Raw genomic sequence first — 56,958 nt, 5'->3', positions numbered from 1 at the left:
GCCACATCCCCGCCGACTTCGACCTCCACCTCGCTGTCGAGGAGCTCGCGGATGACGCCGCTTGCCGGGGCCTCGACCTCGACGGCCGCCTTGTCGTTGTCGATCTCGAAAAGGACTTGCCCCTGTCGAACGGTTTCGCCCTCGGCCACCAGCCAGCGGGCGATGCGGCCGCTCGACAGTTCGAGGCTGACCTTCGGATAGACGACATGGATGGGCATGAGGGATCCTTGCAGGCTTGAGCCTATTCGGCCGAGGTTTTCCAGGTTGGCGGGCGTTGCGACGTGGGGAACGGGTCCGGTTCTCCGGCAAGCCGCGCACGAAGACGGCGCGTCAGCTTGAGAAGGTCCGGCCCGACGATTTCGCGGCAATGATTGCGCGAGAGGATGTCGACGATTCCGCCGCAGGTGAGCGCCACGAGCGGCGAGCCGTCCGTCGGCCGGAAGGCCACGCCGACGGCGTTGATATAGCTGTGCCAGCTGCCGAAGGCGCTTATGAAGCCGTCCCGCCGGTGATCCTCGATGGCGTTTTCGACCATGCGTTCGAGGTCCTGTGCTTTTTCCGGCTCCGCCGCGATGAGTTGCTCGACCACGGACTGGCGGATCTCCGGCTTCATTTCCGCGAGATAGGCGAGGCCCATGGCGGTGCGATAGATCGGCAGGCGCGAGCCGACATTGAGCCGCAGCGAAACCGGGCTCATCGAGCGGCAATTGGCGAGATAGACCATTTCCAGCCCGTCGCGCGTGCCGAGCGCCACGGCGGCGCCGGTCTGGTCCGCCAGTTCCTGCATCAGGGGCCGGACCATGTGGATGACGGCGCTGGAACTCAGCGCCGAATAGCCGAGCGACACCGTTGCCGGCCCGATGCTGTAGCGGCCGAGCGTGGCGTCGTAGTGGAGATAGCCGAGGCCGACCAGCGTCGAGGTGAGGCGCGAGACGGTTGCCTTCGGCAGGCCCGTCCGCTCGATGAGGTCCTGGTTGCCCAGCGTGGCATCGTCGGCGGTGAAGGCGCGCAGGATTTCCAGTCCCCGTGTCAGGGATGCGGCCGAGTTGCCGCCTTCGGCGCCGTCGCTTCCGTCCGTCGGTTTGGTCCGTTTACGCATGGTGTGCCTTTCGTTTCAGCGCTGCTGGAGCCATACCGAATTCGACGGATCTGTCGATCTCTCGTAATTGGAATATAATTTCATTTATGTTGACGTCCGCTTCGCCTGTTGTCAATAATGCCTGTATCGATCTTCCCACCCGCCGGTCGGCAGGGGATGGCAAACGGGTTAAAGGACGCGATTTGTGACACGATACATACTGCGGCGCCTGATCGCGATGCCCTTCCTGGTTCTCGGCATCGTGACGCTCGCCTTCCTGCTCACCACGGTGACGAAGGGCGACCCGCTGACCGCGATCGTCTCGGACCGCCAGATGAACGACCCGGTCGCGGTGGCGGCGGCGAAGGCGCGCTGGGGGCTCGATCGCAGCCTGCCGGAGCGCTACGTGATCTATGTCGGCAACCTCCTGACCGGCGACATGGGCACGTCCTTCATCACCCGCCGGCCCGTGGCGCAGGACGTCTTCTTCCGCCTGCCCGCGACGATGGAACTGGTGCTTGCCGCGATGGTCATCGGCTCGACGATCGGCATTACGCTGGGCGTTCTGGCCGCTTATTTCCGCAATACGGTGATCGATCATGCCGCGCGTTTCTTCGCGCTGTTCGGCTCGTCGATACCGGTCTTCTGGCTGGGGCTGGCGCTTCTCTATGTGTTCTCGGTCAAATGGGGCGTGCTGCCCGGTCCCGGCCGGCTCGATCCGCGCGCCGCGCCGCCGACATCCGTCACGGGTTTCATGACGATCGATTCGCTGCTGGCCGGAAACATAAGACTCTTTCTCGATGCGCTGTGGCACCTGATCCTGCCCGCCTTCGTGCTCGGCTGGGCCGTTGCCGGCACCATTTCCCGGCTGGTGCGCGCCAACATGCTGGAGGTGCTCGACCGGGAGTTCATCCTCACGGCGCGCGCCAAGGGCGCGGGCGAGTTCCGCGTCGTGGTCCGCCATGCGCTGCGCAACACGCTCGTCCCGACGCTCACCGTCATCGGCTATTCCTTCGCCTATCTGCTGACCGGCGCCGTGCTGACGGAAACGATCTTCTCCTGGCCGGGCATGGGCTCCTATGCGGTGGAAGCGGCGCGCGGCCTCGATTTTCCCGCCATCATCGGCGTCACGATCGTCGGCGGCGTGGTTTTCCTCCTGACGAACCTTCTCACCGACATTGCCTATGTCATCGCCAATCCGCGCGTGCGTCTGGGATGAGACTATGAACACAGCAACCCTCAGCACTTTCCGTCGCCCGGCATGGCTATCCGTCCCGCTCGCCATCGGCATCGCCATCGTGGTCTTCTGGCTGGCCGTCACGGTGCTGGCACCGCTGATGAGCCCCTATGCGCCGCTCGACATGGTCGGCCGCCGGCTGCAGGCGCCAAGCTGGAGCCATTGGCTCGGCACCGATGCGCTCGGCCGGGATGTCCTGAGCCGAACCCTTTACGGAGCGCAGCATTCGATCCCGATCGCCATCGTCGTCGTCGCCCTGTCCGTGGCGATTGGCGCCATGCTGGGCGCGATTTCCGGCTATGCCGGCGGCCTGCTCGGCGCGTCGATCATGCGGCTCGTCGACGTCACCCTGTCGTTTCCGCCCATGCTGCTTGCCATGGCGGTTGCCGCCTCGCTGGGGCCGGGGCTGGAAAATGCGACGGTCGCCATGGTGATCGTCTGGTGGCCCGTCTATGCCCGGCTGATGCGCGCGCAGGTTCTCGAAATCCGCGAGCGGGAACATGTCGAGGCGGCTATTGCCGCCGGGGCCGGAAAGACGCGCATCCTCTTCAAGCATATCCTGCCGCTCTGTTGGACGCCGGTCCTGATCAGCGCGACGATGGATCTGGGGCAGGTCATCCTGCTCGCCGCGTCGCTCAGCTTCATCGGTCTCGGCGCCACGCCGCCGACGCCGGAATGGGGTTCGATGATCTCGGATGGCGCAGCGCAGTTCTATTCCTGGTGGGTGGCACTCGGCCCGGGCCTTGCCATCCTCACCATCGTGCTCGGCTTCAATTTCATCGGAGACGGTCTGCACGACTACTTCGATCCGAAGTCGAAGTGAGGCGCAGGATGCAGCAGGAACCCCTCTTTTCCGTTCAGGATCTTCGTGTCTCCTTCACCCGCGACGGCCGGTCCTTCGAGGCCGTGCGCGGTATCAGTCTGCATGTCGATCATGGCGAAGTGCTCGGCATCGTCGGCGAATCCGGCTCCGGCAAGTCGGTCGGCATGCTGTCGGCCCTCGGCCTCCAGCCGAAGACCGCCACGGTCACCGGATCGGCGCGGTTCAAGGGGCGTGAACTCGTCGGCATGCCGAGGAGCCAGTTGCGCACGCTCCGCGGGTCGCGCATCGCGATGATCTTCCAGGATCCGCTGTCGTCGCTCAATCCGGTGATGACGGTCGGCGCGCAGATCGCCGAGACGATCCGGCTGCACAATGCCGGCGTGTCGAAGAAGGCGGCGATGGACCGCGCCGCCGAACTGCTCTCTCTCGTTGCCATCCCCCAGCCGGACCGGCGCATCCACCAGTTCCCGCACGAATTTTCCGGCGGCATGCGCCAGCGCGTGATGATCGCGATGGCTGTGGCCAACGATCCGGACCTCCTGATCGCCGATGAGCCGACGACGGCGCTCGACGTCACCGTCCAGGCGCAGATCATGGATGTGCTGACGGATCTCCGGAAGCGGCTGAACCTCGGGCTGATCCTCATCACCCATGATCTCGGCGTCCTTGCGGGTCACGCCGACCGGGTCGCGGTCGTCTATTCCGGCGAGATCGTGGAACAGGCCGGCGTGGACGACCTCTTCGAGCGGCCCGCCCATCCCTATACGCGCGGCCTCATCGCCTCGATCCCCAACATGGCGGAAGAGAAGGAGCGTCTCTTCTCGATCGACGGCGCGCCGCCGCCGCTCGGAAAGCTTCCGGGCGGATGCGCCTTCCATCCGCGCTGTCCGCAGGCGCAGGAGATTTGCCGGCATACGGCGCCGCCGGTGCGCACCGATGGCGCGCATACGGCAGCCTGCCATTTTGCCACCCTGCCGATTGGGAGCGCCGCATGACCGGACCGGAACCCATTCTCTCCGTGCGCGATCTCTCGAAGCGATTTGCCGTCACCGGCGGCGTGATTTTCGAGCGGGAGATCGCCCAGGTCAACGCCGTCACCAACGTCTCCTTCGACGTCAAACCCGGCGAAACGCTGGGCCTCGTCGGCGAATCCGGTTGCGGCAAGTCCACATTGGGCCGCTGCATCCTGCGGCTGATCGAGCCCTCCAGCGGGCAGACCCTGTTTCGCGGGCAGAACATCAACGAGGCGAACCCGGCCGAAATGCGCGCGCTGCGCCGCAAGATCCAGCTTGTCTTCCAGGACCCCTATGCGTCGCTGCATCCGCGCATGCGGGTCGCCGAAAACATCGCCGAACCCTTGCGCATCAGCGACCTTTCATCCGCAGAACGCAAGGCGCGGGTCGTCGAGATGCTCGATCTCGTCCGGCTCAATCCTGAGCACGGCCAGCGTTATCCGCACGAACTCTCCGGCGGCCAGCGGCAACGCGTGGTGATTGCCCGCGCCTTGGCGCTGAAGCCGGAACTGCTGGTGCTCGACGAGCCGGTCTCGGCGCTCGATGTCTCCGTGCAGGCGGGCGTTCTCAATCTCCTGAAAGACATTCAGCGGGATTTCGGCACAGCCTATGTCTTCATCGCGCATGACCTGTCCGTCGTGCAGCACATTTCCGACCGCGTGGCCGTCATGTATCTCGGCAAGATCGTCGAGATCGCCGAAAAGCGCCGGCTCTACCGGGCGCCGATGCATCCCTACACCCAGGCCCTGATGTCCGCCGTGCCGCTGGCGAACCCGGCGCTGGAGCGCACCCGCTCGCGCATCGTGCTGAAGGGCGACCTGCCGAGCCCGCTGAACCCGCCGTCCGGCTGCCGCTTCCGGACGCGATGCCCCATTGCCCAACCGCTTTGCGCCGAGGTGGAGCCGCCGCTGAGCGAACGAGAGGAAGGCCATTCGGTTGCCTGCCATTTTCCGAATGCCATGGAGACAGGTTTGTCGGCCCGCGAGAAAAGCGGGCCTGGAGGAGCGTAATGACGGAAATGAGATTGCCGCTTGAGGGCATTCGTGTCCTCGACCTGACGCGCGTCCTCGCCGGGCCATGGGCCACCATGAGCCTCGGCGACCTCGGCGCCGAGGTCTGGAAGATCGAGAACATCAAGGGCGGGGACGATACGCGCGCCTGGTCATTCCCGAATTTCAAGGGGGTCAGCACCTATTACCTCTGCGCCAACCGCGGCAAGCAGAGCATCGCGCTCGATCTCAAGACGCCGGAAGGCCGGCAGATCGTGCTCGACCTCGCCGCCAAGGCCGACGTCGTCGTGGAGAATTTTCGCGCTGGCACGGTCGAGCGGCTCGGCATCGGCTACGAGGACATCAAGGCGATCAATCCGGGCATCGTCTATTGCGCGATTTCCGGTTACGGCCAGACCGGCCCGGAGCGCGACCGGCCCGGTTACGACTTCATCATGCAGGCGGAAAGCGGCCTCATGTCCATCACCGGCCAGGAGGATGGCCCGCCGAACCGGCTCGGTGTCGCCTTCACCGACGTGGTGGCCGGCATGATCGCCACGCAGTCCATTCTCGCAGCACTCTACCAGCGCCGGGATACCGGGCAGGGGCAATATATCGACGTGGCGCTGCTCGATGCCACACTGAACCTCCTGATCAATGTGGGGACGGGATATCTCAATGCCGGCGTCGAGCCGGTGCGCTACGGCAATGCGCACCCGACGGTCGTGCCCTACCAGATCTTCGAGGCGAATGACGGCACCTTTGCGCTCGCTGTCGGCAATGACCGCATGTTCGTCGATTTCTGCGAGCAGGTCATCGACCGGCCGGATCTCGCGCGCGATCCCCGCTTCGTCACCTCGCACCAGCGTGCCATGCACAGGGGCGAACTGCTGCCCCTGCTGGCCGAGATCATCGGCAATGAAAGCTGCGAGCATTGGCTTTCCGCCTGCCAGCGGGCGAGCGTGCCGGCGGGCCAGGTCAAGTCCGTTTCCGAGGCGCTCCAGAGCCCGAGCGTGACGGACAGAGGGGTCGTGCAGCGCCTGGAACACCCGGAGCTTGGCACGGTCTCGCTGATCCGGCCCGCCCATGGCCTCGCCGCGCAGGAAAATGCCGGTGCCAAGGCGCCGCCGCTTCTCGGCGAGGACACGCGCGGCGTGCTGCGCGACGTTCTGGGCTTCGAGGAGGCGCGGATCGAAAGCCTGATCCTTGACGGCGTCGTCGCCTGCCACGATGTGAAAACCGCAGCCCCATCGCAATCCGTTCAGGATGCGGTCGCATAGGCCGGGGAACGATGATGAGCGTCAACGTCGAAATCGAAGGCGAGATCGCGATCGTCACGATCGGCAATCCGCCGGTCAACGCCGTGAACAGGGCCGTGCGGGAGCGGCTGCTGGCACTGGCGCAGGAGCTTGACGACAATCCGGACGTCCGCGCCGTCATCCTGACGGGGGCCGGCACGCTCTTCGTTGCGGGCGCCGATATCGCCGAATTCGACCGGCCCGCCGAGCCGCCATTCCTTCCCGATGTCATTGCGCGCATCGAGAGGGCCGTGAAGCCTTGGATCGCCGCGATCCGTGGTGCCGCGTTCGGCGGCGGTCTCGAACTTGCGCTCGGATGCCGTTTCCGGGTTGCGACGGAAAGTGCCCGTTTCGCCTTGCCGGAAATCAACCTCGGCATCATCCCGGGCGCCGGCGGCACGCAGCGCCTGCCGCGGGTCATCGGCGTCGCCGACGCGATCCACATCGTCGCGGAAAACCAAACGCCGGGTGGCGCGGAGGCGCTGAAACTGGGGCTGGTCGATGCCCTTGTCGAAGAACCACTGCTTCCGGCAGCCATCGCCTTTGCGCGCAACGCCCTTGAACACGCGCTGCCGTCGCCGAGTCTCGATCGCCCGGTTTCCGTGCCTTCGCCGGACGTGTGGGCGGAGGCGGAGGACAGGATTGCCGCCCGCGCAAAGGGCGCCGCGGCGCCCGCGCGCGCGTTGCAGGCCCTACGACACGGGATCGAACACGGGGCCGAGGCCGGCCTCGCGCTCGAACGCTCCATCTTCCTGGAGCTTCGTGCCACGGAAGAGGCGGCCGCCCTGCGCCACCTGTTCTTCGCCGAACGCGCCGCGCTTCGGCCAGCGGAGATCCGGGGCATAAACCCACGCCCCATCGAAACGGTGGCTGTCGTCGGCGGCGGGACGATGGGGAGCGGGATCGCTGCCGCCCTTCTCAATGCCGGTCTTTCCGTCGTGCTGATCGAGCAGGACGAGGCGGGCGTTTCGCGCGCGCGTTCGACGCTTGCGGGCATTTTCGATTCATCCCGGCGCCGGGGGCAGATAACGGACGACCAGGCATCCGAGCGGATGGCTCGCCTCGAAACGAGCATCGGCTATGGTGCCGCCGCACGATGCGACCTGGTGATCGAAGCCGTCTTCGAGGATCTCGCCGTAAAACGGTCGGTGTTTGCCGAGCTTGGGCGCGTCTGCCGGCCGGATGCGGTGCTTGCGACCAACACGTCCTATATCGATCCACGCCTGATCGCGGAGGGACTGCCGGGGCCGGAGCGTTTTCTGGGCCTTCATTTCTTCAGTCCGGCGCAGGTCATGAAACTGCTGGAGATCATCCCGACGCCCGAAACGGCTCCTGATGTTCTGGCAACCGGCTTCGATCTCGCTCGTCGCCTCGGCAAGATCCCCGTGCGCTCCGGGATCTGCGACGGGTTCATCGGCAACCGCATTCTGCGCCGCTTCCGGGCGGAAGCGGAGGCGCTCGTTTGCGGCGGCGTCGCCATTGCCGCCGTCGATGCGGCGATGCGCGGCTTCGGCTTCGCGATGGGACCGTTCGAAATGCAGGATATGGCCGGCCTCGACATCGCATTCCTCTATCGCGAGGCGGCGCGGTCGCGCGGGGAGGACGTGCCGGAGATTCCCGGCGACCTTTTGGTGCGCGCCGGGCGCAAGGGGCAGAAGACGGGCGGCGGCTGGTACGACTATGCCGCCGGCGACCGCCGGCCGCAGCCGTCGGCCGCGGCAGAACGTATCATCGTCCCGCTTGTCAGCGCGCGAAACGACGTGGCGGAGGAGGCGATCGTTGCAAGGCTGATGGCGGCGATGGCGCAGGAAGGCCAATTAATTCTCGACGAAGGTATTGCGGCAAGCGCTGCCGATATCGACCTTGTCGAAGTGCACGGCTATGGCTTTCCGCGAAGGCGCGGCGGGCCGATGTTCCAGGCCGGCCGGGCAAGTGCCGATAAGACATGATACGAACAAGGATTTTATGATGACCACCTATCCCGATACATTGCTTTTCATCGATGGCGTCTGGCGCCCGGCATCCACCGGCCGCACCATTCCCGTCGTCAATCCTGCGACGGCGCAGCCGATCGGCAGCGTCGCCTGGGCGGATCGCAAGGATCTGGACGAGGCGCTGGCGGCGGCTGACCGGGCCTTTGCGCAATGGAGCGCAACATCGGCTTACGACCGCGCCAGGCTGATGCGCCGTGCCGCCGATCTCCTGCGCGAACGGGCCGACGAGATCGCCGTCATGATGACGCTGGAGCAGGGAAAGCCGGTCTCGCAGTCGCGGGTGGAAACGCTTGCCGGCGCCGACATCATCGATTGGTTCGCCGGCGAGGGACAGCGCTCCTACGGGCAGGTCATTCCATCCCGCGCACCGGATATCCTCCAGATCACCCTGAAGAAGCCTGTCGGTCCGGTCGCCGCCTTCACGCCGTGGAATTTCCCGATCAACCAGGTCGTGCGAAAACTCTCGGCCGCGATTGCCGCAGGCTGCACGATCATCGTCAAGGCGCCGGAAGAAACGCCGGCATCGCCCGCAGCCCTCATCCGCGCCTTCGCGGACGCGGGCATTCCGGCCGGCGTCATCAATCTCGTCTATGGCGTTCCGGCCGAGATCTCGGAATATCTCATCCCGCATCCCGTCATTCGCAAGATTTCCTTCACCGGCTCCACGCCGGTCGGCAAGCAGCTTGCGGCTCTCGCCGGGGCGCATATGAAGCGCGCCACCATGGAGCTCGGCGGCCATGCGCCGGTCATCGTTGCCGAGGATGCCGACCTCGACCTCGCCGTGAACCTGATGGTCGCCAACAAGTTCCGCAATGCCGGCCAGGTCTGCGTCTCGCCGACGCGGTTCCTCGTGCAGGAGAAGATCGCCGATGCTTTCACCGAGCGTTTCGCGGCCGGTGCAAAGGCCATCCGCGTCGGCAACGGCCTCGATGCCGATGTCGAGATGGGTCCGTTGGCGAACGACCGCCGTATCCCGGCGCTGGAAAGCCTGATCAACGATGCCGTCGAGCACGGCGCGAGCCTGAAAACCGGCGGCCGCCGTATCGGCAACGAGGGTTGGTTCTTCGAGCCGACCGTGCTAGCCGACGTGCCGGTGGCCGCCCGCATCATGAACGAGGAACCCTTCGGCCCCGTCGCCGTCGTCAACCGGTTCGGCAACCTCGACGAGGCGATCACCGAAGCCAATCGTCTGCCCTATGGCCTCGCGGCCTTCGCCTTCACGCGAAGCAGCGCCACGGCAACCCGCCTCGGCAACGAGGTGGAAGCGGGCATGCTCTCGATCAACCATCTCGGCCTGGCACTGCCCGAGGTGCATTTCGGCGGCATCAAGGATTCCGGCCACGGCACCGAAGGTGGCGCCGAGGCGCTTCAGGCCTATCTCGATACGCGTCTGGTCACGCGAAAGGGCTGATCCTCCGCCGCTCAGGCGGCAATCGTGCCGGGAGACGCTTCGATCCAGTTGCGCAGCGTCTCCACATAGTTCCGTGCAGCCTCGGCGAGTTCCGTCTCGTCGAGCTTGCCGGCGCGGTAGACCAGGAACGGTTCTGCCCAGGGCAGGCGGCAGCGATAGGCCATGGCGCGCAGCGGGTTGAGCAAATCGGCAAGCGGCAGCAGGTTCTGCCCGTCGGGGCCGTAAGCCTCCGGCACATTGCCGGCGGTGGCGGCGATCATGATCGGCGTGCCTTCCAGCCGGCTGCCCCCGGCCTCATAGGCCACATAGTACATCCGCGTCATGACCGCATCGATCCACGCCTTCAGCAGGGGCGGGCTCGCATACCATTGCACCGGGAACTGTAGCACGATGCGGTCCGCCGAAAGCAGCCGCTCGGCTTCGACCGCGCCGTCGCTGAACAGGTCGAGCCGCCCTTCCGGATAGAGCGTCTGCATATCGACGACCTCGACACCGGGAACCGTGCGAGCCGCCGCGGCAAGCGCGGCGTTGGTCTTGGACCGGGCGATATCGGGATGGAACATCAGGATCAAAGTCTTCACGGCAACCTCCTTGGGTTAGGGTTGCCGTGAAGATGGCGCTGGATTAGTAATTACTCCAATCGATAATAAATATTCCCTATTATCTGTTTTATGGATTAAGCGTAGCACAGCGGATTCTCGCGAAAGATCGCTTCGTACATCACCGGCGCTCGTGGTTAGATGCAGCCCGGCACTCCGGTTCGGATCACCGGGATTCCGGCCTGATATTGCGTCAGAGCGCTTCAGTTTTTCGCAGGTTGCGAAATTGTCGTTGCGCGTTTGCAGGCGGATGTTTGGTGCTTGGCTCAAAACCGGAGAGAACCACGATGTCTCGACAGATGATTGCGCTAGCCTGGGTCTGCCCCGCTCAATTCTGCGAGCGGAGTGAGTTTGACGGACCGTCTGACCGTCTCGGTTTCTGGCTGAAACTCCTGTCACGCATCTTCTGACAGCCTGCTCAGCACGCGTTCTGTTTCAAATTCGGGCCGAAGGTGCAGCGCGCGACGCCGCCTGATGCCGGCCCTACAGATTTCATCCACTAACTTCCTCTGACGCTCCGCATAACGGACGAAAATTCCCGCGAATACCCCTTAAGCGAACGCTCGCGCCATGCGCAGAGCATCGCATTATCCACGCATGCGAAGGCGTGTGCGATCACCCTGTTGACATGGTAACCGGATAGTGCATTAAATAAATAACTAACTAGATACATACTTGATGGCGACCTGGTCGCCCGTGGAGCGGAGGGCTCGCGGTTCAAGGGTGTGATCGCGGAGGAGGGGAATTTGAAAGTTTTCGGCGTTGAGCATGTCGGCTTCACGGTGCCGGACCTGGAGGAGGCGGTTTCGTTCTTCGAGACGGTTTTTGGCGCAGTCACGGTCATGACGACGGGCAAAGTCGATGTGGACGGCGAATTCATGCGCCGCCGGCTCGGCGTGCCGGAGCATTGCCGCATCGAGAACATCAAGGTGCTGCGCTGTGGCAAAGGTAGCAATCTTGAGTTGTTCCAGTATTCCGGGGAGACCACTGAAGAGGCATTGAAGCGTAACAGCCAACCGGGGGGGTTCCATGTCGCCTTCCAGGTCGATGACGCGGTTGCCGCGGCCGAACGGCTACGGGAAAAGGGCGTCGATGTGCTCGAAGGTCCGACCTATGTCGATGCCGGCGCGATGAAGGGGCTGACCTGGCTCTATCTTCGCGCGCCCTGGGGCCAGTTCCTCGAAATCGTCAGCATGACCGGGCCGCTCGGCTACGAGGCCGATGGCGGGCCGAAGCTCTGGTCGCCGGTGTGCAACGCCTAAACCCATTCCATCCCTTTGAGGGATGCGTAATCCGCCAGCCGATCCGGCTCGCGGGACTGAACCACCGCGTCCGGAAAACCGGGTGCGGCCCTGCAATTGTTTCATTGGATGAGGAGGAGCATTTCGATGGGAATTTGGAAGAAATCCGTATTGGCCGCCGGTTTCGTGGCGCTGATGTGCGGCAGCGCGCTGTCGCAGGACAAGCCGTTCGAAGGCGTGCAGCTGAAGATGCTCGGCATCGGCGATACGTCGGTGACGCGTCTCGCCAAGATCACCAGCGAGTTCGAGGAACAGACCGGCGCCAAGGTGCAGATCGACATGCTTCCCTATCCGGGGCTGATCGACAAGATCATCATCGAGGCGAGCTCTGATAAGCCGACCTACCAGCTCCTTTGGGTCGATAGCCCCTGGGTCGGCATGCTTGGCGAGGCCGGCGCGTTGCAGGACCTGACCGAATATGCCAAGCGCGATGCCGCCGAAATCGGCCTCGACGACATCATTCCCGTACAGTTGCAGGAAAACAGCTGGCAGGGCCAGCTTCTCGCCTTCCCGGCTTCCGGCATGATCTGGCACGTCAACTATCGCCAGGACCTGTTCGACGATGCCGGCGAGAAGGAGGCCTTCAAGGCCAAATACAGCTACGACCTGGCGCCGCCTGCCACCTGGCAGCAGTTCCACGACATTGCCGAATTCTTCACCCGCAAGAAGGGCGATAAGCTCGCCGGCAAGGTGCTGGAACAGGATTTTTACGGCAATGCCGAGTCCTACAGCCGCGTGCAGGGTGCGATCACGCATGATTACTTCCCGATCATGCGCGGCTTCGGCGGAGATTATTGGGATCCGGCGACCGGACTTTGCGCCATGACCGGCGAGCCGCATGTCAAGGCGGCGGAATTCATGAAGTCGCTGGTTCCCTTCAACCCGCCGGATTATCTCGGCCTGATGTGGGACATCCAGTCCGGCTATATGGAGCGCGGCGAGACGGCGCTTTCTGGCTACTGGAGCGTGCGCACCGTGCGCCTGACGAACCCGGAAGAAGCCAAGCTGCCGACGCTTGGCAAGGCCGGTTTCTCCGGCGGGCCGACGGAAGACGGCAAGCCGCAGCCGACCTATACCGGCTCGCTGTCCTTCGCCATCAACGCGAAGGTCTCCGACCAGGAGAAGGAAGCCGCCTGGGCCTTCATCAAGTGGGGCACCGGCGAGAAGATCATGCGCCGTCTTGCCGATGAAGGCTGGGGTATCAGCCAGTTCCGCAAGTCGATCCTCGCGGACCCCGCCCTTCAGGAGAAGTACCCCTATTACAAGGTGCTGCTCGACACCCAGACGAATGCGCGCCGCCGCATCTTCCATCCGTTCTACGCGGACGTGGAGGAAAACTTCGGCGTCGAACTCTCCAAGTACATGGCCGGCGAGACGGCGACCGCACAGGAAGCGCTCGGCAACGCCTGCACCGCGGTCAATTCGCGCCTGTCGATGTTCCCGCTCGAACAGCGACTTCGCTGGATCAACGACGCCCCGGTCACCGTGTTGCAGAAATAAGCGCCAACCCCGCGCTCCGGCCGCCTTGGCCGGAGCGCGGAACAAACTGACATGCGGGAGGGTGCCATGGGCTATGTCAACAGACGCAACAGGACGATCGCGGGGGTATTCCTGCTGCCGACGGCGGCGGTGCTTTTCCTGACGACCATCTATCCGATGCTCTATGCGCTCTATCTGAGCTTTCGCAATTACGACCTCGCGAAGCCGTTCATCCCGCGCATCTTCGTCGGCCTTGCCAACTTCCAGGAAGTGCTGACCTCCGGGCCGTTCCTGCACAGCATGCTGATCACCTTCAAGCTGATGGGGGTCACGCTGTTCTTCCAGTTCGTCATCGGCGTCGGCCTGGCCTTGCTGGTGACGCAGCGCCTGCCCGGCATGGCGGCGATCCGCACGTTGCTGCTTATTCCCATGATGATCTCGCCGGTCATCGTCGGCCTCGTCTGGCTCTTCATCTATTTTCCGGAACTCGGCTATTTCAACTATTTCATCGGCCTCATCGGCATCAACCCGATCCCGTGGATCACCAGCACGCAATGGGCGCTGACGGCGATCGCGATCGCCGACATCTGGCAGTGGACGCCCTTCGTGATGATGGGAACGGCCGCCGCGCTGCAAAGCCTGTCGCCGGAACCCTACGAGGCGGCGCGCATCGACGGCAATTCCAACATCGACGTCTTCCTGCACGTCACGCTGCCGCAGCTGAAGCCGGTGCTTATCAGCCTCTTGTTCCTGCGCGCCATCGATGCCTTCAAGATCTACGACATCATCTTCGTGCTCACCAAGGGCGGGCCGGGCGACGCCACCGAGACGATCGCCCTCTACATCTACCGCCAGAGCTTCACCTTCTGGCGCATGGGGGTCGGTGCCGCCGCCTCCTTCGTGTCGCTGATCATCATTTCCGTGCTGATCACGCTGTTCTTCAAATCCATGCAGAAGAGCGCCGCCGCGCGTTGAGGAGACCCACCATGAACAGGCTCAGCACCAGACAGGCGACCCTCGTCTATAGCGTGACCGGCATCATCCTGATCATCTTCATGATCCCGATCTACCTCATCCTGGCGTCCTCCCTGAAGCCGTCGGCGGATATGTTCTCCCGTCCGCCGACGGTCTTTTTCACGCCGACGCTGCAACACTATGTCGATCTCTTCACGCTCCGGCCGTTCCACTGGAACATCATTAACAGCCTGATCGTGACGCTCGGCTCGACGGTCTTTTCCGTCACCATCGGCGCGCTCGGCGCCTTTGCGCTCTCGCGCATCCGCCATCCGCGCATCAACGATGCGGCGTTCTGGATCCTGTCGATGCGCATGTTTCCGCCGATCGCCGTCGTCGTACCCTATTACATCATCTTCAAATCGGTCGGCCTGCTCGACACACCGCTCGCGCTGATCATCGTCTATTCGACGGCGAACATCCCGCTGACGGTCTGGCTGATGAAGGGCTTCTTCGACGAGGTGCCGGAGGCGCTGGAAGAGGCGGCGCAGGTCGATGGCTACGGCATCGTCGAGATCTTCTACCGCATCACGCTGCCGCTCGCCGCGCCCGGCCTCGCCGTCTGCGCCGTGTTCTGCTTCATCTTCTCGTGGAACGAGTTCCTGTTCGCGCTGATGCTGACCGGCTCCAGCGCGCAGACCGCCACCGTCGCCGTCATGTCGTTCTGGAGCAGCGACGCGGTGCAGTGGGGCCGCATCATGGCGGGCTCGTTCATCATTCTCATCCCCGGCGTCATCTTCGTGCTCACCTGCCAGAAATGGCTGGTCAAGGGCCTGACGCTCGGATCCGTCAAATAGGGCCGGCAGCACCAGCACCCGGCATCTGGACTGCATTGCGGAGGAAAAATCTTGGCATCTGTTTCCCTTACCAACGTCGTGAAAGCCTTCGGCGCCTTCAAGGTGGTGCATGGCGTCGATCTCGATATCGCCGACGGCGAATTCGTCGTGCTGCTCGGCCCTTCCGGCTGCGGCAAGACCACCACGCTTCGCATGGTCGCCGGCCTTGAGGATGTCAACGGCGGCGAGATCCGCATCGCCGGCGAGGTGATCAACGACCGGGCGCCGAAGGATCGCAAGATCGCGATGGTTTTCCAGAACTACGCGCTCTATCCGCATATGACGGTGCGCCAGAACATGGAGTTCGCGCTGAAGCCGCAGCGCCTCTCCAAGGCCGAGGTCGATGCGAAGATCGCCGGCGTCGCCGCCATGCTCGGCCTCGACGTGCTGCTTCACCGCAAGCCCGCGCAGCTTTCCGGCGGCCAGCGTCAGCGCGTGGCGATGGGCCGGGCGATGGTGCGAACGCCGGAAGTGTTCCTCTTCGACGAGCCGCTGTCGAACCTCGACGCCAAGCTGCGCACGCAGGTCCGCATGGAAATCGCCAAGCTGCACAAGCAGCTCGGCACCACCGTCATCTATGTCACGCACGACCAGGTCGAGGCGATGACGCTCGCCGACAAGATCGTCATCATGAAGGACGGCCATATCGAGCAGATCGGCTCGCCCGAAGAGGTTTTTGCCCGCCCGAAAAACCTCTTCGTCGCCACCTTCATCGGCAGCCCGTCGATGAACCTCTTCCGCATGACCGCGGAGCGCGGCGACACCGGGACGGTGCTGTCCTCGCCAGCCTTCTCCCTCCTCCTGCCGGTAGAGTTGGGCGCAAAATTGAAGCCGGGGCAGGCGGTAACGCTGGGTGTTCGTCCGAGCGACGTGCGCCTTGCGCAGGCCGGCGACGCGGATGCCATCGAGGCCCGGGTCGAAGTGGTGGAATATCTCGGCGTCGAGGCGCTGGTCGATCTCCGGATCGGCACCCAGGAATTCATCGCGCAGATCCCGGCAAGCGAGCGGCCCGCGCTCGATCAGGCCGTGAAGGTCGTCTTCAACCCCGCCGGCCTGCATCTTTTCGACAGCGAAAGCGGTCAGGCACTCTGAATCGCAAGGAGACCATCATGTCCGGCAAGGAAATCATCTTCCCGCAGAAGAACAGCTTCGTTCTGGCGGATTGCGAAACGCTACCGCTTGGCGCGACCGAGGTGCGCGGCCGCACGCTCGCCACCCTCGTCAGCCCCGGCACCGAACTCGCCTGGGCGACGGGCGAGGACTTTCCCATCCGGCCCGGATATGCCGCGGTGTTCGAGGTTGAGGAGTGTAGCGAGGCCGTTCGCGATGTGAAAGTCGGCACCCGGCTGTTCTGCATGGGGCCGCATCGCAGCTTCCAGCAGGTCGAGCATCGGTTCACGCTGCCGGTGCCGGAGGGCCTTTCATCCGAGGAAGCCGTCATCGCGCGGCTGATCGGCGTGTCGATGACGACGCTGATGACGACCAAGGCGAGGCCCGGCGACCGCGTGGTCATCGGCGGTGCCGGCCCGGTCGGCTATCTCGCCGCGCATATCTTCAGGCTCTCCGGCTACGAGGTGTCCGTGGTAGAGCCGGACGCGACCCGACGCAGCCAGATGGCTGCTTCCGGCATCGCTTCGGTCTTCGCCGAGATGCCGGTCGCTGACCCAGACTTCGCCGGCAAGGTCGCGCTCGTCGTCGACTGCTCCGGTCATGAGGCCGCGGTTCTCGGCGGCTGCCGCATCGTGCGCCAGCATGGCGAGGTCGTGCTGATCGGTGTTCCGTGGAAGCGTCATACCGAACTCTACGCCCACGACATCTTGCACGCGGTCTTCAACAATTTCGTGGTGCTCAGGAGCGGCTGGGAATGGGAGTTCCCGTTGCTGGCAAAAGGCTTCAAGTGGGTGGAATTGCTGGAGGGCTACAACAATACCAGCCAAAGCGTTTTCGGTGGTTTCGCCAAGGCCCTGAAATGGCTTTCCGAAGGCCGGATTCCCCTCGACGGCCTTCTGCGCAAGGCATCGCCAAAGGCTCCGGCCGCGCTCTACACCGCGCTACTGGCCCGCGAAATCACCGAGCCCTTCGTCGTGCTCGACTGGCAGTCGGAATGATCACCCCCAGATGCGGGTAATGGCATCGAAGGCGAACTGGATGGTCGGGTCGTTCGACCGCACTTTCAGGCACACGAAGCTCAGGGCGGTTTCGATCTGGACGCGATCGGCGATCACCAGTCCGTTCGACTGGTGTTCATGCAGGGCCAGCGACTCGCGGCAGAGGCTGAGGCCCAGCCCGGTTCGCACCATCGCCAGCATGGAAGGCTCCTGGTCGACCGAGGCGACGACGTTCTGCCGCACGCCGAGATCGCCGAACACGCGTCCCAGCAGCCGGTTGTGCACCGAGGCCGGCGGCGTGCCGATCCAGGGGAGGGCCGCGAGCGCCGGCCAGTCCTGTCCGCGAACGACGCCGGCGAGCGATGGCGGGGCGACGACCAGATAGGTCAGTCGCGCGAGTTCCTTCGCTTGGAAGAGGTTTTCCTGTCCATCCGGCACCACGCCGGCCACGGGATCGAAATCCCGAATATCGCCGAGAAAATACCCGACATCCAGCTCGTTTCGCCGGAGACCCTCCGGCACGTCGCCGCTCATGCCGTGGCGCAGTTCCGTCTCGATGCCGGGACCACTTTCCACCAGCGCCTTCAGAAACGCCCCCAGCCGCGTGAATTCCGGGTCGATGATCGTGCCGATCCGCAGTTTTCCGCGCAGGCGCGTCGCGAGGTGTCCCGCCGTCTGGCCGAAATCCGTGAGCGCCGCCAGCACCTGCTCCGCCTTCGCCGCCAGCAAAGCGCCTTCAAGGGTCAATTCGAGACCCACCGACGTTCGGCGGAATAAAGTGATGCTGGTATCCGCGGCAAGGCGCTTGAGTTGCAGGGTCACGGCCGGCTGGGTGAGATGCAGCTGTTCGGCCGCGCGCGTGACATTGCCCTCGCGCGCAACGGTCACGAAGGCCTTCAATGTCCTGAGGTCGGTCGGGCTCGCCATATTAATTCTGCTTATAATTCTCTGCTTCATTTGTCATTGGATTTTCCGCCGCATCTGCGGGTATTCCTGCAAAAAACATGAGGAGGACGCTCAGATGCCATGCAGAACGGTCGGACTTTATAACAGCGACGGCGGCATAACCCGATGACGCGTCCGGACATCCCATCTGACCGCTTCGACTACATCGTCGTCGGGGGAGGCTCCGCCGGCTGTCTGCTGGCCAATCGCCTCAGCCGCGATCCTGCGACGCGCGTGCTGCTGCTGGAAGCGGGCAGGAAGGACAACTATCCGTGGATCCATATCCCGGTCGGTTATCTCTACTGCATCGGCAACCCCCGCACCGACTGGCTGTTCAAGACCGAGCCGGATGCCGGGCTGAACGGCCGGTCGCTGCGCTATCCGCGCGGCAAGACGCTCGGCGGCTGCTCCTCGATCAACGGCATGATCTACATGCGCGGCCAGGCCCGCGACTATGACGGCTGGGCGGCGGCGACCGGGGACAGCGCCTGGTCCTGGCAGAATTCCCTGCCCGATTTCAAGGCCCATGAAGACCACTACCGGCTGGACAAGGGTGCGGACCCGCAGACGGGCGGCAACAGCCGTTTCTCCGACATGCACGGCCATGGCGGCGAGTGGCGCATCGAGAAGCAGCGCCTGAAATGGGATATCCTGGAATCTTTCGCCGAGGCTGCCGTCGAGGCCGGCATCCCGCGGTCCGACGATTTCAACAGCGGCGACAACGAGGGCGTCGGCTATTTCGAAGTCAACCAGCGTTCGGGCTGGCGGTGGAACACCTCCAAGGCCTTCCTGCGCCCGGCAAGGAACCGGCCCAACCTCTCCGTGTGGACGGAATGCCATGTCGAAAAGCTCGCTCTCGAAGGCAAGCGCTGCACCGGCGTCGTGCTTCAGCGGCAGGGGCGCAGGATGGAGGTCCGCGCCGAGAAGGAAGTGATCCTTTCGGCCGGGGCGATCGGCTCGCCGCAGATCCTGCAATTGTCGGGCGTCGGACCGGCGGAGCTATTGAAGCGCCATGGAATCGAGGTGGCCCACGATCTGCCGGGCGTCGGCGAGAACCTGCAGGACCATTTGCAGATCCGCGCGGTCTTCAAGGTCGGCAATGCAAAGACGCTGAACACGCTCGCCAACAGCCTGTTCGGCAAGGCGATGATCGGCCTTGAATATGCGTTGAAACGCAGTGGCCCGATGAGCATGTCGCCCTCGCAGCTCGGCGCGTTCACCCGCTCGGACGAACGCCAAGCCCATGCCAACCTGGAATATCACGTCCAGCCGTTGAGCCTCGATGCCTTCGGCGAGCCGTTGCACAGCATCCCCGCCTTCACCGCGAGCGTCTGCAACCTGAACCCGACCAGTGCCGGAACCGTGCGCATCCGCTCCGGCAAGGCCGTCGACGCGCCGGCCATCGCGCCGAACTACCTGAGCACGGAGGAGGATCGCCGCATCGCCGCCGACAGCATCCGGCAGGTGCGCAGGATCGTCTCGCAGCCGGCGCTTGCAAAGTACCAGCCGGAGGAGTGGAAGCCCGGCCTCCAGTTCCAGAGCGACGAGGACCTCGCCAAGCTCGCCGGCGACATCGCCAACACCATCTTTCACCCCGTCGGGACGACGAAGATGGGCCGCGCCGACGACCCGTTGGCCGTGGTCGACAGCCGCCTGCGGGTGCGTGGCATTGCTGGCCTGCGCGTCGTCGACGCCGGCATCATGCCGAAGATCACCAGCGGCAATACCAATGCGCCGACGCTAATGATCGCGGAAAAGGCGGCGGGATGGATTATTGCCGATGCCCGGCAACGCGGATGACGGACGGGGATGACCGCGATTCCTGGTTGAGCAGGTCGATCGCGGCGAGGGCTTCTCGCCGCGTGGAAAAGGCAAGAATCTCGTCGCCCATCATGCCGGGCAAATCGGTCGCATTGTCCCAGACCACGTAGTGATCCAGCGGATCGAGGAGACATTCGTAGCGATCGGTTATCCCGGTTTCCGTCGCCATGTCATCCTCCACTGCCTGACGTTTGAAGCCGGCAGCATAATCCGCCAATGCAAACATCCGCTTAACCGCGTGCCCGAAGGGCGGCGGTCAGCGGCAGCCTTGTCGCGGCAAGCGCAGGGAGGGCGCCGCCGAGGATGCCGATGGCAAGGCCGAGCAGGCCTGCCGTCAACAGGACATCTGGCGTGACGGCGAGCTGGAAGGCCATGCGGGCATTGTTCGCGCCGATCGTGCTGGCCTGCCAGCCGTTGAAGATCAGCCACGAGGCGAGGAGGCCGAGGAAGACGCCGGCGCCCGCGAGCACTACCGCTTCCACCCATGTGCCGAGAAAGGCCGAGAGGCGGCTGAAGCCGAGCGCGCGCACCGTGGCGATCTCGACGGTGCGGTCCGAGACGGAACTCGTCATCGTGTTGAGGGCGCCCGCCGTTGCCCCCACGGCCATCAGCAGCGCGACCGGCCAGCCGAACAGGCGGATGAGGCTCGCCGTGCGCCCGGATTGCGCGGCGTAAAGATCGGCTTCGGAGACGGCGACGAGCGGGGTCTCGGTGATGGTGGCGAGCGCGCCTTGCAAGCGTTTGAGCGATGCGGGGTCGGCGAGGCGGAGTTTCAGGCTTTGCACCTGCCCCTGCCGGTCGAAGGCGGCGCGCACCGCTTCGAGGTCGGCCCAGAGTTCGGATTCGAAGGCGCTGCCATGGGCAGAGAAATGCCCCACCACCGTCCAGTCGACCGCGCCGAGGCGGACCGTGTCACCCACTTGGAGGCCGAATTCCTCGGCGAGACGGTTTCCGGCGACGATCTCGCGGGCGCCCGGCGTGAAGATGCGGCCGGCGGAAATCGTGATGCCGTCGCGGATCGACGGGCCGGCGGCATCCATGCCGCGCAGCGCCATCGTGCGCTGGCTCAGATCGACGGGCGCGACGATCTCGCGGGACGAGACGAGCTTGCCGCCGGCGTCGCGGGCGACGCCCAGGTCGCCCGTCATGGCATCGAGCGTGCGGATGACGGTTGCGGGAATGTCCGAGCCCGTCTCCTGATTGGTGCCGCCGCCGAGCACGACGGCGACGGCAGGCGAACCGGCGCCGCTCAACGCCGTCTCGAACCCTTTCGCCATGGAGAGGAAGCCGGCCAGCACGCAGACGACGAGCGCGACCGACAGGGCCATGGAGGCGGAAATCGCGGAACGGCGCGGCAGGCTGGACAGGTTGGTGCGGATCATCACGAGCGCTTGTCTTGTGTGGGTGGACATGGGGTTACCTCGTTCTGAAAGCTTTGATGATGGGGGTTCGCATCGCGTTGAAGGCCGGCAGCGCGCCGGTCGCAAGCCCGAGGACGGCGATGATGACCAGCGCCTTTGCGAGAACCGGCGCGGAGAAGACCAGCCCGAGCGTCGGGCCGGCAAGGATGGTTGCGAGCTTCGCCAAAGCGAGGCCGATGCCCCCGCCGACTGCGAAGACGAAGAGGGTTTCGCCGAGGATGAGCGCCATGATGCCGAGGCGGGAGAAACCGAGCGTCTTCAGCACGCCGATCTCGAAGGTGCGCTCGCGCACGGCAAAGACCATGGTGTTGACGACGATCATCAACAGGGTGACGAAGGCCGCGCCGACGACGAGGTTCACGATCAGGCCGACATCGGCATATTGGCGCAGAAACGCTTCCAGGAACTGCTTTTCCGACTGGGTGCGCGTCGGCGTGGCCGAGTTGGCGAACAGCGTGTCGATGCCGGCGGCAAGTTCCCCCGGCGAGACACCCATGCGCGGCAGGACGACGAAGGCGTCCACGGTGTCCTTGCCGCGCGCGCGGGCGGCGTTCACATAGTCGTAGCGGGCGATCATGAAATAGGTGTCGGTGGCGGCACTTTCGCCCTCGAAGATGCCGGCGATCTCGAACCGCCAGTCGCGGCTGCCGTCCTCTCTCGGCGTGTCGAAGGCGGTGATCGTCGCGCGCTGGCCGACGCTCCACCCTTGCGCCTCGGCGAGCGCACGGCCGACCAGCACCCTGTCGCGGCCCTGGCCGATCGCGCCGACCAGGGCCGGCGTCAGGCCGAGGCCCTTGCCGTTGACGGCCATCAGCAGATCGGGATCGGCGGCGCTGATGGCGACGACGTTTTTCTCCACGTCGACGAAGCCGCGCAGCCGCGTGACATAGCCGACCGCCGCGACGCCGGGATCGGCAGCGATGCGCGACATTGCCGCCATCGGCAGCGGCTGCGTGCGGCCGCCGGCACTCGTGACGCCGAGGAGGTCGTCGCTGGCGCCGGCGGCACCCTGCGTGCCGGCCAGGAAGCTTGCGGTCAGGCCGTAGATCAGGAAGGCGACGGCGATCGAGACCATCAGGAGCACGGTGCGCAGCGGCTTTCGCCAGGCATTCTTTCGGGCGAGATCGAAAAGGGTCATCAGGCGGCCCTCTTCTCTTCGACGAAATCGCCCTTGTCGAGATGCAGCGTGCGGCGCGCGTAAAGGGCGGCCTGCGGGTCGTGCGTCACCATGACGATGGTCTTTTCCAGTTCGCGGTTGAGGAAGCGCAGCATGTCCAGAACCTCGTCGGCGGACTTGCGGTCGAGGTCGCCGGTCGGCTCGTCGCAGAGCAGCAGGCCCGGATCGGAGACGATGGCGCGGGCGATGCCGATGCGTTGCTGCTGGCCGCCGGACATCATGGCGGGGTATTGTTTTTCGCGCCCGGAGAGGCCGACGAGATCGAGGACCTTTTCGACGCGCATGCGCCGCTCCTTGCGCGACAGCGGCTTCAGCAGCAGCGGCAACTCGACGTTTTCGGCGGCGGTGAGCATGGGCAGCAGATTATAGAACTGGAAGACGATGCCCATGTTGTGCGCCCGCCAGGCCGAGCGCGCGGCCTCGCCCATCTGGTCGAGGCGGCTGGTGCCGATGCTCAAGGTGCCGGCATCCGGCCGATCTATACCGGCCAGCATGTTGAGCAGCGTCGATTTGCCCGAGCCGGACGGCCCCATGACGGCGACGAAATCGCCGCGCGGGATAGCGAGGTCGAGACCGGCGAAGATGGGCATCATCTCTCCGCCGATGCGATAGGCCTTCCTGACGCCGCTGAGCGCGATATAGGGGGCGGGGGTTTGGGTCATTGCGTGTGTTCTCCTATTTCATCGAGGGCGATGCGGATGCGGGCGGCCATGTTCGGGCGGATGCCGTCGGGCGGATCGTCGAGCGACAGGCGCAGCGTGACGGTGCCCTTTTCCGCGGAGGCGACGGGCGCCAGCCGCAGGACCGTGACGGCGAAGGGCTTGTCGGGAAAACCGTCGAGCACAGCCTGTCCGGCAAGGCCGGGCTTGAGGGCTGCGATCGTGGTTTCCGTCACGTCGGCGTCGATCACGAGGGTTTTGGCGTCGGTAATCGTCAGCAGGCTCTGGCTTTCGCGAACGCTGTCGATGCGCGCCAGCACCGTGTCGCCGACGCGGGCGTCGAGCCGGGTGACGGTGCCGGCGAAGGGCGCACGAACGGTCAGTTCCTCCACGCGTTCCTCGGCAATGCGGATGGCGAGGTCGGCGCTATCTGCGGATTGCCGGGCTTGCGCCACGGCATTCTCGGCGCGCTCGGCTGCCGCGTTTGCGTCTTCAAGCGCCTGTTTTGAGGTCGCGTCACGGGCGGCGAGGATCTCGGTGCGGTCTAGCAGGGTACGGGCCTGCGCAAGGTCGATAGCGCGGGCGGCGAGGACCAGCTCGGCCTGAGCCTTCGCGGCGTGCGCCTGTTCGAGCGCAAAGCGGGCGCCCGCATCCTCAAGGGCGACCAGAACCTGGCCCGCCTCGACGGCGTCGCCCAGCGCCACGGCGATCCGCGTGATCCTGCCTTCATATTTGGCAAAGACCGTCGTCATGCGCGGCGCGACGACGAAGCCGGAGCCGGTGATCTCGCGGCCGGCCGGGATGGGATTGCGGACAGCGGATCGTTCGCCCTCGACCTCTGTCACGGCAACAGGGTCGGCGGCCGCACGCTCCGGCTCCGAGAGGGCGGCTTCGATGTGGCGAACCACGTCTGGCTGATAGAGCAGGGCGCCGGCGACCGCCCCGACCATCATGGCGCCGAGGCAGATGGGAAGGGCGAGACGCCGGAGCATCGGCTTCGGCGGCTGGATGTCGCGGGGGACAGGCTCAAGCGATAGCGACTTGAGCGTCTCGGCCAGTTTTCGGCCCTGTTCGGTGGCGATGTCGAAATGTGTGTTCATGCCGGGCATCATGGCCGGCAAGGGCAAAACCGCGACCTGGAACGCGTTATGGGTCGTGCTGGATCGCGATCGGGGACGTCGCGGCCTTGCGCTCGCGCCATTCGAGCGGCGACATTTCGGTGACGCGGCGGAATTCGCGATTAAAATTGGACTTGGTCTGGAAACCCACCTCGAACATGATCTCGGTCACGGGCTTGTCTGTCTCGGCAAGCAGCGCGCAGGCCTCGGCGATGCGGTGCTCGTTGACATATTGCGAGACGTTCTTGCCCGTCGCCCGGTTGATCGCCGTGGAAATCTGCCGGGCCGGAATTCCCGTCTTGCGCGCCAGCCGATCGAGGCTGAGATCGACGTCGCGATAGACGCGTTTCGCCTGCATCACGGCCTGAACCGCGGCGAGGGTTTCCTTGTCCTCCGCCATCTCCAATCTGGGACCGGGGCCGGCCCCGGCCGTCTGATCGGGCTTGCCACGGCGGCCCGCTGTCGCGACCGCGCCGGACAGCACTGCCAAAACCGCAAGGTTCGCGATGGTGACCAGGAGGGGCGCATGGTCGCCCTGGGTCCAGGCGAAGTCGAGAAAGATCACGATGTCCATCGCCGCCGACAACAACAGGGCCGTCGCGGCGAAGAGGATGGCGCGATAGGCGGGGCCGGCATTATCGAAAGGCGTGAGGCGAAGCGCGTCCGAGCCCGGCCGCATCAGAAGCAGGATCGCCACCGCGTAGCCGCTGAAGATCAATGCGATTGCGAAGTCGATGGCAGCGCGCCACAGCAGGACCATCAGCACAATCGCGATCACTGGTATGAGATGCAGACCCACACGCAGGATCGGTGACACATCGCTCTTGCGCACCATCCCGGCCACGCCGGCATAGACAAGCGGCGGCACCGTCGAAGCCACGATGGGCAGTACCGGACCGACGCCATTCACCCCGTAGCCCCAGCGAAACCCCAGCAGGATCGATTGAAGGGCGGAAACCAGAATCAAGGCGAGAAACGGCATGTTCGGCGGCGCATCGTCGTCACGTCGCACGACGGTGACCAGCAGAATGACAAGCAGGGTGGCGACGACGAAGGGAACTGGAATGGACAGCATTATGTCTGGAAGGGCTTGAGGGCAGAATACAAGTGTTCGAGCTATCATGGCGCATCGGACAGGTTTCCGCGACCTTGAACGTGTTTGAGGTCTGTTTTCGCGGTAGCGCCACCCTCAGCGCCGTATTCGCGCCGCTTGACCAAATGCGGAATTTGTAACTATTATTGTTACATGACTTCAAGCAATGAAAAATCTGGATCTCCCGGCGTCGATAAACCGGCTTTTACCGCGGCGCATGCCAGTTCCTATGTGGAAGGAACGCTGAAAAAGGTGCCGGGCCTCGCTTCGCTCCACCGCATGGCTTCGATGCTGATCGCGGAGCGGGTGCCGGGGGCTGGCCGGGTTCTTGTGCTGGGTGCGGGCGGCGGCCTGGAACTCAAGGCTTTGGCCGATGAGAATCCTCACTGGAATTTTTACGGAATCGATCCCTCGGCCGACATGCTTCTGCTGGCGCAGGAGATGGTGGGGCCTCATCGGCCGCGCGTGCAATTGCACGAGGGATATATAGACACCGCGGAGGAGGGGCCGTTCGATGCGGCGGTCTGTTTTCTCACGCTGCATTTCGTGACGCGCGATCAACGCCTCGAAACATTGCAGCAATTGCGTCGCCGGCTGGTGCCGGGCGCGCCGTTCGTCGTCGCCCATATCAGCTTTCCGCAGGGTGAGCCCGAGCGATCGATATGGATCGCCCGCCATGTCGCCTTCGGTGGGGCTTCCGGGAACGCGGAAAGCGCGCGGCAGGCTATTGCCACGAAACTGTCGATTCTCTCACCTGAAGAGGACGAATCGTTGCTGCGGGAAGCGGGATTTTCGGATGTCAGCCTGATCTATGCGGGCCTGACATTCAGGGGATGGGTGGCTTACGCCTGAACTCTCGCCGTTTGCTTGGAAAGCCAAGCCCGGCATTCAGCGTGTCTCGACGCCTTGGCTCAAAAGTACCGAACGAGGATCGGCGAGGCTTCTCAGCCGATCCTCGAACGAAACAGATCAGAGAACGCGGACGTTTTCTGCCTTGGATTTGCCGGTCTTGCGGTCCTGGCCAACGTCATAGCTGACGCGCTGGCCTTCGCTCAGCGAGCCGCCCTGCAGAGCGGAAACGTGTACGAAGACATCACTGCCCCCATTTTCGGGCGTGATGAAACCAAAACCCTTTTCCCCATTGAAAAACTTAACAGTGCCAGTGGCCATTTCTAATCCTCGAAGCTCGAACAGCGGATTGCCGCGCGGCAAAACCTATCGCGGTTGGACGCAGTCTGCAATGCGCTTGCTGGTTGGTAAGCCTTAATCTCCACGATCCATTGTCATTTTTTGATACTTCGTGGGTTGCGAAGACCGGATTCGAGCCCCTTGAATTGCTCCAGGCCCGTCCATATCTAGGGTTTACCACCCGTATTGATGACGCCTGCCGCAACAGCACCATACTGCTGCGCGTGTCGTCCGGGTCTAATAGGGCGCTCCCCGAAAGGGTCGAGCGCCCTATTTCTTTTACCCGCCGGCGTGTTGTTTCATGTCATACACGGCGGCGTTGTCCTGGATTTTTCGCAAGCCCTTATAAAGCGTTTGGCGGAGATTGCCGTCCTCGCTCCAGCCGCTGAATTCGATCTCCGCGATGAGGGTGGGCAGGGCGAAGACGTAGCCTTTGCCCTTCATCGGCACGACAGGCTTGCGCGTCTTGAGCATGTCGAGCGTCTTGCGGAGATAGTCCACATCCTTGGCGCTTAGACCGGTCGCGACGGAACCGACATGCACCCAATCATGTCCGTGCCGGGCGGCGAGAAGCAGGCTGGCGATGCCGCTTTGGGCGGAGTCCGATGGCTCATAGCCGACGATCATGAAACTGCCGCCCTCTATGCATTCGACCTGGAGCCAGTCGTCGCTGCGGCCTGATCGATAGGGGCGGTCGCGATGTTTGGCGACGATGCCCTCCAGCCCGAGCCGGCGCGCTTCGGCGAGGAGCTCATCGGCATCGATATCGAGTTCTTCCGACAGCCGGATCGCCCCGTCCCCGCCGGCCGGGACGAGATCTTCCAGCAGATGCCGGCGCAGGGAGAGTTCCGTGCCCGTCAGGTCCTGGCCATCGAGATAGAGAAGATCGAAGGCGAAGAAGATGGCCTCCTGCGAAGCCCTTTTGCCGCCGAGCGCGTTCTGCAGCGCCGCGAAATCCGACCGGCCGTCCTCATCGAGAATCACGGCCTCACCGTCGAAAATGGCCGCGTTGACGCCGAGATTGCGGGCTGCCGCCGCGATGGCCGGAAAGCGGTGCGTCCAGTCCTCACCGCCCGGTGTGACAAGACGAACGCCCTTCGGATCGATGTGGACGGCGAGCCGGTGGCCATCCCATTTCACCTCATAGAGCCAGTCCGCACCTTCCGGCGGGGCAGGCCTGCGCGAGGCGAGACAGGGCTCTATGCGATCGGGCATCGGATCGAAGGGCAGGCCGGGCTGCTGCGGATCCCGCTTGCGGAGGGGGCGGGACTGGAGCGTCGCGCCGGATTCGTCGAGCAGCGGAAGAGGCGATCTGCGCTTCGGCGTCATGGGAATTCACCATCTCCTGCATCGAGCCCGGATTTTCATCGTCGCAGTTCGGGAGATAGGTATGTTCGCCGCGAACTTCACCCCCCGTATCGAACGGAGGTCACTATGGCGTGACAGGCCGGACCTGTTCAAGGCCGCATCCAGGCACTGCTTTTGCAACATGCAATCAGGGATTTGTCGCGGTGACAATGTGGCCGGTCGCCTTCAAACGGCCCGGCGGTCTATGATCGGCCGACAGGAGGAGCGCATGACCCTATTTTCCGGCCTTTCGGCCTTTTCCATCACGCCCACGGACGCGGCCGGCCGCGTCGACCGGGAGGCGCTCTCCGGCCTGCTCGAACGTATCCGCAGTGCGGGCGCGAGTTCCATCGGCCTGCTCGGCAGCACTGGCGGTTATGCCTTCCTGTCGCGCGAAGAGCGGCGGCACGCCGTCGAGACCGCGATCGCCAGCGTCGGCGGCCGCATTCCCGTCATCGTCGGCGTCGGGGCGCTGCGCACGGACGAGGCCGAGGCGCTGGCGCGCGATGCGAAAGCCGCCGGCGCGGACGGACTGCTGCTGGCGCCCATGTCCTATACGCCGCTGACGGAGGAGGAGGTTTTCCAGCACATGGCCGCGGTCGCCAAGGCCGGCGACCTGCCGCTCTGCATCTACAACAATCCAGGCACGACGCGCTTCGTCTTCAGCGACGACCTGATCGCCCGGCTGGCGGAAGTGCCGAACATCGCCGCCATAAAGATGCCGCTGCCGGCCGATGGCGATTTCCGCCGCGAAATCGCCCGGCTACACGCCCGCACGCCCGCGGGTTTTCCCATCGGCTATAGCGGCGATTGGGGTGCCGCGGAATCGCTGCTGGCAGGCGGTGCTGCCTGGTACAGCGTGGTCGCCGGCCTGCTGCCGGCCGAAGCGCTGGCGCTGACCCGCGCGGCCATGGCCGGAAACCGCGCCGAGGCCGAGCGGCTCGACCAGGCCTTCCAGCCGCTCTGGGACCTGTTCAAGGAATTCGGCAGTTTTCGCGTGATGTATGCCATTGCCGGGCTTCTCGGCCTCAGCGATGCCGCTCCGCCGCGGCCGATCCTGCCCCTGCGCCCGGCCGATATCGCACGGGTCGAGGCGGCGCTGGATCGCGTGAAGGGCTGACGCCCACGCTTCGCTCACCAGCGAACCATTTTCGGCGCTGGTCGGATAGGGTCGCATCACCGCGAAGCCGAAAAAGGGATTGCAATGACGGCCGAGAATAAAAACCTGACGACCGACCTGGCATTGCTGCTTTTGCTTTCGACCCTCTGGGGTGCGTCCTATACTTTCATCAAGCTCGGCGTCGAGACGATCCCGCCGATAACGCTTATCGCGGCGAGAACGCTTATCGCGGGCAGCCTTCTTCTCGCGATCGTTTGGGCACGCGGCCTGTCGCTGCCCCGGGACCGGAAAAGCTGGGGCCGTTTTCTCTTCCAGGCCTGCCTGAACAGCGTCATCCCCTTCACCCTGATCGCTTGGGCGGAACAGACGACCGACGCCGGCCTTGCGACGATCCTGAATTCGACCTCGCCGATCTTCACCTTCCTGCTCACCGCCCTCGTGACCCGCCATGAAGTCGTGACGGGCCGCAAGCTCTTCGGCGTTTCGGCGGGGCTTGTCGGCGTCGGCCTCATCGTTGGCTTCGAGGCGCTCGGCGGGCTCGGGCAGGAGGCGTGGGCGCAACTCGCCATCGTCGCCGCGACCGTGAGCTATGCGGGGGCGGCGATCTTCGGAAAGAATTTCAAGGGGCTCGATCCTATGATCCCGGCGGCGGGGTCGATGATCTGCGGCGCCGTCCTCCTCATTCCCGCCAGCCTGATCGTCGATCGCCCGTGGACGCTGGCCCCGAGCAGCGAATCCATAATGGCCCTCCTGGGGCTCTCCGTCTTCTCGACGGCGCTGGCCTTCGTCATCTATTTCCGGCTCATCCAGACGCTCGGTTCGGTTGGCACCACCGCGCAGGCCTATATCCGGGTGCCGATCGGCGTCGGGCTGGGCGTGCTGTTCCTGGGCGAGACGCTGATGCCGACGGCTTGGCTGGGTCTGGTCTGCGTGCTCGCCGGCGTCATCGCCATGACCTGGCCCACGCGAAAGCCCGTTGCCGCCGCAACCTGATGACACCCGCGGGGTGGAGAAAGCCGGCCGGCGACCTATTTTGCAGGCCAGCGAACAGGAACTGCGCTTCACCGAGAGGACGATGCAATGGAAAAGAACACCATCTGCGTGTGGTACGACAAGGATGCCGAGGCCGCCGCCCGCTTTTACGCCGAGACCTTCCCGAACAGCGCCGTCGGCGCGGTGCACCATGCTCCCGGTGACTATCCGGACGGCAAGCAGGGCGCCGTGCTGGTCGTCGAGTTCACCGTTGCCGGCATACCCTGTATCGGCCTCAACGGCGGGCCGCAGATCAAGCACAACGAAGCCTTCTCGTTCCAGATCTCGACCGAAGACCAGGAAGAGACCGACCGCTACTGGAACGCCATCGTCGGCAATGGCGGCGAGGAAAGCGCCTGCGGCTGGTGCAAGGACAAATGGGGCGTCTCCTGGCAGATCACGCCGCGCGTCCTGATGGAGGCGATCACCGCCGGCGGCGCCGAAGCGAAACGGGCCTTCGATGCGATGATGGACATGAAGAAGATCGACGTCGCCGCAATCGAAGCCGCACGACGCGGCTGATATCCTCTATGCTCGCGGGGTCAGGTGAATGCCGGCCAGCGTGCAGCGGACGGAACCGCCGGCACGCTCGACGGTCGGGATGTCCAGCGCCACGATCCTCGCACTTTCCTCGATCGTCGCCCGCTGGCCCGCATCGAGCACCGCAAGTGCCGTCGTCGAAAGCGCCAGTATCCGCCCGTCCTTGCCCTGCAATTCCAGGGCATTGCCGGCGAAGTTTTCGATCTGCGCGTTGCTGAGCGCAACGATGCTGCGGCCCGAGCGCTCCAGCCGCGCGATGACCTCGTCGCGCCGTTTCGGGTCGCTCATCATGCCGGTGCCGATCATGGCGAAGCCGGTGGCCACGCACATCAGCACATTCGTGTGGTAGACCGGCACGCCGTTGCCGTCGCGGGCGTCGAACACCATGGGCTCGAAGTTGAAATGCGTGCAGAAGCGCTCCAGCGCGATCGGGTCCGTCCGGTCGGAGCGCACGGCATAGGCGACGCGATCGATATGATCGAGCACCATGGCGCCGGTGCCTTCGAGGAAAAGGCCGTCTGGCTCCAGCCCCGAATAGTCGATCACGTCCTGCACGCGGTAATGGGTCTTCAGCATCTCGATGACGTCGCTCCGGCGCTCGCGCCTTCGGCTTTCCGCCTTCATCGGGTAGATCGCCACATGCCCGCCGGCATGGGTGGAAAACCAGTTGTTCGGGAAGACGGAGTCCGGCGTCTGCTTACCTTCGTCCTCGAACAGATGGACCGCCACACCGTGGCTTTCGAGTGTTTGTGCGGCCCGTGAGATCTCGTCATAGGCGGCCACCGCGAGGTTCTCGCCTGTATCCGCCAGCACCTGAAAGCTATTGTCGGCGGCAGTTTCCGTGTTGACGGTGAAATGCCGGGGCCGGACCATGACGACGGCCGGCGGCGCCTGGATGGAATAGGGGGACTGTCTCATTGGTCCCGCCTTTATCGTGCGCGTTGCAGCATGCCGAAGAGGTCGCGCGGATCGTCGGGATCGGCGATGATGTCGAGTTCCTGGTAGAAGCGATTTTGCTTCAGCTTCTCGCGGACATAACGCAGCGCGGAAAAATCCTCTGTGGCAAACCCGACGCTGTCGAAGAGCGTGATCTGGCCGGCGTCCCGCCGTCCCTGGGCCTCGCCGGAAACCACCTTCCAGAGTTCCGTCACCGGATAATCCGCATCCATCTGCTGGATTTCGCCTTCGATGCGCGTCTGCGGCGGATATTCCACGAAGGTATCGGCGCGCAACAGGATGTCGCGGTGCAGCTCGGTCTTGCCCGGGCAATCGCCGCCGATTGCGTTGATGTGGATGCCGCCGCCGACCATGTTGTCGGTGAGGATGGTGGCATATTGCTTGTCGGCGGTGCAGGTGGTGATGATCTGCGCGCCTTCGATGGCCGCCTCGGGCGTGGTGCAGGCGGTCACCGTCAGGCCGAAGCCGGCGAGGTTGCGGGCAGCCTTCTCGGTCGCCAGCGGATCGATATCGTAGAGGCGGACGTGATCCGTGCCGAGTACGGCCTTCATGGCCAGCGCCTGGAATTCCGCCTGGGCGCCGTTGCCGATGATCGCCATGGTGCGCGCACCCTTCGGCGCGAGATGGCGAGCGGCCATGGCCGAGGTCGCGGCGGTGCGCAGTGCGGTCAGCAGTGTCATTTCGGTGAGCAGAACCGGATAGCCGGTGGAGACTTCCGCGAGCAGCCCGAAGGCGGTCACCGTCTGCAGGCCCTGGCCCATGTTTTTCGGATGGCCGTTGACATATTTGAAGCTGTAGATTTCGCCGTCCGAGGTCGGCATCAACTCGATCACGCCCTCGCGCGAATGCGAGGCGACGCGCGGCGTCTTGTCGAACAGCTCCCAGCGCCGGAAATCGGCTTCGATGACGTCCGTGAGTTCCACCAGCATGGTCTCGACGCCGATATGATGGACAAGCCGCATCATGTTCTCGACGCTGACGAAGGGAACGAGGGCTTTCTCCGATGGGAGCGGTGCGGACATGTCGGTTTCCTCTGCTGGCTGTGTGCCGGAAGGCTAACGACCGGAAATGTTGACCGAAAGAGCAATCTTGTGCCATTTCTGGCAGTCGATTGATCGATATGCACAGCAGAAGTGTGGAAAAAGTCAGATGACGATCGCAAAATACATGCCCGACGACCTTGATCGCCGGATCATCGGCCACCTGCGCGCCGATGGCCGGGCATCGCTCGCCAAGCTCGCCGATGCGCTCGGCGTCGCGCGCGGCACGGTGCAGAGCCGCCTCGACCGACTGATGGAGACCGGCACGCTGCTTGGTTTCACGGTTCGGGTCAGGGATGATTACGACGCGCACAGCGTGCACGCCGTCATGATGATCGAGGTATCGGGCAAGTCGACCACCCACGTCATCCGCAAGCTGCGCGGCTTCCCGGAGATGCAGGCGCTGCACACGACGAACGGCAACTGGGACCTGGTCGCCAACATCCGAGCCGCGAGCCTCTCGGATTTCGATCGCGTGCTGCGCGAAGTCCGCATGGTCGACGGCGTCTCCAACAGCGAGACGAGCCTGCTTCTCAGCAGCGTGTGAACGAGCCTTCGCCGGCCCGCTTACACCTCGAAGACGTCCTCGAAGGATTCCGGAAAGCTTTGGCGCGCGACCCGTTCGTCGATGACGAACATCGCCTCGTAGGACAGTGGATCGAAATCCTTGTCGGCCGCCACGACCTCGCGGCCGAAGAGCAGGTTGAGGCGGGCGGCGTCGAGATTGCCGCGCTCGAAGGGTTCTGCGCCGAAATGGTGCCAGAGCGCGTGCAGGAAGGCGGCGTCGATGCGGTGCTCGGCCGTGCCGGGGCGGGCGCGACGGGGCAACGCCTTGATCGGCGTCACCCCTTTCGGATTGGCGCGCCGGATGGTGAACTGCACGCCCGTACCCGGCATGCCGGACGGAAAGCCGCGGTGTTTCGTCATGTCGGGAAGGGTGGGCATCCGGTCCTCCTTACGCCTGGCCGATCTTGTCCTGGGTCTTCGTGTCGAAGTCCGAGGCGTCGTGGCGCTCATGCAGCTGCTCGGACGGATCGCCGTTCAGCCGGTTGACCATGCGGCCGCGCTTGACCGCCGGGCGGGCAGCGATTTCGGCCGTCCAGCGCTGCACGTTCGTATAGCTCTGCACGTCGAGGAAGGTGCCGGCATCGCCATATTGCTTGCCCTGAGCAAGGCCGCCATACCAGGGCCAGATCGCCATGTCGGCGATCGTATAATCGGCGCCGGCCATGAACTGGTTTTCCGCGAGATGGCGGTCGAGCACGTCGAGCTGGCGCTTCACCTCCATGGCATAGCGGTCGATGGCATATTTGATATGAACCGGCGCATAGGCATAAAAATGGCCGAAGCCGCCGCCGAGGAAGGGCGCAGAGCCCATCTGCCAGAACAACCAGTTGAAGGTTTCCGCGCGGGCGCGAAGCTCGCTGGGCAGGAAGGCACCGAACTTTTCGGCGAGATAGAGCAGGATGGAGGCGGATTCGAAGACGCGCACCGGCGCACCGCCACCCTTCGGCGCATGGTCCATCAGCGCCGGGATCTTGGAGTTCGGATTGGCCGCGACGAAGCCGGAGCCGAACTGCTCGCCATCCCCGATGCGGATCGGCCACGCGTCGTATTCGGCCTCGGCATGGCCGGCGGCCAGAAGCTCTTCCAGCAGGATCGTCACCTTCACGCCATTGGGCGTGGCCAGCGAATAGAGCTGCAGCGGGTGTTTGCCGACCGGCAGGTCCTTGTCCTGCGTGGGGCCGGCGATCGGCCGGTTGATGCTGGCGAAGGCGCCGCCATTGCCCTTGTCCCAGGTCCAGACCTTCGGAACTTCATAGCCGGCGGGGAAATTGTCGGCGGGGGATTTCTCGGTCATGAAATAGATCCTTGTCGTCGAAACAGCATGTCCTGACCGTTCTATAGCGCCCTTATGCCGCCTTCTGGAAGGCGCGTATCAGTTCGAAAGAATTTTTCGACGGTCAAACAAACAAACCGGCCAGGTGCGCTGGCCGGTTTGTTCGTCGTATTTCGAGGGCAAGGATGGCTAGCGAACACCCTTTGCGCGATCCCAGGCCTGCGTCCACATTTTGAGCGCTTTCTGGCTCAGCGCCTTCGGCAGGTGGAAGCGTTTCTGCGCTTCTTCGGAAGGGTAAAGGTCGGGGTTCGAGCGCAGTTTCTCGTCGAGCAATGGGAGGGCGGCCTTGTTGGCGGTGGAGAAGCCGGTTTCCGTGGCAGCGGTCGCAGCAATCTCGGGGCGCATCACGAAGTCGATGAAGGCGTGGGCGGCTTCCGGATGGGACGCGTCGGCGGGTATGGCGAGCACATCGGCCCAGACGAGATTGCCCTCCTTCGACAGTTTATAGGTAATCGTGAAGGGCTTGCCCGCCTCCTTCGCCCGGCTGCTGGCGATCAGCATGTCGCCGGAAAAGCCGATTGCCAGGCACAGGCCGCCATCGGCGAGGTCGTTGACATAGCTGGAGCTGTGGAACTTGCGCACATAGGGGCGGACCTTCGAGACGACCTCCACCGCCTTTTCCAGTTCGTCCTTGTCGGTCGTATCGGGATTGAGCCCCAGATAGATCAAGGCGAGGCCGAGCACCTGCTCGGCATCGTCGAGCATACCGACGCCGCAGGAGGCGAATTTTTCGACGACCGCGGGATCGAAGACCATGCGCAGCGAATCGACCGGCGCGTCCGGCATGATCTCCTGCACCTTCTCGACATTGTAGCCGACGCCGGTCGTGCCCCACATCCAGGGCACGTTATGGGCATTGCCGGGATCGACCGCGGTGGCGCGCTCCAGCACGACCGGGTCGATATTGCCGAAATTGGCAAGCTTGCTGCGGTCGAGCGCGCCCCAGACGCCGACCGGCAACTGGCGCAGGAAGTGCGGTGAGAGGTTGACGGTGACGAGGTCGTAACCTGACTTTCCCGTCAGCATCTTGGTCTCGACCATGTCGTTGGAATCGAACAGGTCGTAGGAGACCTTTATGCCCGTCTCCTTCTCGAAGGCCGCGATCGACGCCGCGCTGAAATAGGACTCCCAGGAGTAGAGGTAGAGAACCTTCTCTTCGGCCGAAACCGAGGTTGCCGTAAGGCATGCCGCAAGCGTGAGCCAGCGTTTCATCGTCTTTCTCCGTGCTGTTGGTTCGGTTGGTGCCGGACTGTCAGGCTGCTTTGTCCGAGAGCAGCCGCGCCGGTGTCGGCTGGAGCAGGGGGCCGTAGAGATCGGTGCGCCGGTCGCGGAAGACGCCCCAGCTGCGGCGCGCCTCGGCGATGGCGTCGAGGTCGAGGGCGGCGGTGATTACGCCTTCGGAAACCCGGTCGGCCTCGGCAAGCTTGGCGCCGGTGTGGTCGGCGATGAAGGAGGAGCCGTAGAAGGTGACCGCCGATGTCTTGCCCGCTTCGACGCCGATCCGGCTGGCCGCGATGACGGGCGTGAGGTTGGCGCCGGCATGGCCCTGCATAACGCGCTGCCAGTGGTCGCGCGAATCCCAGCCCGGATAGGAGGGTTCCGAGCCGATCGCCGTCGGATAGACCAGCACTTCGGCGCCCAGCAGCACCATGGCGCGCGCCGCCTCCGGGAACCACTGGTCCCAGCACACCCCGGCACCCACCTTGCCGGCCGCCGTTTCGAACACGCGAAAACCCGTATCGCCATCGGCAAAGTAGAATTTTTCCGAATAACCGGGGCTGTCGGGGATATGGCTCTTGCGGTAATGGCCGAGCACCTTGCCATCGGCATCGATCATCACGAGCGTGTTGAACAGGCGGGCACCATCGCGCTCGAAGAGGGACACCGGCAGCACGACGCCCGTCTCGCGGGCGAGCGCCGCCATGCGGGCGACGGTCGGGTGGCCCTGCAGCGGCCGGGCGCGGGCATTGTGGATTTTATCCTCGTCGACACAGAAATAGACGCCTTCGAACAGCTCCTGAAGCACAACGAGTTGGGCACCCCTTCGAGCCGCCTCGCGCACATGGGTTTCGAGCTTTTCGAGATTGGCCTCGATATCGTCAGTGCACGCAATCTGCACCGCAGCCGCAATCATGGAACGCATAGCTTCACCTCATTCGGGTTGTTGTTGCGTGACGCAGTGGATGCCACCGCCGTTTTCGTAGATGCGATCGACCTCAAGCTCGACGATGCGGCGGCCCGGATGCAGCCGGCCGAGCACGTCTGCGGCGCGCGCATCCGCCTTGCGATCGCCGAAGCGTGGAGTGTAGAGCGCGCCGTTGCCGACATAGTAGTTGGCGTAGCTGGTCAAAAAATCCTCGCTCGTCGAGCGAACGTCGGTGGCGGCGGGAATGGAGACGATCTCCAGCGGACGGCCCCTGGCGTCTCGCGCCTTGGCGAGGATCGCGAGCGCCTCCTCATGGGCGCGACCCCATTCCGACGTGTCGCCGGGATAGCTGCTGGCGATCACGATGCCCGGCGCGACGAAGCGGAACGACCCGTCGATATGCCCGTCGGTGATATCCAGCCCGCGCACACCGGGCACCCAGAGCACCGTTTCGACACCGAGCACCGCCTTGAGGCGCCGTTCGATTTGGGCGCGCTCCAGCCCGGGATTGCGGTTGTCGTTCACCCAGCAGCTTTCGGTGAGGAGCAGCGTGCCATCGCCGTCATATTCCAGGCCGCCGCCTTCGCCGCAGAGGCCCGCGTCGAGCCGCTCCGTGCGTGCTTGCTCCGCGATGCGGGCGGCAAGCTGGCCGTCGCGGGCGTGGACCTGCTTGCCGCCCCAGCCGTTGAAGTGGAAATCGACGGCCGCGACGCTGCCATCCGCCTTGCGCACGAAGACCGGCGCGCTGTCGCGGGCCCACATGTCGTCGGTCGGGATGTCGACAAGCTCGACCCTGGGGCCGCACAGGCGGGCGGCTAGATCGTGCTGGTCCGCCGCGGCGGCCATCGTAACGGGTTCGTTTTCCGCGATCGCGGCGGCGAGCCGGCCCAGTGTTTCCTGCACGCTTTCGAAATAGGCGCCCGAACCGCCGTAGAGCTTCGGCGTGCTCGGCCAGGCCATCCAGGTCCGTGCGTGGCGTTCCGATTCAGCGGGGACTGTGATCAAAGCTTTCTCCTCTGCGGCTCGGACCGGTATCTCGGGCAGGAGCGCCAGACCCGCCGCCGCCAGCACGAAGTGACGCCGGGTCAATGCCGCGGTCACAACGGCTGTTCCTGCGTGATGCAATGGATCGCCCCGCCGGCAGGAACCACGGCCCCGACGTCGACGGTGACGATGCGCCGCTCCGGAAAAGCGCGGGCGACGGCCGCCTTGGCCTCCTCGCCGGAGGGGCGGCCGAAGGTCGGCATCACGACGCCGCCATTGGTCAGTGCGAAATTGATGTAGGAGCGGGCAAAAACCTCGCTGGTCGCCTCGACGTCATAGGCCTCCGGAATGGGGATCACCTCGAAGCGGCGGCCGCGCGCGTCCGTCTGGCTGTTGAGGGCTGCGAGGTTGTCGGCAAGGATGCGGCCGTGCAGGTCGGCCGGGTCGGGATTGTATTCGAACATCACGACCCCGGGTTTCACGAAGCAGCACATGCCGTCGACATGGCCGTCGGTCTCCAGGTCGAGCGGATCGCCCGGCAGCCAGACGACCTTTTTCAGGCCGAGCATGCGCAGCAATTCCTGCTCCACCCAGGCTTTTGAGAGGCCGGGATTGCGGTTGGGGTGAAGAAGGCTCGTTTCGGTCGCAATCAGCGTGCCTTCGCCGTCGCAGGCAAGCGAGCCGCCCTCGCAGAACAGGAAGGAGCGCAGGATTTCCGCACCTTCATGCGCCAGAACATTGCCGGCCAACGCATCGTCGGCGTCGAAGGGCTCGTGTTTGCGGCCCCAGGCGTTAAAACGCCAGGACACGCCGGCGAGGCCGCCATCGCTGCGCTTGAGGAAGGTCGGGCCGGAATCGCGGATCCAGCAATCGTCGATCGGCAGGGCGACGACGTCGATGCCTTGGCCGAGATGGGCACGGGCGCCGTCGGCATGATCGGGGTGGGCCACCATGCTGACGTGCTCGAAATCCGCAATGGCGCGGGCGACATCGGCATAGGCCTGCTGCATTGCCGGCAGGCGATCGCCATAGAGGTCCTGCCGGTGCGGCCAGGCCATCCAGGTCTTGGCATGGGGCTCGAACTCACCCGGCCGGCGCAGTTTCACCGCCGTGTCCGGCCATGCTTTCGTATCCATGATTGACTCCTATTCATCTATGGCGCTCATTATCGGGGCGACAGAGGCCCGATACAAACGAGAAGCATTCCTGCTGATAGTGAATGGAATTCATGGATGCTGAAATTCCGGCATATCCCCCCGACCCAGTTCCTGAAGGGTTTCGAAGCGGCGGCGCGGCTGGAAAGTTTCAGCCGCGCGGCGGAAGAGGTCGGCCTCACGCAATCGGCCATCAGCCATCAGATGCGCCTTCTCGAAGGCCAGATCGGGCAGCCGCTGTTCCTGCGCATCGGCCGGGAGGTGCGCCTCACGGATGCCGGGCGCGACTATCACCGCACGGTGCGGCGTTGCCTGGAGTTGATGGAGGAGGGCTATCGGCGCCTGGAGCCTTATCGCAAGCCCGGCAGCGTCGTGATCTATGCGCCACGGGATTTTTCGCGGCGCTGGCTTCTGCCGCGCCTCCCGGCGCTAAAGGCTGCGGCACCCGCCTGCGAGCCCTGGCTCGACACCAGCGGGGTGCCGGTCGATTTCGAGACGATGGAAGTCGATATCGCCATCATCCACGCCCACGAGCCGCCGGCGGGCTGCGAAAGCCTGCTGATCGCCCGCGATCGTGTTTCCCCGGTCGCAGCACCGGCGCTCACGGCCACGCTGACCCAGCCCGCCGACCTGCTGCGGGCGCCGCTGATCCATGACGAGGGCCCCGTCGGCTGGACCGATTGGCTGGGGCATATGGGCATCGAGACGGCAACGGTCTGGAAGGGCGCTAATTTCAGCGACAGCGATATCGCTTTGGCGGCGGCGGAGCTTGGCCAGGGCGTGGCGCTTGCCAGCGCCCTGCTTGCCGAAGCGGCCATCGCCGCTGGCACGCTGGTTCAGCCCTTCATGGCCGTCATCGGCTCACCGCGCGCCTGGTATGCGCTTTCCAGCGAGGGGCGGCTCAGGGACGCCGATGTGCGGGATACCTGGCGCTGGCTCGAAGGGCTGGCCGAGGGCGCTTAGCCGAAGACGTGGGCCTTGCCGGTGACGTCGAGGCGCACGAGATTGCCGGCTGCGGGCAGCGCGACGCTGGAGGTCTTGATCAGGATCGGCGGCAGGGCGACGTCCGCCAGCGCCACGGCCACGGTGCAGATGGCGCCACCGAACTGCACATCCACCACGCGCCCGCCATTCTGCGGTGCGGCGGCATCGACGACGACGCGGATCTGTTCGGGCCGCAGCATGATTTCCGCTTTGCCCGCATGGTCGCTTTCGACCGCCACGCGCCCGAGCGCGCAGTCCGCGAAACCGTTGCGCACGATCGCCGGCAGCAGCACGGCATCGCCAAGAAACAGCGCCGTCTCCCGATCGCGCGGATGCTGGTAAAGCATTTGCGGCGAGCCCGCCTGAACCAGCCGCCCCTCGCGCAGCACCGCGACCTGGTCGGCGAAGGACAGCGCCTCCGCCTGGTCATGGGTGACGAGAATTGCGGTGATGCCGGCATTTTGCAGCACGCGCGCGACCGCCTTGCGCATGTTTTCACGCAGGCCCGTATCGAGCGCGGAGAAGGGTTCGTCGAGCAGCATCAGCCGCGGCCGGCGGCCGAGCGCGCGGGCCAGCGCTACGCGTTGCTGCTGGCCGCCGGAAAGCTGGTGCGGCCGGCGGGTCGCCATGGCGCCGTCGAGTTCCACCATTTCCATCAGTTCGGCGATTCGGCTTGCCCGGTCCGGGGCACCGCGCTCGAAGCCGAAGGCGATGTTGTCGGCGACGCTCAGATGCGGAAACAGCGCGCCATCCTGCGAGACGATGCCGATGCCGCGTTTGTGCGCCGGCACGCCCGCCGGTCCGTCGGCAAGCAGCGCGCCGTCGAGGCTGAGCCGACCGGAATCGGGAAACTCGAAGCCGGCGATGATGCGCAGGAGCGTCGTCTTGCCCGATCCGGACGGGCCGACCACCGCCGTGCGGCTGCCGGGTGGAACGGAAAGGCTGACCGCATCGAGCGCGCGCACGGGACCATAGCGCTTGCTGACGGTTTCGAGGTCGAGCAGCGTCATTGTCCGGCCGTCCGTTTCGATTGGGCATGGAGAAGAAGGGTAAGCGGCAGCGACAGGACCACCATCATCACCGCGTAAGGTGCTGCGGCGACATAGTCGATCTCGCTCGTCAGCGACCAGAAGCGGGTGGCGAGCGTCTCGACGCCATTCGGCGCCAGCATCAGGGTGGCTGTCAGTTCATTGGTGATGCCGAGCGCCACGAGGGCGACGCCGGCGGCGGCACCGGGGGCGGCGAGGCGCAGGGTGATCTGGCGCAGCGCCTGGGCGGGCGTGCGCCCGAGCGCCATCGCCGCGCGCTCCAGCTCCACCGGCGCCTGCGCGATGCTGGCGCGAAGCCCCACCATCGCACGCGGCAAGAACATCAGCACGTAGCCAGCGAGTAGCATCGCGAATGTCTGGTAGAGCGGCAGCAGGAAGCGAACGGTGATCGACACCAGCGCCAACGCCACCACCACGCCCGGCAGCGAGCCGACATAATAATGGCAGGCTTCGAGCAGCCGTTGCAGCCGGCCGGGGGCGCGCACCGAAAGCCAGGCCATCGGCACGGCGGCGATGGTCGCGAGGATGCCACCGGCAAGCGCCAGCACGATGGTCTGCGCCACCGCACCCGTCACCTCGTTGTTCCAGATATCGAGGCCGCCGATCCACAGCCAGCGGCCGAGTGTGAGCAGCGGCACGCCAAGGGTGAGGAGGGCAAGCCCGGCCGGCACAAGAAGGGCCGGCAGCGCAAGGCGCCCGAGCCGACGCCGGTCGACCGGCCGTGCGGCACCGGCACCAACACGCGCGTAACGCTCGTTGCCACGCACCAGCACTTCCAGCGCCAGCAGGAAGAGGCAGCAGGTGACCAGCACGCCGCCGATCATGTTGGCGGCGGGGCTGTTATAGGAGGACTGGAACTGGTCGACGATCGCGGTGGCCAGCGTGTCGAAGCGGATCATCGCGAAGAGACCGTATTCCGACAGCAGATGCAGGCCAATCAGCAGCGAACCGCCGCAGATGGCGAGGCGAAGCTGCGGCAACACCACGCGGAAAAACACCGCAACGGGCGCGAGGCCGAGCGAGGCGGCGGCATCCTCCACTGCTGGATCAAGTCGCCTAAGCGCTGCCGCCACCGGCAGGTAGAGAAAAGGGTAATAGGCGAGAACGGCAACGAAGACGCCGCCTGAAAGCCCGCGCATGCTCGGCACGAGGCTGACCCACGCATAGCTGTGCACGAAGGCCGGAACGGCGAGCGGGGTAATCGCCAGCCACGCCCAGAGCCGCGCACCGGGAATGTCGGTGCGCTCCGTCAGCCAGGCGAGCCCGACCGCGAGCGCGATCGACAGCGGAATGGTGATGACTTCCAAATAGACCGTGCTCAGAATCAGCTCGCCGATGCGCGGGCGGAAGACCAGGGTCTTCACCGTTTCCCAACCGACATCGTAGGTCACCCAGGCGATGAAGCCGAGCGGCACAAGGCTGAACAGCGCGACGAGCGTGGCAAGGGCGACCACCGGCACACGCGGAAGCAAGGCGGTCGCCCGCTTTCGCGCCGGCCACGCCCCGTTGAACGCTTCTGCTGTACTATCCTGCAACAAGGCCCATGCCTTCATGCCGTGAGAAAGGTCGGACGGCCGCTGGAACGGTCACCCGACCCTGCCGTAAGGATTTCTTGAGAAAAAGGCAATGGTTTGCAATTGAGGGCCGGGGGGCAAAACTCTATCGTCATGGGATGACCCTGTCCCACGCCGATAGAATCGAAGGCCCGCTGTTTTCGCGCCTCAGCCTCGCCTGGCAGTTCGCCGTTGCCGGTGCGGCCGTGCTGGTCGTTGGCATGGTGCTGATCGGCCTGTGGGTGACGAGCCGCATCGAGCGGGAGGCGGTGCGCAATGCCGGGTCAGTGACGGCGCTTTACGTCGACAGCATCATCGCGCCGCTGACCTCGGAGCTGACCTCCGCCGAAACGCTGAGCGAGGGCGCGCGAAAAACGCTGACCGAGACGTTGCAACAGGGCGCGCTCAGCACGCGGCTGTTCTCCTTCAAGCTCTGGCGGACGGACGGCACCATCATCTTCAGCAGCGAACCGAGCCTGATCGGAAAGCGCTTCGAGGTGTCGCCAAAGCTCGCTTCCGCGTCGGCCGGAACCGTACATGCCGAATTCGACCACCTGCATTCCGACGAAAACCGCATAGAGCGGGAGAGCCGGATTGCGATGCTGGAAATCTACAGCCCCATCCGCGAGGCCTGGTCCGGCGAGGTCGTCGCCGTCGCGGAATTTTATGAGAAGGCTGACGAGCTGCGGGCCGATCTCAACACGGTGCGCATGCAGAGCTGGCTTGTCGTCGCGGCCGTGACGGCCGGCATGTTGGTCCTGCTCTTCGGCATCGTCGCGCGTGGCAACCACCGGATCAAGACGCAGCGGCGCTCGCTCGACGAGCAGGTCGTGGAGCTCTCGCGCATGCTTGCCGTCAACCGCTCGCTGCGCTTGCGGGCGGACAGGGCCAACCAGCGCGCCGCTGCCCTGAACGAACAATATCTGCGGCGGATTTCGGCCGAGCTGCATGACGGCCCGACGCAGTTGCTCGGCTTCGCGGCGCTTCGGCTCGAAGCGATCAGCACCGGACGAGCACGCGATGACGATGCCTTGCGCGTCCAGCAATCCATCAACGCCGCAATCGAGGATATCCGCAACATCTGCCGTGGCCTCACGCTGCCCGAACTTGAGATGCTGAGCGGTAACGACGTCGCCCTTCGCGCGATCCGCGAGCACGAGACGCATTCCCGCGGCGCCGTTCTGGCGCGTATCGCGCCAGTGCATGTCGCGTCGCAGGCGGCCAAGATCTGCATTTACCGCTTCATCCAGGAAACCTTGAGCAATGCGGCGCGCCATGCCAAGGCAAGCCGCGTCTCGGTGGGCGTGGCGGAAGCGGGCGGCATGGTCGAGATATGCGTGGAGGATGATGGGATCGGCTTTGTTCGACGCCCGGACGACCGGGGGCTTGGCCTGACCGGTCTGGAAGAGCGGATCACCGGTCTCGGTGGCCAACTCGAAATCCAATCGGGTAGCGCCGGAACCATAGTGCGCATGAAAATTCCAGCCCATGACACCGACCATGCTTAGAATAGCGATCGCCGACGACCATCCGATCTATCGCAACGGGCTTGTGAGAAGCCTGGAGGACGAGGCCGATATCGTCGTGGTCGGCGAGGGCGCCAGTGCCGAGGATGCCGTTGCGCTCTACAGCGAGAAGAGGCCGGACGCGATCCTCGTCGACCTGTCGATGCCCGGCGGCGGCCATCTGGCGCTGTCCTCCATTCTGCAATGCGACCCCTCGGCCGCCGTGATCGTGCTGACGGCATCCGAAGAGCGCGATGATTTGCTCGCCGCCATCAAGATCGGTGCTCGCGGCTATGTGCTGAAGGGCGTCGATGCGCCGACCCTCGTCGATATCGTCAGGCGCGTCGTCGCCGGTGAGAGCTATGTGTCCTCCGGCCTTGCCGCGCGCATCCTCGTCGAGATGAAGGTGCCCTCCGAGGGGCCGGCACTGGCCGATGGCGATCCCTCGACGACGCTCGCCAGCCTCACGCCGCGCGAAGAACAGGTGCTGAGCCTCGTCGCGGCGGGAAACAGCAACAAGGAAATCGCCCGCCACCTGAATCTTCAGGAAAAGACCGTCAAACACAACATGACGCGCATCCTGCAAAAGCTGCGGGCGCGCAACCGCACCGAGGCCGCGATGTTCCTGCGCAATGCCCGCAACGGGCCATAGGGACTTAAGTCCGCATGGCACCGGCCGGCAGCGGAGTTATAAGTGGAGTGTGTTTGCCCAGTTTTCTGCGGCTGCCGATGAATTTCATATCGAAGGAGAACAACATGACGAAGTCGATCCGGATAACATTCGCAGCACTGTCGCTTCTCGCGGCCACCGGGCTGGGCTCCAGTGCCCGCGCCGAGGAGTTCCAGGAGCTCGTCGTCTACAACGCCCAGCATGAAGGGCTCGGAAAGGCATGGATCGAGGCCTTCACGGAGGAAACGGGCATCAAGGTCGTCGTGCGCAAGGGCAGCGACATGGAGTTCGCCAACCTGATCCTCCAGGAAGGCGACCTGACGCCGGCCGATGTGTTTCTCACGGAAAACTCGCCGGCCATGGCGCTGCTCGACCAGGAAGGGCGTTTCGCGCCGGTCGATAAGGAGACGCTCGACCAGGTTCCCGCGGAATACCGCCCGGCCGACGGCATGTGGACGGGCATTGCCGCGCGCTCGACGGTCTTCGCCTATGACAAGACGAAGCTCACCGAGGACAAGCTGCCGAAATCCATGCTCGATCTCGCCGACCCGGCCTGGAAGGGCCGCTGGGGCGCATCGCCCGCCGGCGCGGATTTCCAGGCGATCGTCGGCGCGCTGCTGCAGTTGAAGGGTGAGGAGGCAACGGCGTCCTGGCTGACGGCCATGAAGGAAAACGCCACCCCCTTCAAGGGCAACAGCACCGCCATGAAGGCGGTCAATGCCGGCGAAATCGAAGGCGCGGTGATCTACCACTACTACTGGTTCGGCGATCAGGCGAAGACCGGCGAAAACAGCAACAACGTGGTCCTGCACTATTTCAAGAATCAGGATCCGGGCGCCTTCGTCAGCATTTCCGGCGGCGGCATCCTGAAGACCAGCAAGCACCAGAAAGAAGCCCAGGCCTTCCTGAAATGGGTCACCGGCAAGGGCGGCCAGTCGATCCTGCGCGACGGCGATTCCTTCGAATATGCGATCGCCGGCGATGCCAATCCCAAGCTCGTGCCGCTGAAGGACCTGGACGCACCGAAGGTCGAAGCCTCCACGCTCGACAGCAAGAAGGTCGTGGAACTGATGACGGCCGCCGGCCTGCTCTAAAACATAAGCGCCGCAACTAACGGGAAGGGCGGAGAGATTCGCCCTTTTCAGCGTCGTTTCTGGCATTCGGCCCGGAACTCTCCCGGCGGCACGCCGAACTGTGCCTTGAAGACGCGGGAGAACTGGGTCTGGTCGCCGAAACCCCAGCGATAGGCGATCTCGGCGGCGGTCTGGACATTGTCCGGGTCTTCGAGCGCCTCCCGGCAGGCGGCGAGCCTCTGGTCGCGAATCCAGCTTCGCACCGTCTCGTTGGTGTCGCGGAACAGCTCGTGAAGGTAGCGGGTGGAGATGCCGCAGGCGCGCGCGATCCGGTCCGGGTCGAGGCGGAAATCCTGGAGATTGGCGCGGATATAGGCCTCGATGCGGGCGAGGTGGGCAGTGCGCACGGTTGAGTTGCCCGAGGCGAGCACCCGGTCGTCGGCCTTGATCGCCAGCACGAGCAGGTCGACGAGCTGGCGGCCGACCGTCGCCCGCGCCTCCTGCGTCATCCCGTCGAAACGGGCGGGCAGGAGATGCAGCATGTCGGTGAAGAGACCGCCGGCGCCATTGTTCGCCTCGAATTGCAAGGTGCAGAAGCGGTCGGGCGCGCGCATTCGGCCCCCAAGCGCATCGGCTTCGACCTTCAGCACCCACATGTCGGCGGCTTCCGCATGGCTGAACTGGTAGGGCTCGCTGCTGCGCTCCAGGAAGAACCCGCCCGGCCGGCATTTGACGTCGCGGCCGCCCTGGGAAAAGAACACTTCCGCCTTCGCCGGTACGGTGACGAGGAATTCCTCCTCGCGCGCGGCGCGGAAATGATGCGGCAGGCGCAGATATTGCAGCGCGTCGCAGGTGAGGCGCGAGATCGACACGTCGCCGAAGTCCCAGGTCGTCAGGTCGCCGGAAAACCCGTCGGCATCGCGAAAACGCAGGTCGAGCGGAAAATAGGCCGAGGCGATGGCCTCGTGCCAGTGGCGGCTGCGGTCCGGTGCGCGTGTCGCGCTTGTGGTGATGCTCGTCTTCATGCGGCTTCCCCTCTTGCAACAAAGGTATGCACATGGCCGCTGCCCGGCAATGAAAATGGCAGACTGTGCGTTCTGACGCAATTTGTTGTTCCCGCGCTGCAAAGACCGCTGCGGAAAACTCTGCCTAGATTGGGCCAGCTTCAACGGTGCGACAGATACCGGCGGCTCCGGGAACAGACATTTCGACCTATCCACGCGGTTTCCAGACCGTCGGTTCTCGCCCTCAACCAGCGTGAACACGATGCTTCATACCCAGACTTCGAAAGTAGACCCGATCACGCTCTCGGTCGTGCGCGGCATGCTCGAAACGACCCAGCGCGAAATGACGCTCGCACTCGAAAAGACCGCGCGCTCGTCGGTCTTCAACCTGGCGCACGACTATTCGACGGCGCTGTTCAATGCGCGGCCGGAAATGATCCTGCAGGGCCAAGACATTCCGATCCACCTCGGCTCGCTCATTCCAGCCATGAAGGCGGTTGCCGGCTTTTTCGGCGACGATATCCACGAGGGTGACCTGATCCTCCACAACGACCCGGCCTTCGGCGGCAGCCACGCCATTGACACCTGCATGTACAAGCCGGTCTTCTACAAGGGCGAACTGGTCTACTGGACCGTCTGCAAGGGGCATCTCACCGATATCGGCGGCCCGGTGCCGGCCGGCTACAACCCCAATGCGACCGAGATCTACGCCGAGTGCCTGCGCATTCCGCCGGTCAAGATCTGGGACCGCGGCAAGCCGCGCAACGATGTGCTCAACATGATCTTCACCAACATGCGGGCGCGGCGCGACCAGGAGGGCGACTTCCGCGCCCTTATCGGTGCCTGCCAGGTCGGCGAGCGCAATCTCATCGCCATGCTCGACAAATATGGAAAGGAGCAGGTGGACACCTGCGTCGACACGCTGCTCGACATGGCCGACCGACACATGCGCACGCTGATCGCCACCGTGCCGGATGGAACCTATGAAGGCGCGGCCATCCTGGAGGATGCCGGCCACGGTTTTGGCGATTTCGAAATCAAGGCGACGGTCACGATCACGGGAGATAGCTGCCATATCGCCATCGATAGCCCGCCGCAGATCCCCTATTTCATCAACTCCTACGAGGGCAATTCGCATTCCGGCGTCTATCTCGGCCTGATGATGTTTGCCGCCCTGCCGCCGCCCTACAATGAGGGGCTCTACCGCTGCGTCAGCGTCGATTTCGGGCCGAAGGGCACGCTGTGCAATGCGCAGGAGCCTGCACCGCACATGAATTGCACGACGACGCCGATGGAGACGCTGACGGACGCCGTGCGCCTCGCCTTCGAAAAAGCGATGCCCTCCAAGGTCTCCGCCTCCTGGGGCCATGCCAACGGCCTCAACATCGCCGGCCGCGATGCCCGCACCAACGAAGAGTTCGTGACCATGGTGCTCGCCACCATCATTTCCGGCGGCGGTGCGACGCCGAAGCAGGATGGCTGGCATGCGGTCGGCCCGGAATGCTGCTTCGGAGCGCTCACCTCCGGCGATGTGGAGCTGCTCGAATATTCTTATCCGATCATCATCCACCGCTATTCGCTGATGACCGATTCCGGTGGTGCCGGCAAATTCCGCGGCGGCTCGGGCACGGCCTGGGAAGTGGAACCGCTCAACGGCGACATGCTGTGCATCGGTTTTGGCGAGGGACGCCGCATCCCGGCGATGGGTGCTGCCGGCGCGAAATCCGCGGTGGTCGATACCAAGGTCGGGCGCGTCGAGCTGCGCCGCGACGGCGCGGTGCAGGTGGAGCGCAAGAACATCATCGAGACGATCAAACCGGGCCAGACCATCACCAACCTCAATCCGGGCGGCGGCGGCTACGGCGACCCGTTCGAGCGTCCGGTGGAGAAGGTGGTCTCCGACGTGCTGAACGGCCTCGTCTCGATTGCCGGCGCGCGCGCCGATTACGGCGTGGCGATCGCGGACCGGGAGACCCTTGAGGTCGACCGTGCCGAAACCGAACGGCTCAGAGCCACTGCGTAAGGAAGACGAAACATGACCCTGCATTCTTACCGCCTCGGCATCGACGCCGGCGGCACCTTCACCGATTTCGTCATCGCCGACCGCGCAAGCGGAGAGGTCAAGCTGTTCAAGGCGCTCTCGACTCCGTCTGATCCCACACGGGCGATCGAGAACGGCCTCGGCCTGATCGCCGCCGATCTCGCCCGACCGATCGAGGACATCATCGCCAATTGCGACCTCTGCATCAACGGCACCACCGTCGGCCTCAACGCGCTGATCACGCATCGCGGCGGCAAGACGGGGCTGATCTGCACGGCGGGCCACGAGGATTCCATCGAGATCCGCAACGGCCACAAGGAAGACGGCTTCCGCTACGATCCCGAATATCCGGCGGCGACCATGCTCGTGCCGCGCTATCTCCGGCGCGGCGTGCGCGAACGCATCCTCTCCGACGGTTCGGTTCGCACGCCGCTGCACGAGAAGGACGTGCGCGACGCCTGCCGGCTCTTCCTGAAGGAAGGCATCGAGACCGTCGCCATTTCCTTCGTCTGGTCGGTGCTCGACCCGCGGCATGAGGCGCGGGCGGGCGAGATCGTGCGCGAGATGATGCCGGATGCGATCCTCACAGTCGGCAGCGAGCTCTACCCGCAGGTTCGCGAATATACGCGCACCTCGACCGCCGTGACCAATGCCTATCTGGCGCCTGTCATGCGCCGCTACGTCGCCGCCGTCGATGCCTATTTCCGCAAGCTCGGCGCCAAGCAGCCGGTGCGTTATTTCCAGTCGAATGGCGGCCTGGCGGTTGGCCAGGTGATGACCGATCGCTCCGTCTACGCCATCAATTCCGGACCGGCATCGGCGCCGCAGGCGGGGCTTTATGCCGGTGCACCCTTCGATCAGAAGAACGTCATCACCGTCGACATGGGCGGCACGTCCTTCGACATCACGCTGACCCGCAACGGCCAGACCAACCTCAACAAGAACATCGACTTCCTGCGCTATCGCATTGGCGTACCGATGATTCAGGTCGAGACGCTGGGGGCGGGCGGCGGCTCGATCGGCTGGATCGATCCGCTCGGCTTGCTCCAGGTCGGCCCGCAATCGGCAGGTTCCGAACCCGGCCCCGCCTGCTACGGCCAGGGCGGCGTGGAGCCGACTACGTCGGACGCGAACCTCGTGCTCGGCTACCTCAATCCCGATGGGCTTCTCGGCGGCAAGCTGCCGCTCGATATCGAGAATGCGCGCACGGCGGTGGCAAGAGTTGCGGAGCCGCTCGGCATCTCCGTCGAGCAGGCGGCCTATGGCATGTTCGCGATCGTCAACAACAGCATGGTCAACGGCATCCGCCGCGTCTCGGTCGAGCGTGGCTACGATCCGCGGGATTTCGTGCTAGTGGGCGCCGGCGGCGCCACGGCCGCGCATATCACCGCGCTGGCGCGCGAGATGGGCATCGACACCATCATCCTGCCGAAACTCGCCTCGGGGCTCTGCGCCTTCGGCCAGATCATCTCCGACGTGAAGTACAACTACATGGCACCCGCGCCGGTGCGGCTCGACAATGCCGCCGCCTATGAGCGCATCGACAGCCTGTTCCGGGAGATCGAGGCCAAGGGTGTCGCCCATCTCGAAGCGGACGGCTTTGCACCGGACGCCATCGATATCAAGCGCTCGATCGACATGCGTTATGTCGGCCAGGTGCACGAATGCACGGTGGATATCGGCGCCTTCGCCATCGATGAAAGCACGATCGACCAGGTGAAGGACGCTTTTCACGCCCGGCATGAGGAACTCTACACCTATGCCGAACGCCACAGCGCGGTCGAAGTGGTCAACCTCGAATCCACCATCTACGGCCGCATCGAAAAGGTTCGTCCGCCGAAGCTCGCCGAGGGCGGCGGCGCGGAGCAGGCGCTGAAGGGTTTTCGCGAGGCGATCTTCGACCAGTCCGGCAAGGCCAGCTCCACGCCGATCTATGACGGCGGGAAGCTTGGGGCCGGCGCCCGCATCCACGGCCCCGCCATCATCGAGGAGGTGACGACGACCATCGTCATCGAGCCCGGCTGGACGAGCGTGCTGCACGAAAGCGGCAGCTACCTGCTGACACGAGCAAACTGACGGATCTACCTGAAACAAAAGAGGGGATTGCAATGGCAGGCAATGTATCGGCGACCGAAGCCGACAATTCGGACTTTTCCGGCGTGGCGGTGCCACCGAACGCCCGCATGCAGAAAGGCGGGCTGACCATGGCCTGGTGGGCGGTATGCAGCGCCGTCTTCTACATCGTGGTGGGCGCGGCGATGGCGCTCAACTTCGGCACGCGCAATGCCATCATCGGCATCGTGCTGTCCGTCGTGGTCTACGGCATCATCAATGCGGTGCTCAGCCGCTTCGCCATCCGCACCGGCCTTTCCGTGGCACTGTTCTCACGCGTGCTGTTCGGCAATGTCGGGTCGGGGCTTGCGACCCTCATCTTCTGCGCCACGGCGATCTACTATGCCGTGTTCGAAGGTTCGGTCATCGCGGTCGGCATCAACACCATCCTGCCGTCGATCTCCTATCCGGTCGCGGCGCTGATCGTGGTGCTCTACAGCGTGCCGCTGATCTTCGGCAGCATGCAGAGCTGGCTCGACAAGTTCAACGGCGTGCTGCTGCCGTTCTACATTCTCGGCCTCGTCGTCGCGGTGGCGCTCGCCATCAGCGAATATGGCTACAGCGACAAATGGCTGAACCTCGGCCCGGAAACGGGCGCGCCGGCCGGCGGCTGGTGGTCCTGCTTCGTCTATTACATGGGCGTCTGGGTGCTGATGATGTTCACCTTCGACTATGCCCGCTTCGGGCGCACGGAGGATGCCGGCTATCATGCCTGGTTCAATTTCGGCATGCCGTTCTATGCCATGGCGTTCCTCGTAAGCGGCCTCTTCGGCATGTTCATGATCGGCACGGTGCCGGATCTCGGCGCGCTCTCGGAGGTCAGCGTACTGCTGGCACTCCTGAAGCTCATGGGCATCTGGGGCCTGCTGTTCGTCTGGGTCACGCAGACCCGCATCAACACGGCGAACTATTACCTCGCCGCCGTCAACATGGAGGCGCTCGTCCAGCTCTTCGGCCGCTTGCCGTTCGGGCGCGTCGGCTGGGCCATCGCGGTCGGCGTCGTGGTCTATGTGCTCATGCTCGCGGACGTGTTTTCCTACCTGCTCCAGGCGCTCGCCTATCAGGGCATCTTCGTCGTCGCCTGGGTGGCGGTGGCGATGGCGCATATCCTGATCGACCGCTACAGCGCGCTGGTGGGGCAGGCGATCGAATACCGCTCCAGCCATGTGCCGGCCTTCAATCCGCTCGGCATCGGCGCCTGGTTCATCGCGGCCGCCATCGGCATCTGGCTGCATGTCTGGGGTGGCAGCTATGCCGAGCTTTCAGCGCCGGCAACGGCGGTCATCGCCTTCGGCATCTACGCCGCCGGACTGACGCAGGCGCGTCGCTCCTGGTTCCTCGCGGCCGGCTGACGATATGGACCGTGCCTCTCCGGAGGCACGGTTCCCGTGCTTTATGGTTGACGCTCTCGACGCGAACCTGTTGAAACGGTCCATCAAAAGCAGAAAAGGACATGCCGATGGAGCCGCGGTCGATTGCTCAGCTTTCCGTACTCCTGCAAGCGGGCGCGCTTGATCCCGTCGCGCTTGTGGAGGAAACGCTGGCCGCCATCGAGGCCTATGCCGATGCTTCACTCTTCACGGTTCTGCTGAAGGAGCGGGCGAAAGCTGAGGCCGAGGCTTCCCGCCGCCGCATTCGCGAAGGGCGCTCGCTCGGCGTGCTGGATGGCGTGCCGATTGCCTGGAAGGACCTTTTCGACATTCAGGGCCTGCCGACGACCGCCGGCTCCCGCGTGCTGAAGGACAGCGAGCCAGCAGGCGAGGATGCCGCCGTGGTGCAGGCGCTGGCGGGGGCTGGCATGGTCAGCGTCGGGCGCGTGAACATGAGCGAATTCGCCTTTTCCGGCCTCGGCATCAACCCGCATTACGGCACGCCGCGCAACCCGGCCTCGCCGGCGGGCGAACATCGCATTCCCGGCGGCTCCTCGTCCGGCTCCGGCGTTGCGGTCGCGGCTGGCCTTGTTCCGGTTTCCATCGGCACGGATACTGGCGGCTCGGTGCGCATCCCCGCCGCCTTCAACGGCATCGTCGGCTACAAGGCGACGCGCGGGCGCTATTCCATGAAGGGCGTGTTCCCGCTGGCTAAGAGCCTCGATGCGCTCGGGCCGCTCTGCCGCACCGTGCAGGACGCGATCTGGGTCGATGCGGCGATGCGCGGGCTGCCTTCGGCTGACGCGCTGCCACGCCCCGGCGTGGCAGACCTGTCCTTCGTCATTCCCGAGACGGTGTTCTTTGACGGCGCCGAGCCCGAAGTCGTCGCGGCCTTCGAGGCGGCCGTCGCGCGGCTGGCAAAGGCGGGTGCCCGCATCCGCCACCAGGCTTTTCCCGAATTCTCCGCGATCTTCGACCTGATGGCCAAACACGGCGCGCTTGTGACGGCCGAGGCCTTTGTGCTGCACCGCGAGCGCATCCAGGGACCGGCCGCGGCCGAGATGGACCCCCGCGTCGTCAAGCGCACGCTACTCGGCGAGAAGATCACGCTTGCCGATTATCTCGAAACGCTGGCCGCGCGCGACAGGCTGATCACGTCTTTCGAGGAGCGGCTTGGGCCGGAGAGCATCCTCATCAGCCCGACGCTCCCCCATGTCGCTCCGCAGATCCAGCCGCTGCTGGACGACGAGGACCTGTTCTTCCAGGTGAACGGCAAGACGCTGCGCAACACGCTGATCGGCAACTTCCTCGACTGGTGCGGCGTGTCGCTGCCCTGCGGCACCGGTGCTGCCGGCATGCCCGTCGGGCTGCTTCTGTCGGGGCCGAGGAATAGCGACGGACGGGTGCTTGCGGCCGCCTCCACGGTGGAAGGCCTGTTGCGCTAGGCGGGCACGGGTTCGGAGAAAACGGCTTCCAGCAGAGGGCCGCCGGGCATTTGCAGGAAGAGGCGGCGCTCGGCTATGTCCGCGAGATCCATCGGCGAATAGCGGATGCCGAGGCGATCGAGCTTCGCGCGGAAGGCGGCATAGTCCGTCATGCGCAGGCCGACATGATCGATGGCTTCTGCCGCATGATCCTGGCCGGCTCCATGGGACCCGATGATGTGAACGATCGGCTTGCCTTCGCTGTAAAGCCAGCAGCCCGGAATGTGCCGGATCGCCGCCGGCCGCTCGCCTTCCTCCAGATCGAAGACCGTGCGCATGAATTCCCGGGCACCTGCGATATCGCGGGTTCTGATGGTAACGTGGTCGATCTGCATGGCCGATTCCTTTCGACACTCAGATACGACCTCTGGATCGCTCTTATAATAAGGAGGCATCTGAAATCAGAATTCGGTTTCACCGTCGAATGGCGCTTCGTCCCGCGTGGGCTCAGTAATCGACCAGCAGCATTTCCGCTTCCGGCTCGCCGAAGCGCGGTTTGACGCCAAGCAGCGGCGCGACGCGGCGGATGATGGCCTGGATCATCGGGGCCGCCGTGGAGGCCGCCGTTCGCCCGCCGCGCTCGCCCGTGCGCGGCGCATCGATGATGGAGAGCACGATGTACCGCGGCTTGTCCATCGGGAAGGCGGCGACGAAGGCGTTGAAATTGATGTTCTTGGCGTATCGCCCGTTGATCACCTTGTCGGCCGTGCCGGTCTTGCCGCCGACGTGGAAACCCTCCACCTGCGCACCCCGGCCGGAGCCCTTCTGCCCGTTCCAGTCATAAAGGAAGCGCATCTCCGCGCTCGTCTTCTCCTTGATGACGCGGCGGGCGAGCGCCTGCGCCTCTTCCTTGGAGCGGGGCAGGAAGGTCGGCTGGTGGAGGTAGCCGCCATTCATCAGCGCCGCGGCCGCAACCGCCGTCTGCAAGGGGGTGGTGGCGACGCCGTGGCCGAAGGAGATCGTGACGGAGTTGATCTTCTTCCAGGTCTGCGGCTGCGTCGGCGTCGCGACGCCGGGCATTTCCGTGTCCAGCTTGGAGAGCAGGCCAAGCCGCGTGAGGAACTCCCGGTGCCCATCGATGCCGACCATGTCGGCGACCGCGGCCGTTCCGATGTTGGAGGAATACTGGAACACTTCGGGGATGGAGAGCGGGCGGTTCTTGCCCTTGAAGTCGCGGATGGTGAAGCCGCCCATGCGGATCGGGCGGGAAGCATCGACAACGGAATTCAGCGAGATCTTGCCCTCGTCCAGCCCCATCGCCAGTGTGAAGCTCTTGAAGGTCGAGCCCATCTCGAAGGTCGCGTTGCTGATGCGGTTGAACCAGCCCTTTTCATAGGCCTTGTCGACGGTGCCGTCCGGCAGCATGCGGGAGGGCTCGTTCGGGTCGTAATCGGGTACGGAGGCCATCGCCAGCACTTCGCCCGTCTCCACGTCGAGGATCACCGCGCCGGCGGCCTCGGCCTCATAGTCGGTCATCGCCCTTGCGACGACGTCGCGCACGATGTTCTGGACGCGAAGGTCGATCGACAATGTTACCGGCGCCAGCCGCGTGTCGTCGGTGAGGCCGGACGCGCGCAGGTCCGCAAGACCCTGCTGGTCCAGATAGCGCTCCATGCCCGCGAGGCCCTGGTTGTCGACATTGACGTGGCCGACGATATGCGACGCCGTGGCGCCGCCCGGATAGAACCGCCGTTTTTCCGGCCGGAAGCCGATGCCGGGAAGCCCGAGCGCCAGGATATCCGCCTGTTGCTTCGGCGTCAGTTGTCGTCGCAGCCACTGGAACGCGGTCTGGGAGCGGAGCTTCCTATGCGTATCGCTCCAGTCGATATTCGGAACGACCAGCGCGAGCTTTTCCACCACTTCGTCGGCATCGATGATGCGGCGCGGATCGGCGTAGAGCGAGACCATGTTGAGGTCGGTCGCGAGCAGTTCGCCATTGCGGTCGACGATGTTGGGGCGGGAGGCGACCGCATCGACATTGCCGCCGATCGAAGCGGACAGGATCGGCTCGGAAAGGCCGTATTGGAGGAGGCGCACGCCGACCGCGAGATAGATCGCGCAGAAGGCGGCGATCACGATCGCCACGCGCAGCCGCGCCTGTTTGCGGCGGCGCGCATTGGTGCCGATGAACGCCTCGCGCTCGGCATTGCGGCCCTGTTTGACAACGAAATGGGCGCGGCTTTTGAGCCGGATGACGAACGAAATCATTCCAACACCATTCCCCAGCGCCACGACGATCGAATGGCAGGACCCTGCATGCGCAAGGCCAGGAAACCAAGGAAAGAGTTGGTGAAGGGCGGTGCTCGATTAAATTTGCATTAATATACATTTAAAGTCGTGCTGGCCGTCTTAACGATCCGTTAGCCGCCTTGCCGGGGACTTTTCGGCATCGCTCTTCGACTCGTCCCTTTCGACACTGAGCGGGGGAAAAATCATGCAACTCAAATCACTGTTACTATCGTTCTGCCCGTAACAATATATCATACTGAGTCGACGCCTCTCCTTGCATGGCTTTGGATGGGCGCAGTCTTGGAATTAATTGAACGTGGCCTGTTAGAACGTCGTTTCGCCTTTGTTTGCGCTTAAGATTCGGCATGTGTTGCAGCCGGAGTCGGGGAACAAAACCCGCTCCTGATCCGTTTAATAACTGAGATGGCGGGCGACTACGACGGCGATATCGCCCGGCGACCGCAGGAGGGTTCTATGCGAACCAGTGGCAGCGATATTTTCGACCTTTTTTCAGAGACTTACGCAAGCGAAGCGCAAGAGGCGCTGAGCCTGCAGGAATATCTCCTAGCCTGCCGTGATGACAAGAGCATGTATGCCACGGCGCCTGAGCGCATGGTGGCGGCGATCGGCGAACCGAAGCTGGTCGATACCAGCGCCGACGAGCGGCTCGGCCGTGTCTTCGCCAACCGCACCATCAAGATCTATCCGTCCTTCGCCGATTTCTACGGCATGGAGGACACGATCGAGCGGATCGTCGGTTATTTCCGCTATGCGGCGCAGGGGCTGGAGGAGCGCAAGCAGATCCTCTATCTGCTCGGCCCGGTTGGCGGCGGCAAATCCTCCCTTGCCGAGCGGCTGAAGAAGCTGATGGAGCAGCAGCCGATCTACACGCTTGCCATCGACGGCAAGATCAGTCCGGTCTTCGAATCGCCGCTGGGCCTGTTCAGCCGCGATCGCATGGGCGAACTGCTCGAAGACAAATATGGCATCGCCCAACGCCGGCTCACCGGGCTCATTTCGCCCTGGGCGACCAAGCGGCTGGACGAGATCAACGGCGACATC

53 protein-coding genes (2 of these 53 only partly in view) are annotated in these 56,958 nt (G+C 64.5%); 28 read left to right on the top strand and 25 right to left on the bottom strand.

Translation table 11 applies throughout. The features are described from left to right. Both GB927_RS01555 and GB927_RS01550 read right to left on the bottom strand, forming a co-directional pair. A protein-coding gene (locus GB927_RS01555) for an acetoin dehydrogenase dihydrolipoyllysine-residue acetyltransferase subunit (protein ID WP_256114764.1) crosses the window boundary here: on the bottom strand, positions 1–218 show its 5' end (the start). It extends 1,069 nt beyond the left edge of the window; 218 of the gene's 1,287 nt are visible here — the first part of the coding sequence; its start codon is at positions 216–218; its stop codon lies beyond the left edge, outside the window. 23 nt (positions 219–241) lie between these two features. Then, entirely contained in the window at positions 242–1,099 is an 858-nt protein-coding gene (locus tag GB927_RS01550) for an IclR family transcriptional regulator (protein ID WP_256114763.1), read from the bottom strand. A gap of 184 nt (positions 1,100–1,283) precedes the next feature. On the opposite strand from GB927_RS01550, the gene GB927_RS01545 reads away from it, so the two are divergent. From GB927_RS01545 to GB927_RS01515, 7 genes are read left to right on the top strand one after another with little or no spacing between them, the layout of a single operon-like run. After that, positions 1,284–2,297, top strand: coding sequence for an ABC transporter permease (locus tag GB927_RS01545; protein WP_256114762.1), 1,014 nt, complete (start codon positions 1,284–1,286; stop codon positions 2,295–2,297). A gap of 4 nt (positions 2,298–2,301) precedes the next feature. Continuing rightward, the gene (locus GB927_RS01540; RefSeq protein ID WP_256114761.1) at positions 2,302–3,138 is read left to right on the top strand and encodes an ABC transporter permease; all 837 of its coding nucleotides are present in this window, start codon (positions 2,302–2,304) and stop codon (positions 3,136–3,138) included. An 8-nt stretch (positions 3,139–3,146) separates the two neighbouring features. Further along, a complete protein-coding gene (locus GB927_RS01535; RefSeq protein WP_256114760.1) occupies positions 3,147–4,133 on the top strand; it encodes an ABC transporter ATP-binding protein in 987 nt (328 codons plus the stop codon). Continuing rightward, positions 4,130–5,161, top strand: coding sequence for an ABC transporter ATP-binding protein (locus GB927_RS01530; RefSeq protein WP_256114759.1), 1,032 nt, complete (start codon positions 4,130–4,132; stop codon positions 5,159–5,161). Before GB927_RS01535 ends, GB927_RS01530 begins: the two co-directional genes overlap by 4 nt. Further along, positions 5,161–6,420, top strand: a complete 1,260-nt coding sequence (locus tag GB927_RS01525) for a CaiB/BaiF CoA transferase family protein (RefSeq protein ID WP_256114758.1) — start codon at positions 5,161–5,163, stop codon at positions 6,418–6,420. The genes GB927_RS01530 and GB927_RS01525 overlap by 1 nt, the downstream gene beginning before the upstream one ends. A gap of 14 nt (positions 6,421–6,434) precedes the next feature. Next, positions 6,435–8,387 carry an FAD-dependent oxidoreductase gene (locus tag GB927_RS01520; RefSeq protein WP_256114757.1) on the top strand — a complete coding sequence of 651 codons (1,953 nt, stop codon included), beginning with the start codon at positions 6,435–6,437 and terminating at the stop codon, positions 8,385–8,387. 19 nt (positions 8,388–8,406) lie between these two features. Next, on the top strand, positions 8,407–9,843 hold the full coding sequence (locus tag GB927_RS01515; protein ID WP_256114755.1) for an NAD-dependent succinate-semialdehyde dehydrogenase: 1,437 nt from the start codon (positions 8,407–8,409) through the stop codon (positions 9,841–9,843). An 11-nt stretch (positions 9,844–9,854) separates the two neighbouring features. Here GB927_RS01515 and GB927_RS01510 read toward each other — a convergent pair whose 3' ends face one another. Beyond that, positions 9,855–10,424, bottom strand: a complete 570-nt coding sequence (locus GB927_RS01510) for an NAD(P)H-dependent oxidoreductase (protein WP_256114754.1) — start codon at positions 10,422–10,424, stop codon at positions 9,855–9,857. Between the two features lie 764 nt (positions 10,425–11,188). On the opposite strand from GB927_RS01510, the gene GB927_RS01505 reads away from it, so the two are divergent. From GB927_RS01505 to GB927_RS01480, 6 genes are all read left to right on the top strand, one after another. Continuing rightward, positions 11,189–11,704 (top strand): VOC family protein, encoded by a 516-nt coding sequence (locus GB927_RS01505; RefSeq protein ID WP_256114753.1) that lies wholly within the window; start codon positions 11,189–11,191, stop codon positions 11,702–11,704. 126 nt (positions 11,705–11,830) lie between these two features. Next, positions 11,831–13,243, top strand: a complete 1,413-nt coding sequence (locus GB927_RS01500) for an ABC transporter substrate-binding protein (protein WP_256114752.1) — start codon at positions 11,831–11,833, stop codon at positions 13,241–13,243. Positions 13,244–13,309: 66 nt separating this feature from the next. Further along, on the top strand, positions 13,310–14,197 hold the full coding sequence (locus tag GB927_RS01495) for a carbohydrate ABC transporter permease (RefSeq protein WP_256114751.1): 888 nt from the start codon (positions 13,310–13,312) through the stop codon (positions 14,195–14,197). A gap of 11 nt (positions 14,198–14,208) precedes the next feature. Continuing rightward, complete coding sequence (locus tag GB927_RS01490; RefSeq protein WP_256114750.1) at positions 14,209–15,033, top strand: carbohydrate ABC transporter permease; 825 nt, start codon at positions 14,209–14,211, stop codon at positions 15,031–15,033. 51 nt (positions 15,034–15,084) lie between these two features. Further along, positions 15,085–16,164: an ABC transporter ATP-binding protein gene (locus tag GB927_RS01485; protein ID WP_256114748.1), complete on the top strand. Its 1,080-nt coding sequence runs from the start codon at positions 15,085–15,087 to the stop codon at positions 16,162–16,164. Between the two features lie 17 nt (positions 16,165–16,181). Then, positions 16,182–17,180 (top strand): zinc-binding dehydrogenase, encoded by a 999-nt coding sequence (locus GB927_RS01480; protein WP_256114747.1) that lies wholly within the window; start codon positions 16,182–16,184, stop codon positions 17,178–17,180. On the opposite strand, the gene GB927_RS01475 is transcribed toward GB927_RS01480, so the two are convergent. Continuing rightward, entirely contained in the window at positions 17,181–18,107 is a 927-nt protein-coding gene (locus tag GB927_RS01475) for a LysR family transcriptional regulator (RefSeq protein ID WP_256114745.1), read from the bottom strand. A gap of 144 nt (positions 18,108–18,251) precedes the next feature. On the opposite strand from GB927_RS01475, the gene GB927_RS01470 reads away from it, so the two are divergent. Beyond that, entirely contained in the window at positions 18,252–19,925 is a 1,674-nt protein-coding gene (locus GB927_RS01470) for a GMC family oxidoreductase (protein WP_256114743.1), read from the top strand. Here the strand turns inward: GB927_RS01470 and GB927_RS01465 are convergent. From GB927_RS01465 to GB927_RS01440, 6 genes are all read right to left on the bottom strand, one after another. Then, positions 19,897–20,115 (bottom strand): hypothetical protein, encoded by a 219-nt coding sequence (locus GB927_RS01465; RefSeq protein ID WP_256114741.1) that lies wholly within the window; start codon positions 20,113–20,115, stop codon positions 19,897–19,899. The genes GB927_RS01470 and GB927_RS01465 overlap by 29 nt on opposite strands. A 61-nt stretch (positions 20,116–20,176) precedes the next feature. Further along, positions 20,177–21,358 carry an ABC transporter permease gene (locus tag GB927_RS01460; protein WP_256114740.1) on the bottom strand — a complete coding sequence of 394 codons (1,182 nt, stop codon included), beginning with the start codon at positions 21,356–21,358 and terminating at the stop codon, positions 20,177–20,179. Positions 21,359–21,362: 4 nt separating this feature from the next. Then, positions 21,363–22,505, bottom strand: coding sequence for an ABC transporter permease (locus GB927_RS01455; RefSeq protein ID WP_256114739.1), 1,143 nt, complete (start codon positions 22,503–22,505; stop codon positions 21,363–21,365). Next, positions 22,505–23,206, bottom strand: coding sequence for an ABC transporter ATP-binding protein (locus tag GB927_RS01450; protein WP_256114737.1), 702 nt, complete (start codon positions 23,204–23,206; stop codon positions 22,505–22,507). Before GB927_RS01450 ends, GB927_RS01455 begins: the two co-directional genes overlap by 1 nt. After that, complete coding sequence (locus tag GB927_RS01445) at positions 23,203–24,303, bottom strand: efflux RND transporter periplasmic adaptor subunit (RefSeq protein WP_256114736.1); 1,101 nt, start codon at positions 24,301–24,303, stop codon at positions 23,203–23,205. Before GB927_RS01445 ends, GB927_RS01450 begins: the two co-directional genes overlap by 4 nt. A gap of 46 nt (positions 24,304–24,349) precedes the next feature. Further along, the gene (locus tag GB927_RS01440; RefSeq protein WP_256114735.1) at positions 24,350–25,396 is read right to left on the bottom strand and encodes a helix-turn-helix domain-containing protein; all 1,047 of its coding nucleotides are present in this window, start codon (positions 25,394–25,396) and stop codon (positions 24,350–24,352) included. 171 nt (positions 25,397–25,567) lie between these two features. Between GB927_RS01440 and GB927_RS01435 the strand changes: the two genes are divergently transcribed. Further along, positions 25,568–26,266 carry a class I SAM-dependent methyltransferase gene (locus GB927_RS01435; protein WP_256114734.1) on the top strand — a complete coding sequence of 233 codons (699 nt, stop codon included), beginning with the start codon at positions 25,568–25,570 and terminating at the stop codon, positions 26,264–26,266. A gap of 117 nt (positions 26,267–26,383) precedes the next feature. On the opposite strand, the gene GB927_RS01430 is transcribed toward GB927_RS01435, so the two are convergent. Continuing rightward, entirely contained in the window at positions 26,384–26,584 is a 201-nt protein-coding gene (locus GB927_RS01430; RefSeq protein WP_256114733.1) for a cold-shock protein, read from the bottom strand. A gap of 297 nt (positions 26,585–26,881) precedes the next feature. Continuing rightward, the gene (gene ligD / locus GB927_RS01425; RefSeq protein WP_256114732.1) at positions 26,882–27,931 is read right to left on the bottom strand and encodes a non-homologous end-joining DNA ligase; all 1,050 of its coding nucleotides are present in this window, start codon (positions 27,929–27,931) and stop codon (positions 26,882–26,884) included. Between the two features lie 247 nt (positions 27,932–28,178). Between ligD and GB927_RS01420 the strand changes: the two genes are divergently transcribed. The 3 genes from GB927_RS01420 to GB927_RS01410 all read left to right on the top strand — a co-directional run bounded on the left by GB927_RS01420 (position 28,179) and on the right by GB927_RS01410 (position 30,623). Then, on the top strand, positions 28,179–29,069 hold the full coding sequence (locus tag GB927_RS01420) for a dihydrodipicolinate synthase family protein (RefSeq protein ID WP_256114731.1): 891 nt from the start codon (positions 28,179–28,181) through the stop codon (positions 29,067–29,069). A gap of 84 nt (positions 29,070–29,153) precedes the next feature. Continuing rightward, a complete protein-coding gene (locus tag GB927_RS01415) occupies positions 29,154–30,062 on the top strand; it encodes a DMT family transporter (protein ID WP_256114730.1) in 909 nt (302 codons plus the stop codon). A gap of 87 nt (positions 30,063–30,149) precedes the next feature. Beyond that, on the top strand, positions 30,150–30,623 hold the full coding sequence (locus GB927_RS01410) for a VOC family protein (protein WP_256114729.1): 474 nt from the start codon (positions 30,150–30,152) through the stop codon (positions 30,621–30,623). Between the two features lie 6 nt (positions 30,624–30,629). Here GB927_RS01410 and ctlX read toward each other — a convergent pair whose 3' ends face one another. Continuing rightward, positions 30,630–31,559 carry a citrulline utilization hydrolase CtlX gene (ctlX, locus tag GB927_RS01405; RefSeq protein WP_256114728.1) on the bottom strand — a complete coding sequence of 310 codons (930 nt, stop codon included), beginning with the start codon at positions 31,557–31,559 and terminating at the stop codon, positions 30,630–30,632. Between the two features lie 11 nt (positions 31,560–31,570). Next, complete coding sequence (ocd, locus tag GB927_RS01400; RefSeq protein ID WP_256114727.1) at positions 31,571–32,620, bottom strand: ornithine cyclodeaminase; 1,050 nt, start codon at positions 32,618–32,620, stop codon at positions 31,571–31,573. A 127-nt stretch (positions 32,621–32,747) separates the two neighbouring features. Here ocd and GB927_RS01395 point away from each other — a divergent pair, with 127 nt between their 5' ends. Beyond that, complete coding sequence (locus tag GB927_RS01395; protein WP_256114726.1) at positions 32,748–33,185, top strand: Lrp/AsnC family transcriptional regulator; 438 nt, start codon at positions 32,748–32,750, stop codon at positions 33,183–33,185. Between the two features lie 20 nt (positions 33,186–33,205). Here the strand turns inward: GB927_RS01395 and GB927_RS01390 are convergent, their stop codons facing one another. The 6 genes from GB927_RS01390 to GB927_RS01365 form a co-directional block, all read right to left on the bottom strand. Further along, entirely contained in the window at positions 33,206–33,583 is a 378-nt protein-coding gene (locus tag GB927_RS01390) for a hypothetical protein (protein WP_256114725.1), read from the bottom strand. Between the two features lie 10 nt (positions 33,584–33,593). Next, positions 33,594–34,499, bottom strand: coding sequence for a glutathione-dependent disulfide-bond oxidoreductase (gene yghU, locus GB927_RS01385; protein WP_256114724.1), 906 nt, complete (start codon positions 34,497–34,499; stop codon positions 33,594–33,596). A 168-nt stretch (positions 34,500–34,667) separates the two neighbouring features. Continuing rightward, positions 34,668–35,750, bottom strand: a complete 1,083-nt coding sequence (locus tag GB927_RS01380) for an extracellular solute-binding protein (RefSeq protein ID WP_256114723.1) — start codon at positions 35,748–35,750, stop codon at positions 34,668–34,670. A 40-nt stretch (positions 35,751–35,790) separates the two neighbouring features. After that, positions 35,791–36,681: an N-carbamoylputrescine amidase gene (gene aguB / locus GB927_RS01375; protein WP_256114722.1), complete on the bottom strand. Its 891-nt coding sequence runs from the start codon at positions 36,679–36,681 to the stop codon at positions 35,791–35,793. Between the two features lie 9 nt (positions 36,682–36,690). After that, complete coding sequence (locus GB927_RS01370; RefSeq protein ID WP_256114720.1) at positions 36,691–37,689, bottom strand: agmatine deiminase family protein; 999 nt, start codon at positions 37,687–37,689, stop codon at positions 36,691–36,693. A gap of 92 nt (positions 37,690–37,781) precedes the next feature. Continuing rightward, positions 37,782–38,804, bottom strand: coding sequence for an agmatine deiminase family protein (locus GB927_RS01365; protein WP_256114719.1), 1,023 nt, complete (start codon positions 38,802–38,804; stop codon positions 37,782–37,784). 96 nt (positions 38,805–38,900) lie between these two features. On the opposite strand from GB927_RS01365, the gene GB927_RS01360 reads away from it, so the two are divergent. Beyond that, complete coding sequence (locus GB927_RS01360) at positions 38,901–39,785, top strand: LysR substrate-binding domain-containing protein (protein ID WP_256114718.1); 885 nt, start codon at positions 38,901–38,903, stop codon at positions 39,783–39,785. Here the strand turns inward: GB927_RS01360 and GB927_RS01355 are convergent. Both GB927_RS01355 and GB927_RS01350 read right to left on the bottom strand, forming a co-directional pair. Next, the gene (locus GB927_RS01355; protein WP_256114717.1) at positions 39,782–40,816 is read right to left on the bottom strand and encodes an ABC transporter ATP-binding protein; all 1,035 of its coding nucleotides are present in this window, start codon (positions 40,814–40,816) and stop codon (positions 39,782–39,784) included. The two genes, GB927_RS01360 and GB927_RS01355, sit on opposite strands and share 4 nt — an antisense overlap. Beyond that, positions 40,813–42,408, bottom strand: coding sequence for an ABC transporter permease (locus GB927_RS01350; RefSeq protein ID WP_439655463.1), 1,596 nt, complete (start codon positions 42,406–42,408; stop codon positions 40,813–40,815). Before GB927_RS01350 ends, GB927_RS01355 begins: the two co-directional genes overlap by 4 nt. 119 nt (positions 42,409–42,527) lie before the next feature. Here GB927_RS01350 and GB927_RS01345 point away from each other — a divergent pair, with 119 nt between their 5' ends. From GB927_RS01345 to GB927_RS01335, 3 genes are all read left to right on the top strand, one after another. Continuing rightward, positions 42,528–43,916, top strand: coding sequence for a sensor histidine kinase (locus GB927_RS01345; protein WP_256114715.1), 1,389 nt, complete (start codon positions 42,528–42,530; stop codon positions 43,914–43,916). After that, the gene (locus tag GB927_RS01340; protein WP_256114714.1) at positions 43,897–44,565 is read left to right on the top strand and encodes a response regulator; all 669 of its coding nucleotides are present in this window, start codon (positions 43,897–43,899) and stop codon (positions 44,563–44,565) included. The genes GB927_RS01345 and GB927_RS01340 overlap by 20 nt, the downstream gene beginning before the upstream one ends. A gap of 104 nt (positions 44,566–44,669) precedes the next feature. Further along, positions 44,670–45,677, top strand: a complete 1,008-nt coding sequence (locus GB927_RS01335) for an iron ABC transporter substrate-binding protein (protein WP_256114713.1) — start codon at positions 44,670–44,672, stop codon at positions 45,675–45,677. Between the two features lie 47 nt (positions 45,678–45,724). Here GB927_RS01335 and GB927_RS01330 read toward each other — a convergent pair whose 3' ends face one another. Next, positions 45,725–46,681 (bottom strand): AraC family transcriptional regulator, encoded by a 957-nt coding sequence (locus GB927_RS01330; RefSeq protein WP_256114712.1) that lies wholly within the window; start codon positions 46,679–46,681, stop codon positions 45,725–45,727. Between the two features lie 241 nt (positions 46,682–46,922). On the opposite strand from GB927_RS01330, the gene capB reads away from it, so the two are divergent. The 4 genes from capB to GB927_RS01310 all read left to right on the top strand — a co-directional run bounded on the left by capB (position 46,923) and on the right by GB927_RS01310 (position 53,628). Further along, positions 46,923–48,683 (top strand): caprolactamase subunit beta, encoded by a 1,761-nt coding sequence (gene capB / locus GB927_RS01325; protein WP_256114711.1) that lies wholly within the window; start codon positions 46,923–46,925, stop codon positions 48,681–48,683. Positions 48,684–48,695: 12 nt separating this feature from the next. Then, positions 48,696–50,777, top strand: coding sequence for a caprolactamase subunit alpha (gene capA / locus GB927_RS01320; protein ID WP_256114710.1), 2,082 nt, complete (start codon positions 48,696–48,698; stop codon positions 50,775–50,777). Between the two features lie 32 nt (positions 50,778–50,809). Continuing rightward, the gene (locus tag GB927_RS01315) at positions 50,810–52,165 is read left to right on the top strand and encodes a purine-cytosine permease family protein (protein WP_256114709.1); all 1,356 of its coding nucleotides are present in this window, start codon (positions 50,810–50,812) and stop codon (positions 52,163–52,165) included. 101 nt (positions 52,166–52,266) lie between these two features. Beyond that, positions 52,267–53,628 carry an amidase gene (locus tag GB927_RS01310; protein ID WP_439655462.1) on the top strand — a complete coding sequence of 454 codons (1,362 nt, stop codon included), beginning with the start codon at positions 52,267–52,269 and terminating at the stop codon, positions 53,626–53,628. Here GB927_RS01310 and GB927_RS01305 read toward each other — a convergent pair. Together GB927_RS01305 and GB927_RS01300 are read right to left on the bottom strand one after the other, a co-directional pair. Then, a complete protein-coding gene (locus GB927_RS01305) occupies positions 53,625–54,002 on the bottom strand; it encodes a VOC family protein (RefSeq protein ID WP_256114706.1) in 378 nt (125 codons plus the stop codon). The two genes, GB927_RS01310 and GB927_RS01305, sit on opposite strands and share 4 nt — an antisense overlap. 112 nt (positions 54,003–54,114) lie before the next feature. Next, entirely contained in the window at positions 54,115–55,875 is a 1,761-nt protein-coding gene (locus tag GB927_RS01300; RefSeq protein WP_256114705.1) for a peptidoglycan D,D-transpeptidase FtsI family protein, read from the bottom strand. Between the two features lie 495 nt (positions 55,876–56,370). Here GB927_RS01300 and GB927_RS01295 point away from each other — a divergent pair, with 495 nt between their 5' ends. Then, positions 56,371–56,958: the 5' end (the start) of a PrkA family serine protein kinase gene (locus GB927_RS01295; protein WP_256114704.1), read on the top strand. The gene runs 1,362 nt beyond the window's last position; the window shows 588 of its 1,950 coding nt (coding positions 1–588); it begins with the start codon at positions 56,371–56,373; the stop codon falls past the right edge of the window.

The organism is Shinella lacus (genome assembly GCF_010994755.1).
Classification (GTDB): Bacteria; Pseudomonadota; Alphaproteobacteria; order Rhizobiales; family Rhizobiaceae; genus Shinella; species Shinella lacus.
This window is presented reverse-complemented; position numbering and strand designations above follow the sequence as displayed.

Coding starts and splice junctions, on each gene's coding strand:
- GB927_RS01535 (WP_256114760.1), top strand. CDS start 3,147: ATGCAGCAGGAACCCCTCTTTTCCGTTCAGGATCTTCGTGTCTCCTTC.
- GB927_RS01310 (WP_439655462.1), top strand. CDS start 52,267: ATGCCGATGGAGCCGCGGTCGATTGCTCAGCTTTCCGTACTCCTGCAA.
- GB927_RS01500 (WP_256114752.1), top strand. CDS start 11,831: ATGGGAATTTGGAAGAAATCCGTATTGGCCGCCGGTTTCGTGGCGCTG.
- GB927_RS01410 (WP_256114729.1), top strand. CDS start 30,150: ATGGAAAAGAACACCATCTGCGTGTGGTACGACAAGGATGCCGAGGCC.
- GB927_RS01520 (WP_256114757.1), top strand. CDS start 6,435: ATGAGCGTCAACGTCGAAATCGAAGGCGAGATCGCGATCGTCACGATC.
- GB927_RS01550 (WP_256114763.1), bottom strand. CDS start 1,099: ATGCGTAAACGGACCAAACCGACGGACGGAAGCGACGGCGCCGAAGGC.
- GB927_RS01450 (WP_256114737.1), bottom strand. CDS start 23,206: ATGACCCAAACCCCCGCCCCCTATATCGCGCTCAGCGGCGTCAGGAAG.
- GB927_RS01360 (WP_256114718.1), top strand. CDS start 38,901: ATGCTGAAATTCCGGCATATCCCCCCGACCCAGTTCCTGAAGGGTTTC.
- ocd (WP_256114727.1), bottom strand. CDS start 32,620: ATGTCCGCACCGCTCCCATCGGAGAAAGCCCTCGTTCCCTTCGTCAGC.
- GB927_RS01445 (WP_256114736.1), bottom strand. CDS start 24,303: ATGAACACACATTTCGACATCGCCACCGAACAGGGCCGAAAACTGGCC.
- GB927_RS01525 (WP_256114758.1), top strand. CDS start 5,161: ATGACGGAAATGAGATTGCCGCTTGAGGGCATTCGTGTCCTCGACCTG.
- GB927_RS01380 (WP_256114723.1), bottom strand. CDS start 35,750: ATGAAACGCTGGCTCACGCTTGCGGCATGCCTTACGGCAACCTCGGTT.
- ligD (WP_256114732.1), bottom strand. CDS start 27,931: ATGACGCCGAAGCGCAGATCGCCTCTTCCGCTGCTCGACGAATCCGGC.
- GB927_RS01340 (WP_256114714.1), top strand. CDS start 43,897: ATGACACCGACCATGCTTAGAATAGCGATCGCCGACGACCATCCGATC.
- capB (WP_256114711.1), top strand. CDS start 46,923: ATGCTTCATACCCAGACTTCGAAAGTAGACCCGATCACGCTCTCGGTC.
- GB927_RS01350 (WP_439655463.1), bottom strand. CDS start 42,408: ATGAAGGCATGGGCCTTGTTGCAGGATAGTACAGCAGAAGCGTTCAAC.
- GB927_RS01300 (WP_256114705.1), bottom strand. CDS start 55,875: ATGATTTCGTTCGTCATCCGGCTCAAAAGCCGCGCCCATTTCGTTGTC.
- capA (WP_256114710.1), top strand. CDS start 48,696: ATGACCCTGCATTCTTACCGCCTCGGCATCGACGCCGGCGGCACCTTC.
- GB927_RS01455 (WP_256114739.1), bottom strand. CDS start 22,505: ATGACCCTTTTCGATCTCGCCCGAAAGAATGCCTGGCGAAAGCCGCTG.
- GB927_RS01465 (WP_256114741.1), bottom strand. CDS start 20,115: ATGGCGACGGAAACCGGGATAACCGATCGCTACGAATGTCTCCTCGAT.
- GB927_RS01440 (WP_256114735.1), bottom strand. CDS start 25,396: ATGCTGTCCATTCCAGTTCCCTTCGTCGTCGCCACCCTGCTTGTCATT.
- GB927_RS01480 (WP_256114747.1), top strand. CDS start 16,182: ATGTCCGGCAAGGAAATCATCTTCCCGCAGAAGAACAGCTTCGTTCTG.
- GB927_RS01495 (WP_256114751.1), top strand. CDS start 13,310: ATGGGCTATGTCAACAGACGCAACAGGACGATCGCGGGGGTATTCCTG.
- GB927_RS01335 (WP_256114713.1), top strand. CDS start 44,670: ATGACGAAGTCGATCCGGATAACATTCGCAGCACTGTCGCTTCTCGCG.
- GB927_RS01365 (WP_256114719.1), bottom strand. CDS start 38,804: ATGGATACGAAAGCATGGCCGGACACGGCGGTGAAACTGCGCCGGCCG.
- GB927_RS01435 (WP_256114734.1), top strand. CDS start 25,568: ATGACTTCAAGCAATGAAAAATCTGGATCTCCCGGCGTCGATAAACCG.
- GB927_RS01420 (WP_256114731.1), top strand. CDS start 28,179: ATGACCCTATTTTCCGGCCTTTCGGCCTTTTCCATCACGCCCACGGAC.
- GB927_RS01430 (WP_256114733.1), bottom strand. CDS start 26,584: ATGGCCACTGGCACTGTTAAGTTTTTCAATGGGGAAAAGGGTTTTGGT.
- GB927_RS01345 (WP_256114715.1), top strand. CDS start 42,528: ATGACCCTGTCCCACGCCGATAGAATCGAAGGCCCGCTGTTTTCGCGC.
- yghU (WP_256114724.1), bottom strand. CDS start 34,499: ATGACCGAGAAATCCCCCGCCGACAATTTCCCCGCCGGCTATGAAGTT.
- GB927_RS01355 (WP_256114717.1), bottom strand. CDS start 40,816: ATGACGCTGCTCGACCTCGAAACCGTCAGCAAGCGCTATGGTCCCGTG.
- GB927_RS01470 (WP_256114743.1), top strand. CDS start 18,252: ATGACGCGTCCGGACATCCCATCTGACCGCTTCGACTACATCGTCGTC.
- GB927_RS01490 (WP_256114750.1), top strand. CDS start 14,209: ATGAACAGGCTCAGCACCAGACAGGCGACCCTCGTCTATAGCGTGACC.
- GB927_RS01395 (WP_256114726.1), top strand. CDS start 32,748: ATGACGATCGCAAAATACATGCCCGACGACCTTGATCGCCGGATCATC.
- GB927_RS01475 (WP_256114745.1), bottom strand. CDS start 18,107: ATGGCGAGCCCGACCGACCTCAGGACATTGAAGGCCTTCGTGACCGTT.
- aguB (WP_256114722.1), bottom strand. CDS start 36,681: ATGCGTTCCATGATTGCGGCTGCGGTGCAGATTGCGTGCACTGACGAT.
- GB927_RS01330 (WP_256114712.1), bottom strand. CDS start 46,681: ATGAAGACGAGCATCACCACAAGCGCGACACGCGCACCGGACCGCAGC.
- GB927_RS01540 (WP_256114761.1), top strand. CDS start 2,302: ATGAACACAGCAACCCTCAGCACTTTCCGTCGCCCGGCATGGCTATCC.
- GB927_RS01390 (WP_256114725.1), bottom strand. CDS start 33,583: ATGCCCACCCTTCCCGACATGACGAAACACCGCGGCTTTCCGTCCGGC.
- GB927_RS01530 (WP_256114759.1), top strand. CDS start 4,130: ATGACCGGACCGGAACCCATTCTCTCCGTGCGCGATCTCTCGAAGCGA.
- GB927_RS01415 (WP_256114730.1), top strand. CDS start 29,154: ATGACGGCCGAGAATAAAAACCTGACGACCGACCTGGCATTGCTGCTT.
- GB927_RS01515 (WP_256114755.1), top strand. CDS start 8,407: ATGACCACCTATCCCGATACATTGCTTTTCATCGATGGCGTCTGGCGC.
- GB927_RS01460 (WP_256114740.1), bottom strand. CDS start 21,358: ATGTCCACCCACACAAGACAAGCGCTCGTGATGATCCGCACCAACCTG.
- GB927_RS01315 (WP_256114709.1), top strand. CDS start 50,810: ATGGCAGGCAATGTATCGGCGACCGAAGCCGACAATTCGGACTTTTCC.
- GB927_RS01305 (WP_256114706.1), bottom strand. CDS start 54,002: ATGCAGATCGACCACGTTACCATCAGAACCCGCGATATCGCAGGTGCC.
- ctlX (WP_256114728.1), bottom strand. CDS start 31,559: ATGAGACAGTCCCCCTATTCCATCCAGGCGCCGCCGGCCGTCGTCATG.